This is a genomic window from Alistipes sp. An116 (assembly GCF_002161005.1).
GTDB classification, from domain to species: domain Bacteria; phylum Bacteroidota; class Bacteroidia; order Bacteroidales; family Rikenellaceae; genus Alistipes; species Alistipes megaguti.
On the sequence record NZ_NFLR01000010.1, the window covers coordinates 1 to 57671 of the forward strand.

Annotated in this window: 39 protein-coding genes, 1 tRNA gene and 1 pseudogene (1 of these 41 running past the window's edge); 19 read left to right on the top strand and 22 right to left on the bottom strand. The window is 59.8% G+C overall.

Annotated elements, in window-relative coordinates; translation table 11 throughout:
* Window positions 1-41: 41 nt before the first annotated feature.
* Both B5E60_RS08190 and B5E60_RS08195 read right to left on the bottom strand, forming a co-directional pair.
* On the bottom strand, window positions 42-1253 hold the full coding sequence (locus tag B5E60_RS08190) for a site-specific integrase (protein ID WP_087311088.1): 1212 nt from the start codon (window positions 1251-1253) through the stop codon (window positions 42-44).
* 163 nt (window positions 1254-1416) lie between these two features.
* A tRNA-Lys gene (locus B5E60_RS08195) sits at window positions 1417-1492 on the bottom strand.
* A gap of 249 nt (window positions 1493-1741) precedes the next feature.
* Between B5E60_RS08195 and B5E60_RS08200 the strand changes: the two genes are divergently transcribed.
* The 9 genes from B5E60_RS08200 to hutI all read left to right on the top strand — a co-directional run bounded on the left by B5E60_RS08200 (window position 1742) and on the right by hutI (window position 15769).
* The gene (locus tag B5E60_RS08200) at window positions 1742-2932 is read left to right on the top strand and encodes a saccharopine dehydrogenase family protein (protein ID WP_087311028.1); all 1191 of its coding nucleotides are present in this window, start codon (window positions 1742-1744) and stop codon (window positions 2930-2932) included.
* Window positions 2933-3144: 212 nt separating this feature from the next.
* Window positions 3145-3702 carry a cysteine dioxygenase gene (locus tag B5E60_RS08205; RefSeq protein WP_087311029.1) on the top strand — a complete coding sequence of 186 codons (558 nt, stop codon included), beginning with the start codon at window positions 3145-3147 and terminating at the stop codon, window positions 3700-3702.
* 437 nt (window positions 3703-4139) lie between these two features.
* On the top strand, window positions 4140-5279 hold the full coding sequence (gene nspC / locus B5E60_RS08210; RefSeq protein WP_087311030.1) for a carboxynorspermidine decarboxylase: 1140 nt from the start codon (window positions 4140-4142) through the stop codon (window positions 5277-5279).
* A gap of 36 nt (window positions 5280-5315) precedes the next feature.
* A complete protein-coding gene (locus tag B5E60_RS08215; protein WP_087311031.1) occupies window positions 5316-6632 on the top strand; it encodes a cysteate synthase in 1317 nt (438 codons plus the stop codon).
* A 195-nt stretch (window positions 6633-6827) separates the two neighbouring features.
* Window positions 6828-8840, top strand: a complete 2013-nt coding sequence (locus B5E60_RS08220; RefSeq protein ID WP_087311032.1) for a TonB-dependent receptor plug domain-containing protein — start codon at window positions 6828-6830, stop codon at window positions 8838-8840.
* Between the two features lie 207 nt (window positions 8841-9047).
* On the top strand, window positions 9048-10748 hold the full coding sequence (gene ftcD, locus B5E60_RS08225; RefSeq protein ID WP_087311033.1) for a glutamate formimidoyltransferase: 1701 nt from the start codon (window positions 9048-9050) through the stop codon (window positions 10746-10748).
* Between the two features lie 252 nt (window positions 10749-11000).
* Entirely contained in the window at window positions 11001-13022 is a 2022-nt protein-coding gene (locus B5E60_RS08230) for a urocanate hydratase (protein WP_087311034.1), read from the top strand.
* Window positions 13023-13037: 15 nt separating this feature from the next.
* Window positions 13038-14522, top strand: a complete 1485-nt coding sequence (gene hutH / locus B5E60_RS08235) for a histidine ammonia-lyase (protein ID WP_087311035.1) — start codon at window positions 13038-13040, stop codon at window positions 14520-14522.
* Window positions 14519-15769, top strand: coding sequence for an imidazolonepropionase (hutI, locus tag B5E60_RS08240; RefSeq protein WP_087311036.1), 1251 nt, complete (start codon window positions 14519-14521; stop codon window positions 15767-15769). The genes hutH and hutI overlap by 4 nt, the downstream gene beginning before the upstream one ends.
* Window positions 15770-15947: 178 nt before the next feature.
* Here the strand turns inward: hutI and B5E60_RS08245 are convergent, their stop codons facing one another.
* Both B5E60_RS08245 and B5E60_RS08250 read right to left on the bottom strand, forming a co-directional pair.
* Window positions 15948-16778, bottom strand: coding sequence for an endonuclease/exonuclease/phosphatase family protein (locus tag B5E60_RS08245; RefSeq protein ID WP_087311089.1), 831 nt, complete (start codon window positions 16776-16778; stop codon window positions 15948-15950).
* A 15-nt stretch (window positions 16779-16793) separates the two neighbouring features.
* Window positions 16794-18044, bottom strand: coding sequence for an MFS transporter (locus B5E60_RS08250; protein WP_087311037.1), 1251 nt, complete (start codon window positions 18042-18044; stop codon window positions 16794-16796).
* Between the two features lie 616 nt (window positions 18045-18660).
* On the opposite strand from B5E60_RS08250, the pseudogene B5E60_RS14485 reads away from it, so the two are divergent.
* The 4 genes and pseudogenes from B5E60_RS14485 to B5E60_RS08280 all read left to right on the top strand — a co-directional run.
* Window positions 18661-18870 (top strand): annotated as a pseudogene (locus tag B5E60_RS14485) (efflux RND transporter periplasmic adaptor subunit); the annotation flags it as partial.
* 529 nt (window positions 18871-19399) lie between these two features.
* Complete coding sequence (locus B5E60_RS14230; RefSeq protein ID WP_143260699.1) at window positions 19400-19801, top strand: TolC family protein; 402 nt, start codon at window positions 19400-19402, stop codon at window positions 19799-19801.
* A gap of 107 nt (window positions 19802-19908) precedes the next feature.
* The gene (locus tag B5E60_RS08275; RefSeq protein ID WP_239403278.1) at window positions 19909-20469 is read left to right on the top strand and encodes a helix-turn-helix domain-containing protein; all 561 of its coding nucleotides are present in this window, start codon (window positions 19909-19911) and stop codon (window positions 20467-20469) included.
* 198 nt (window positions 20470-20667) lie between these two features.
* Entirely contained in the window at window positions 20668-21894 is a 1227-nt protein-coding gene (locus B5E60_RS08280; protein WP_239403279.1) for a permease, read from the top strand.
* A 181-nt stretch (window positions 21895-22075) separates the two neighbouring features.
* Here the strand turns inward: B5E60_RS08280 and B5E60_RS08285 are convergent, their stop codons facing one another.
* From B5E60_RS08285 to B5E60_RS08305, 5 genes are all read right to left on the bottom strand, one after another.
* On the bottom strand, window positions 22076-24127 hold the full coding sequence (locus tag B5E60_RS08285; protein WP_087311039.1) for a glycoside hydrolase family 20 protein: 2052 nt from the start codon (window positions 24125-24127) through the stop codon (window positions 22076-22078).
* Between the two features lie 289 nt (window positions 24128-24416).
* The gene (locus B5E60_RS08290; RefSeq protein ID WP_087311092.1) at window positions 24417-25319 is read right to left on the bottom strand and encodes a Ppx/GppA phosphatase family protein; all 903 of its coding nucleotides are present in this window, start codon (window positions 25317-25319) and stop codon (window positions 24417-24419) included.
* Window positions 25319-27373, bottom strand: a complete 2055-nt coding sequence (gene ppk1 / locus B5E60_RS08295) for a polyphosphate kinase 1 (RefSeq protein WP_087311040.1) — start codon at window positions 27371-27373, stop codon at window positions 25319-25321. The genes B5E60_RS08290 and ppk1 overlap by 1 nt, the downstream gene beginning before the upstream one ends.
* Before the next feature lie 9 nt (window positions 27374-27382).
* The gene (locus tag B5E60_RS08300; RefSeq protein WP_087311041.1) at window positions 27383-28462 is read right to left on the bottom strand and encodes a glycosyltransferase family protein; all 1080 of its coding nucleotides are present in this window, start codon (window positions 28460-28462) and stop codon (window positions 27383-27385) included.
* Entirely contained in the window at window positions 28462-29217 is a 756-nt protein-coding gene (locus B5E60_RS08305; RefSeq protein ID WP_087311042.1) for a UDP-2,3-diacylglucosamine diphosphatase, read from the bottom strand. The genes B5E60_RS08300 and B5E60_RS08305 overlap by 1 nt, the downstream gene beginning before the upstream one ends.
* 308 nt (window positions 29218-29525) lie before the next feature.
* Here B5E60_RS08305 and ftsH point away from each other — a divergent pair, with 308 nt between their 5' ends.
* From ftsH to B5E60_RS08320, 3 genes are all read left to right on the top strand, one after another.
* Window positions 29526-31394: an ATP-dependent zinc metalloprotease FtsH gene (gene ftsH, locus B5E60_RS08310; RefSeq protein ID WP_087311043.1), complete on the top strand. Its 1869-nt coding sequence runs from the start codon at window positions 29526-29528 to the stop codon at window positions 31392-31394.
* A gap of 111 nt (window positions 31395-31505) precedes the next feature.
* Window positions 31506-32144: a nitroreductase family protein gene (locus B5E60_RS08315; protein ID WP_087311044.1), complete on the top strand. Its 639-nt coding sequence runs from the start codon at window positions 31506-31508 to the stop codon at window positions 32142-32144.
* A 141-nt stretch (window positions 32145-32285) separates the two neighbouring features.
* Window positions 32286-33365: an alcohol dehydrogenase gene (locus tag B5E60_RS08320; protein WP_087311045.1), complete on the top strand. Its 1080-nt coding sequence runs from the start codon at window positions 32286-32288 to the stop codon at window positions 33363-33365.
* A 118-nt stretch (window positions 33366-33483) separates the two neighbouring features.
* Here the strand turns inward: B5E60_RS08320 and B5E60_RS08325 are convergent, their stop codons facing one another.
* The 9 genes from B5E60_RS08325 to B5E60_RS08365 form a co-directional block, all read right to left on the bottom strand.
* Window positions 33484-36618, bottom strand: a complete 3135-nt coding sequence (locus B5E60_RS08325; RefSeq protein WP_087311046.1) for a DUF4906 domain-containing protein — start codon at window positions 36616-36618, stop codon at window positions 33484-33486.
* A gap of 10 nt (window positions 36619-36628) precedes the next feature.
* Window positions 36629-38419, bottom strand: a complete 1791-nt coding sequence (locus tag B5E60_RS08330) for an RICIN domain-containing protein (protein WP_087311047.1) — start codon at window positions 38417-38419, stop codon at window positions 36629-36631.
* 25 nt (window positions 38420-38444) lie between these two features.
* Window positions 38445-39641 (bottom strand): fimbrillin family protein, encoded by a 1197-nt coding sequence (locus B5E60_RS08335; RefSeq protein WP_087311048.1) that lies wholly within the window; start codon window positions 39639-39641, stop codon window positions 38445-38447.
* 15 nt (window positions 39642-39656) lie between these two features.
* Complete coding sequence (locus B5E60_RS08340; RefSeq protein WP_087311049.1) at window positions 39657-40601, bottom strand: fimbrillin family protein; 945 nt, start codon at window positions 40599-40601, stop codon at window positions 39657-39659.
* 83 nt (window positions 40602-40684) lie between these two features.
* Window positions 40685-41776, bottom strand: a complete 1092-nt coding sequence (locus tag B5E60_RS08345) for a fimbrillin family protein (RefSeq protein ID WP_087311050.1) — start codon at window positions 41774-41776, stop codon at window positions 40685-40687.
* A gap of 45 nt (window positions 41777-41821) precedes the next feature.
* Window positions 41822-42868 (bottom strand): DUF5119 domain-containing protein, encoded by a 1047-nt coding sequence (locus B5E60_RS08350; RefSeq protein WP_087311051.1) that lies wholly within the window; start codon window positions 42866-42868, stop codon window positions 41822-41824.
* Window positions 42865-43962, bottom strand: a complete 1098-nt coding sequence (locus tag B5E60_RS08355) for a DUF3575 domain-containing protein (protein ID WP_162611610.1) — start codon at window positions 43960-43962, stop codon at window positions 42865-42867. Before B5E60_RS08355 ends, B5E60_RS08350 begins: the two co-directional genes overlap by 4 nt.
* 628 nt (window positions 43963-44590) lie before the next feature.
* Window positions 44591-45130, bottom strand: coding sequence for a flavodoxin family protein (locus B5E60_RS08360; protein WP_087311053.1), 540 nt, complete (start codon window positions 45128-45130; stop codon window positions 44591-44593).
* A 7-nt stretch (window positions 45131-45137) separates the two neighbouring features.
* A complete protein-coding gene (locus tag B5E60_RS08365) occupies window positions 45138-45521 on the bottom strand; it encodes a nuclear transport factor 2 family protein (RefSeq protein ID WP_087311054.1) in 384 nt (127 codons plus the stop codon).
* 153 nt (window positions 45522-45674) lie between these two features.
* Between B5E60_RS08365 and B5E60_RS08370 the strand changes: the two genes are divergently transcribed.
* The 3 genes from B5E60_RS08370 to B5E60_RS08380 all read left to right on the top strand — a co-directional run bounded on the left by B5E60_RS08370 (window position 45675) and on the right by B5E60_RS08380 (window position 51387).
* A complete protein-coding gene (locus B5E60_RS08370; protein ID WP_087311055.1) occupies window positions 45675-46031 on the top strand; it encodes a winged helix-turn-helix transcriptional regulator in 357 nt (118 codons plus the stop codon).
* Between the two features lie 125 nt (window positions 46032-46156).
* On the top strand, window positions 46157-50467 hold the full coding sequence (locus tag B5E60_RS08375; protein WP_087311056.1) for a CusA/CzcA family heavy metal efflux RND transporter: 4311 nt from the start codon (window positions 46157-46159) through the stop codon (window positions 50465-50467).
* A gap of 11 nt (window positions 50468-50478) precedes the next feature.
* Complete coding sequence (locus B5E60_RS08380) at window positions 50479-51387, top strand: efflux RND transporter periplasmic adaptor subunit (protein WP_087311057.1); 909 nt, start codon at window positions 50479-50481, stop codon at window positions 51385-51387.
* Between the two features lie 281 nt (window positions 51388-51668).
* On the opposite strand, the gene B5E60_RS08385 is transcribed toward B5E60_RS08380, so the two are convergent.
* The 4 genes from B5E60_RS08385 to B5E60_RS08395 all read right to left on the bottom strand — a co-directional run.
* Complete coding sequence (locus B5E60_RS08385; RefSeq protein ID WP_087311058.1) at window positions 51669-51899, bottom strand: hypothetical protein; 231 nt, start codon at window positions 51897-51899, stop codon at window positions 51669-51671.
* 237 nt (window positions 51900-52136) lie between these two features.
* Window positions 52137-53345, bottom strand: coding sequence for a hypothetical protein (locus B5E60_RS14385; RefSeq protein ID WP_342394913.1), 1209 nt, complete (start codon window positions 53343-53345; stop codon window positions 52137-52139).
* Between the two features lie 49 nt (window positions 53346-53394).
* Window positions 53395-54150, bottom strand: coding sequence for a hypothetical protein (locus tag B5E60_RS14390; RefSeq protein WP_342394914.1), 756 nt, complete (start codon window positions 54148-54150; stop codon window positions 53395-53397).
* A 202-nt stretch (window positions 54151-54352) separates the two neighbouring features.
* A protein-coding gene (locus B5E60_RS08395) for a glycoside hydrolase family 2 TIM barrel-domain containing protein (protein WP_087311059.1) crosses the window boundary here: on the bottom strand, window positions 54353-57671 show its 3' portion. It continues 95 nt past the right edge of the window; the window shows 3319 of its 3414 coding nt (coding positions 96-3414); the start codon falls outside the window, past its right edge — the gene reads right to left on this strand; it ends in the stop codon at window positions 54353-54355.

Consider the following 57671-nt stretch of genomic DNA (forward strand, 5'->3'; position numbering starts at 1 on the left):
AAGGAGGTCGGTTCCCAATAGGGCCGCCGACCTCCCGATTCTTACAGTAAATGCTGCATGGCCTCGTCAATTTGCGAGTTTTCGAATGAATCGAGGTAGATTTGCGTGGTCGAGAGGTCTGAATGTCCCAACGATTCGGAAATCAGAGCCACGCTTACTCCTGACCGTTTCAAGACGGTTGCGTATGTGTGGCGGGCAACATAGGTCGTCAATGGAACCTCCAATCCGATCAGTTTTCCCAGCACTTTCAATTCTCGATTGATTTTTGCCAGCACCTTATGTGTCCGATTGAAAATCTGTTGTGGGGTCCGATGGACATTGCGGTTGAGAATCGGAAAGATATAATCCTCTTTCGCATGGTCAGTCTTGCTGTACTTTTGGATAATCTGCAAGGCGTTCGGCACCAGCTGGAAGGATAACAGCTTCTGGGTCTTGTGTCGGGAGTAGTAGATTCTCCCGTCCACAATGTCACCATAGCGCAGGGTGGCCATATCCGTAAAGTTGATGCCTGCCGTAAAGTAGGAGAACAGGAAGATGTCCTTTGCAAATAGGGTGTATTCGGTTTTGTGGCTGGGTTCGATCTCCAAGGCCATCAATTTCTGAATATCACCTTTCGTGATGGCTCGCTTTCTTGTTCGTGTCCATAAACTGCCGACCTTGTACTTGGCAAACGGATTGACCTTTTGGATAAAGATACCATCGGCAAGAGCCTTGTTGTAGGCAGCCTTGAAGATGGCGAATTTTGTGGCTATGCTGTTGCTGGCATTGCCGTTCTTCCGCAGGAACAGTTCGAAATCCCGCAAGAAAGTATGGTCAATCTCATCGAAACGGATATTCAACGAGCGGAATTGAGACAGATGAGAACATAAAACGCGGTGCTTGCTGGCCGACGCGTATTTGCCGAGCGCTTCCAACCGTTCGATGATCTGTTTCAGATAGTCGCCAACTGTGCAGTTTATCCGTTTGCCGTTTTGCCCGAATAGATTCTCAAACGTGACAGGAATCTCCATGATTTCCAGACGCTGGATTCGCTTCTCATACTCCTTGATCTTGGCTGTTATCTGGTACTGGACATTGTCCCTGTCGGGGCAGTCTTCGGTCACCTTTTGCGCCTTGGCATCCCAATGTGCTGGGGCTACGGAAACGCCCAGCCCGATGCTCTTTTTGCGTTTCCCCTGAAAAAAGAGGAGGCATAGGGGAGAGGTGGAATCCTTGTAAACGATGCTTTTGCGACATATAACTTTGAATGTCATTTGATTGCGTGTTATACACAGTCGGATGGCAGGCTTTTTTAATGCGTACCCTAATGCGTACCCTGTGTCCGAAAAAGGGCGTTTTTTGAGGTTCAAAACAAGGATTCGGGGTAGGGCAGAAAAACAAAAAGAGTTGGTAATCGACTGATTATCAACTCTTTTCTGGTGAACCCGCTGGGGCTCGAACCCAGGACCCCAACATTAAAAGTGTTGTGCTCTACCTACTGAGCTACGGATTCTCCCGTGCCAAAAGGGTGTGTTCCCGTTTTGGTGGTGCAAATGTACGGATTTATTTTGAATATCCAATACTTCGGACGTTTTTTTTGCAAAATCTTCCTCCCGTCGGTATGCGGGTTCGGACTTGTGTCTCGAAAGTTGTTCTGTTCCGACCGGCAGAGTGAAATTTCCCGCGCCGATTTTGTTTTGCTCGAAGAAAAAGATAATTTTGTACTCGGAAAAAGCAAATTTACTTCTAAACCTTGTGAAATATGTGTAAAGCGCTGATTATCGGAGCCGGAGGCGTCGGAACGGTGGTGACCCAGAAAATCGCTGCCAATCCGGTCTTCACGGATGTGATGCTGGCCAGCCGAACCAAATCCAAATGCGATGCCATTGCCGCGGCCATCGGAGGCAACCGCGTGAAAACCGCTGAGGTGGATGCCGACAACGTACCGCAGTTGTGCGAGCTCTTCCGGGCCTTCAAACCCGACATCGTGGTCAACGTGGCACTCCCGTATCAGGACCTGACCATCATGGATGCCTGTCTGGAGTGCGGCTGCAACTACCTCGATACGGCCAATTACGAGCCCAAGGACGAGGCGCATTTCGAATACTCCTGGCAGTGGGCCTATCAGGACCGTTTCAAGGCTGCCGGTCTGACGGCCATCCTGGGCTGCGGTTTCGACCCGGGAGTCACGGCCATCTTCACGGCCTACGCCGCCAAACATCATTTCGACGAGATCCACTACCTCGACATCGTCGACTGCAATGCCGGCAACCACGGCATGGCCTTCGCCACGAACTTCAACCCCGAGATCAATATCCGCGAGGTGACCCAGAAGGGCCGTTACTATGAGAACGGCCAGTGGGTGGTGACCGAGCCCCACGAGATCCACCGCCCGCTGCACTATCCCGAGATCGGCGAGCGTGAATCGTATGTCATCTACCATGAGGAGCTCGAGTCGCTGGTGAAGAACTATCCGACGATCAAGCGGGCCCGTTTCTGGATGACCTTCGGCAAGGAGTACCTCACGCACCTGCGCGTGATCCAGGATATCGGCATGGCACGTATCGACCCGATCCTCTACAACGGGGTCGAGATTGTCCCGATTCAGTTCCTGAAGGCGGTGCTTCCGGATCCCAAGTCGCTGGGCGCCAACTACCACGGAAAGACGTCGATTGGCTGCCGCATCCGCGGTGTGAAGGACGGCAAGGAGCACACCTACTATATTTACAACAACTGCGATCACGAAGAGGCCTACAAGGAGACCGGTACGCAGGCCGTATCGTTCACGACGGGTGTCCCGGCGGCTCTTGGTGCCTCGATGTGGGCCAAGGGTCTGTGGCGCGGAGCCGGTGTCTTCAATGTCGAGGAGTTCGATCCGGATCCGTTCCTGGCCGAACTGGGCGAGCAGGGGCTTCCCTGGCACGAACTGTTCGATGTCGATATTGAGGTCTGACGGTCGCAGCGGCGGCAAACATGGGGTTCCGGAACTTCGGAACCCGGGATCGACGGACGGGAAACACTCCTGTCCGTCTCTGTTTTTGCCCTGCGGTCCGAAATGGGAGGCCCCAGGTACGGGTCCGTCGCCAAATTAGGTATTTCTACTGACCGCCGGACGGGGAAATTCCGCTATTTTTGTCGGCAAAAGCGATAAAACCATACCCGAACATGCGACCCGAAGAGACTGCTACACTCGCAACGCGCTACCACGAAGCGTGTGACACGCGTACCGACTACCAATCGTTTTTCGACCGACTGCTGGCCATTGCCACCGACGCTCCGTTGAGCCCCGCGACGGGCGAACGGATCCGGGACTACGTGATGTCGTGGCTCGAGAGCCATTCGCTGGAGTCGTTCGACCGCTATTCCGACCGCAATTACGTGCGCACCTACCTGGGCCGCTCTCCCCGCACGCATTGGGAAGCGCTTGTCATGAGCTGGAAACGTGGCAATGCGACGACCATCCACGGTCATCCGGCCTTTGCCGGCTACCACTTTGCCGACGGTGTGTTCCGGGTCGAGATTTTCGAACCGGCCGGCCACGGAACCGCCCGCCGCATCGGGGAGCAGATCATCGACCGCCGGGAGTGTCTCTTTGCCGTCGGCGAGCCGGGACGGTTCGACAACCACCTGCATCGTATCACCTGTCTGAGCGAGACGGGCCACAGCCTGCACGTCTATTCGGACGATGCGTTGCAGGGCCAGACCTTCACCGAGACGGAGTAGGAGTGCCCGGGCCCCGACCGGTTCTCGGACGGGCCCTGCAGTCGGGGCGATGCGGCGGAGTCCGATGACCGGAGTTACCCCTCGGAGCCCAGCACCCGGAGTCCAGCACCCGGAGCCCGGCACCCGGAGCCCAACCCTCGGAGCCCAACCCTCGGGGCCCGGCACCCGGAGTCCAGCACCCGGAGCCCAACCCTCGGAGCCCAGCACCCGGAGCCCAGCACCCGGAGCCGACTGCCGGCTTCCCGAGCGGAAGCTTGCCCGGCGCCGATACGTATAAATACCTATTTCTCCAAAAACCGATACACGGAAGTAGGGTTTTCGCAATGATTTTCCTATTTTTGCATCTGTTTTGAACGTTCCCGTTGACCATCCGAGCCGGGTGATCGTGTCGGGACCGAAACGGAGACGTTGGTTGAAATCCATTTGAAAACCGCTCGATGATTGACTTTCTGAAACTGCCTTCACCATGTTACGTCCTTGACGAGACGCTGCTGGATCACAATCTGGAGGTGATCGACCGCGTGCGCCGCGAATCGGGTGCCGAGATCATCGTCGCACTGAAGGCCTGCGCCATGTGGAGCATCTTCCCCGAGTTGGCAGCTCACTCCGATGGAGCGACGGCCAGTTCGGCCGCCGAGGCGCGGCTTGTACTGGAGGAATTCGGCAGTCCGGCCCACACCTATGCCCCCACCTATACGGATCACAACATCGACGAGATCCTGCGCTGCAGCAGCCATATTACCTTCAACTCCCTTACGCAGTATGAACGTTTCGGACAGCGGGCGCTGATCAACGGTCTCTCGTGCGGACTGCGCATCAATCCCGAGTATTCGCCCGTCGAGATGGATCTCTACAACCCCTGCGTGGCGGGTTCGCGTCTGGGCGTTACGACCGAACAGCTGGCTGCGCACGGCGGACTTCCCGAAGGGATCGAGGGCCTTCATTTCCACGTTCTGTGCGAATCGCGTCCCGAACACCTGCGGCTGGCGCTGGAGGCCGTCGAACGCCATTTCGGACCGTACCTCGACCGGGTCAAATGGCTCAACATGGGCGGCGGCCATCTGATGACGCACGCCGACTACGACTGTGACGCGCTGATCGCCCTTTTGAAGGAGTTCCACGTACGCCATCCCCATCTGCGGCTGATTCTCGAACCGGGCAGCGCTTTTACGTGGCGTACGGGCTATCTGGTCTCGACCGTCGAGGATATCGTCGTGAACGGCGGCGTACGCACGGCGATGCTCGACGTGTCGTTTGCCTGCCACATGCCGGACTGCCTCGAAATGCCCTACAAGCCGGCCATCGTCGGGGCGCACGATCCCGCCGAGGGGGAACCCCGCTGGCGGATGGGCGGCACGAGCTGCCTGGCCGGCGACTACTACGGCGACTGGGCCTTCGACCACGAACTGAAGGTGGGCGAGCGGATCGTCTTCGAGGACATGATCCACTATACGATGGTCAAGACGACGATGTTCAACGGCGTGGAGCACCCGTCGATCGTCATCGTACGGCGCGACGGCCGCGTGGAGGTCATCCGCCAGTTCGGCTACGAGGATTTCAAGAGCCGGATGTCCTGACCTTTCAAGAGAGAAACAAACGGAAAAACAAGATAGATGGAAAAATTTGTACCTACCTCTTATACGCTCGAATGCGTGGCTACGGGCCGCGAGTTCGAGGATACGGGCTGGATGCTCTCCGACCCGCAGTGCAAGGAGCCGTCGCTCATCCGCGCACGGTATGCCAAGAAACAGCTCGAGGTGAAACCCGCCGAATGGGGGCTGTACCGTTTTGCCGACTGGATGCCCGTGCGGCGGATGCTGCAGGGATCGTCGGCCCCGGTGACCTACCGCAGCAAGGGGCTGGCCAAACACCTGGGGCTCGAAAATCTCTGGATCACCTTCAACGGCTACTATCCGGCCATCGGCGCCACGATGACCACCTGCTCGTTCAAGGAGACCGAAGCCTACTCGGTGTGCGGACGTGCGGCCGCGGACGAGAAGCGGGTGCTGGTCGTTGCGTCGGCCGGCAATACGGCCCGGGCCTTCGCCAAGGTCTGCTCGGACAACAACATCAAGCTGCTGCTGTCGGTTCCCTATGACAACATCAATGCGCTGTGGTTCGAGAAACCGCTGAATCCCTGCGTGAAGCTGATTTCGTGCGCGGCCGGCGGCGACTACTTCGATGCCATCCACCTGAGCGACATTGCACTGAAGGGCGACGGATTCTATGCCGAGGGTGGTGCGAAGAACATCGCGCGCCGCGACGGCATGGCCTGCACGGTGCTGTCGGCCGTGACGACCATCGGTCGCATCCCGGACTACTACTTCCAGGCCGTGGGCAGCGGCACGGGTGCCATTGCCGCCTGGGAAGCCAACCTGCGCCTGATTGAGGACGGCCGTTTCGGCAAGAACCTCATGCGGCTGATGGTGTCGCAGAACGCACCGTTCGTGCCGATGTACGACGCCTGGCAGGCCTCGTCGCGCAAGATGCTGCCCTACGCGGACGACAAGGCGCGCCGCGATGCGGAGATCATCGACGCCAAGGTGCTCTCGAACCGCAAGCCTCCCTACAGTCTGGCCGGCGGTCTGTACGACGCGCTGAAGGCCACCGGCGGCGATGTCTTCGCCGTGACGAACCCCATGGCCCGCAAGGCCCGCAAGCTCTTCAAGGAGCTGGAGGGGATCGACATCTACTCGGCGGCCGGTGTGGCCCTGGCTTCGCTCGTCAACGCCGTGAAGGCCGGTCGGATCGATCCGCAGGCGACGATCATGCTCAATATCACGGGCGGCGGCGAGGAGCACTTCAAGGAGCACAACGACCTGTGGTATCTGCAGCCGAGCCACGTCTTCCCGCTCGAACCGAGTGTCGACGACGTCGTCTCGAAGGTCGAGGCGCTGTTCCGCGAACCCGCAACGGGTGAAGGCCTCTGATGCAGGGCTTTCGGAGATACGGCGGCCGGGGCGTTGGAACGGCTCCGGACGAAAAAATGAAAAAGCGGCTTATAAGCCGCTTTTTTATTTGCGGCGAATGATTACCTTTGTCGCCGGCAGCGGAGACGGTGCGAAGCAGCCGGAGCCGCCTCACTGCCGCAAATACAGTATTCACCCAAATTTTTACAACCATTTATGGAACACATCCAGGTACAGTTATCCCCCGCGGGGGCACGCTGGCGCCGATGGGATCGCAAGGGCTGGTCGGCCTTTGCGAGCATGCATCGGAGCGTGTCGATCGGGGTGCTCGCTGTCGGGATGTCGATCCTGCTGCTTGCGACGCAAGGCGCATCGGCGCAGACCGCCGACACGACTGCCGTCCTGAGGACGTTGCAGATCCGCGAGGTCGGGGTGACGGGGAGCCAGACGGCTCCCACGCGCAATGCCCAGTCGCATACTCCGCTTTTCGACCGAAAGGCTCAGGCCGCGGCGCCTCTCCAGACGTTGGAGTCCGCCTTGCGCCTTGCTCCGTCGGTCGATCTTCGCGAACGCGGCGGAAGAGGAGCGCAGGCCGATATCTCCGTACGGGGAGGCTCGTTCGACCAAACCATGATTCTTTTGAACGGCATCGACTTTACGGATGCCCGCACCGGACACCAGTCCCATGCGCTGCCGGTCGATCTCGATTGCATTTCGGGCATCGAACTCATTGACGGCGTTCCCGGCGTGGGGGCCTATGCCGGGGCGGTCAACATCCGTACGGCACCGCTGCGTCCGACCTACGTGCGTTTCGAGGGCTCGGGAGGCCAGTATGGCTACGGTTACGGCAACCTTTCGGGGGCGGTGACCGGAGAGCGGTATTCCGTTTTCGGTGCGGCATCGTACCGGCGCAGTGACGGCTACCGACCCAATACCGATTTTTCGAACTGGAACGCCTTCATGCGGGCGACGTACGATGGCCGCCGGGCGGGTTTCTTCGACCTGCAGGCCGGATGGCAGGATCGCGATTTCGGCTCAAACGGCTTCTATGCCGCCTACAATCCCAACCAGTGGGAACACACCTCGACGGCCCTGGCCTCGCTGCGCTGGACAAAGAGCGTGGGTCCCGTTGCGCTGGGGGTTGCGGTGAGCTACCGCAAGAATTTCGACCGCTACGACTGGACGCGCGGTACGGCGCTCAACCGTCACAATACGGACAATGCCGGAGCCAAACTGTGGGCCGATTACGCCTGGGCGGCCGGTACGACCACACTGGGCGGCAACTGGGCCTTCAACCACATCTACAGCACCAATCTGGGCGAACGGCTGTCGGTCCCCCGCGGAGACTATACCCGCGCCAAGGCCCGTCATACGGGCAACGTCTGGCTGCGGCACGCCCGCGCGTGGCGGCGGTTCGATGCGGCGGCATCGGTGGGGCTGAGCCTGACTCCCTACGGGTGTTCGGCGTTGTGGAGCCTCTCGGCGGGTTACAATCCCGCGGAGGTGCTTCGTCTCGAGGCCGGGGCGTGGCAGTCGATGCGCCTGCCGACCTTCACGGACCTCTATTACAGCTCGCCGGCCCAGATCAACAACCTCGATCTGACACCGGAACACGCCGTAAACTATCGCCTCGGAATCAATTATGCGGAGCGTTGCTGGAGTGTTTCGGCGCAGACCTACTACCGCCGCGGGCGTGATATCATCGACTGGGTGTGGTATGCCGATTCGCCCGAGAGCCCCGAGGCGTGGCGCGGCAAGTGGCACTCTGAACAGTCGAGCCGACTCCATACCTTCGGTGCCGAGATTTCGGGCGGCTATGCCGTTGCGGAGGGCTTTCTGCGGCGGGTGACCCTCTCGTACGGCTATCTCACGAACGACCGCAATGCGGACGTCATTGCCAAGAGCGCCATGGATTTCATGCGCCACAAGGCGGCCCTGGCTGTCGAAGTGCACTTCCTGCGGCGGATGTCGCTGGCGTTGACCGGCTCGGTCTACGACCGCAACGGCAGCTACACGGCCTATCCCGTCGTTGGCAATTCGTCGATCACCGAAACTCGCGACTACAAGCCCTATTTCCTGTTGGACGGACGTCTTTCGTGGGAGAAGGGGTGGTGCCGCCTCTATGTCGACGCGACGAATCTGACCGATACGCGTTATTGTGATCTGGGAGGTCTGCCGCTTCCGGGCCTCTGGTGCACGGCCGGTGTGGTGTTGACCTTCGGCAGGTAATTCCTCGCAGCGTCCACCGCGCGAGTCGGTTGCGATGACCGGAGAGCGGCGGACGACTGTTCCCGGCTGCTGACTGCGGGCCGCCCGAACTTCTCGGGCGGCCCTTTCTGTTTTTCAGCAAAACGGTGTGTTTTGTTTCCGGATTGTCGTGAAAATCCCGAAGATTTCGTATATTTGAAGCAAAAGAACCTTAAACGCTCAAGATTTATGCAGAAACGTATCGTGGAGTGCGTTCCCAACTTCAGCGAGGGACGCGACAAGGAGGTGATCCGGCAAATCGTCGAGGCCATCGAGACGGCCGCCGACGTCAAGGTCCTCGACGTGGATCCGGGCGAGGCTACGAACCGTACGGTTGTAACCTTTGTCGGAAGCCCCGAAGCGGTGGTCAAGGCGGCCTTCGCCGGGGTGAAGCGCGCTGCCGAGTGCATCGACATGCGCCACCACAAGGGGGCCCACCCGCGCATGGGGGCGACGGATGTCCTGCCGCTGATCCCGATCGCCGGCATCACGCTCGAGGAGTGTGCCGAACTGTCGCGGCAGCTGGCCCGGCGCATTGCCGACGAGCTCCGCATCCCGACCTACTGCTACGAGGCGGCGGCGTTGCGCCCCGAACGGAAGAATCTGGCCGTCTGCCGCGCCGGCGAGTACGAGGCGCTGCCCGAGAAGCTCTCCCGCGAGGAGACGGCGCCCGATTTCGGGGCGCGTCCCTACGACGAAGAGGTGGCCCGCACGGGTGCCACGACCGTCGGGGCGCGCGACTTCCTCATTGCCGTCAACTTCAACCTCAATACCACCTCCACACGGCGGGCTAACGCCATCGCCTTCGACGTGCGCGAGAAGGGGCGTCCCGTGCGTGAGGGGAATCCCATTACGGGCAAGGTGGTGAAGGATGCGGCGGGCAATCCCGTCATGCGTCCCGGTACGCTGAAGGCCACGAAGGCCATCGGCTGGTTCATCGAGGAGTACGGCATCGCCCAGGTTTCGATGAATATCACCGACATCTCGGTCACGCCGCTCCACGTCGCCTTCGACGAGGTGTGCCGCAAGGCCGATGCCCGGGGGGTGCGCGTCACCGGCACGGAGATCGTCGGGCTGGTTCCGAAGCGGGCTCTTGTCGAGGCCGGCAAATACTTCCTGCGCAAGCAGCACCGTTCGGTGGGCATTGCCGAGGAGGAGATCGTGCGGTTGGCCGTCAAGTCGATGGGGCTCGACGATCTGAAACCTTTCAAACCCGAGGAGAAGGTGATCGAATACCTGCTGGAGGCCGAGGATCGGAAGAAACGGCTGGTCGATCTGACCTGCAAGGGGTTTGCCGAGGAGACGGCCAGCGAATCGCCGGCTCCGGGCGGCGGCTCGATTGCGGCCTATATGGGGGCGCTGGGGGCGGCGCTCGGCACGATGGTGGCCAACCTCTCGGCCCACAAGCCCGGTTGGGACGACCGTTGGGAGGAGTTCTCCGACTGGGCCGAGCGGGGGCAGACGCTGATGCAGGAGCTCCTGCACCTGGTGGACGAGGATACGGCCGCCTTCAACCGCATCATGGCGGTCTTCGCCATGCCCAAGTCGACCGACGAGGAGCGGGCGGCCCGCAGCGCGGCGCTGCAGGAGGCGACGCTCTATGCCACGGAGGTGCCGTTGCGCACGATGCGGACGGCCATGGAGGTCTTTCCGATCGTGCGGGCCATGGCCGCGGAGGGCAACCCCAATTCGGTCTCGGATGCAGGTGTCGGAGCGCTGGCGGCCCGCAGCGCGGTCTACGGGGCGCGGCTCAACGTGCGGATCAACGCCGCCGGGCTGAAGGATCGCACGAAGGCCGAGGCGCTGGTCGGCGAGGCTGACGAACTGGCGGCCCGCGCCTCGGAACTCGAAGCCGAGGTGCTGGAGCTGGTCGAGCAGAAGATCGGTTAGACGCCGGGAGCAGGCAGACCGGCGGCGGTTCGGGCGGCAACTTCCGGGTGACGCTCTGGCGGCAACATTCAGAAGGCGGTTCGGGCGATAACCCTGCTGACGGTATGCCGCCGACAGTCTGGCCGTAAGGTCCGTCTGCCGTTTGGACGAAATGCCTCGCCAGCCGCGTGGCCGCAAAGTTCCGTCCGAGGTTTGGGCCTCGGATCCCGGCCAATCCGAAAATCAACGATAACCATAAAAACGAATCTCAATATGACACTGGAAGAGTTTCAAAACGACATCCGCGCGGGGATTCCGGACCGGCTGCCCGCCGCAAAACCGTATGATAGGCAGGTCAACCATGCGCCCAGGCGCAAGGATATCCTCACGGAGGAGGAGAAGGTGTTGGCGCTGAAGAATGCCCTGCGCTACTTCCCGGCCAAACACCATGCGCTGTTGGCCCGGGAGTTCGCCGGGGAGCTGCGCAGGTACGGCCGCATCTACATGTACCGGCTGCGTCCCGACTACGAGATGTATGCCCGTCCGATCGACCAGTATCCGGCTCGCTGTCGTCAGGCTGCGGCCATCATGCTGATGATCCAGAATAACCTCGATCCGCGCGTGGCGCAGCATCCCCACGAGCTGATCACCTACGGCGGAAACGGCGCCGTGTTCCAGAACTGGGCCCAGTACCGGCTGACGATGAAGTACCTCTCGGAGATGACCGACCACCAGACGCTGGTCATGTATTCGGGCCATCCGCTGGGGCTGTTCCCCTCGCATCCCGACGCTCCGCGCGTGGTGGTGACCAACGGCATGGTGATCCCCAACTACTCGAAACCCGACGACTGGGAGCGCATGAATGCCATGGGCGTCTCGCAGTACGGGCAGATGACCGCCGGATCGTACATGTACATCGGCCCGCAGGGCATCGTCCACGGCACAACCATCACGGTGATGAACGCCGCCCGCAAACGCTTCGCACCGGGGCAGACCGATGCCCGCGGCATGCTGTTCGTCTCGTCGGGTCTGGGCGGCATGTCGGGCGCCCAGTCCAAGGCAGGCAATATCTCGCAAGTGGTCTCCGTCATCGCCGAGATCAATCCCAAGGCCGCCCGGAAGCGTTACGAACAGGGATGGGTCGATGAACTGCATGACGATCTGGATGAACTGATCCCGCGCATCCGCCAGGCTGTCAAGCAGAGGGAGGTCGTTTCGCTGGCCTACGTGGGCAACGTGGTCGACCTGTGGGAGCGGCTGGCTGTCGAGGATATCCGGGTCGATCTGGGCTCGGACCAGACGTCGCTGCACAACCCCTGGGCCGGCGGCTACTATCCCGTCGGGCTGAGCTACGAGGCCTCGAACAAGATGATGGCCGAGGAGCCGGTGCGCTTCCGCGAGTGCGTGCAGGAGTCGCTGCGCCGTCAGGTCGACGCCATCAACAAACTGGCCGCCCGCGGCATGTACTTCTTCGACTATGGCAATGCCTTCCTGCTGGAGGCGTCGAGGGCCGGTGCCGCCGTCATGGGCCGAGAGGGGCGGTTCCGCTATCCCTCCTACGTTGAGGATATCATGGGCCCGATGTTCTTCGACTACGGTTTCGGCCCCTTCCGCTGGGTCTGCACGTCGGGTCGCGAGGAGGATCTCGCCCAGACGGACCTGCTGGCTGCCGAGGTGCTCGAGGACATTCGCATGTCGGCCCCGGACGACATCCGCGGTCAGCTGGAGGACAACATCCACTGGATCCGTGAGGCCGGGCGCAACCATCTGGTCGTCGGTTCGCAGGCCCGCATCCTCTATGCCGACTGTGAGGGGCGCACGAAGATCGCGCTGGCCTTCAACCGTGCCATTGCCGACGGGCGTCTGTCGGCTCCCGTGGTGCTGGGACGCGACCACCACGACGTTTCGGGCACCGATTCGCCCTACCGCGAGACGGCCAACATCTACGACGGTTCGAACCGGACGGCCGACATGGCCGTGCAGAACGTCATCGGCGATTCGTTCCGCGGTGCCACGTGGGTCTCGATCCACAACGGCGGCGGCGTGGGCTGGGGTGAAGTGATCAACGGCGGCTTCGGCATAGTGATCGACGGTTCGCCGGAGGCTGAGCGGAGAATCCGCGAGATGCTCTTCTGGGATGTCAATAACGGCATCGCCCGCCGCAGCTGGGCTCGTAACGAGGGGGCACAGGCCACCATCCGCCGTCAGATGGAGCGTACGCCCGATCTGCAGGTGACGATGCCCCATGCGGCCGACGACGAACTGGTGCGCAACGCATTGAATAAAAACGAGTAACAACGATTATTTGATATGGAACATCATCATATCTCGGCGGAGCGGCTGACGCTGGCCCGCGTCCGCGAAATCATGGAACGCCACCTGAAGATCGACCTCTCGGAGGATGCCCGGCGACGCATTGTCCGCTGCCGCGAGTATCTCGATCGCAAGATGGAGAATCCCGATCAGCCGATTTACGGCATTACGACCGGTTTCGGGTCGCTGTGTGACATCTCGATCGGAGGCGACGATCTGGCGCAGCTGCAGCGAAATCTGGTCATGTCGCACGCCTGCGGTACGGGCGAACGCGTCCCTTCGGAGATCGTCCGTCTGATTCTGCTCTTTAAGATTCAGTCGCTGGCGTACGGTTATTCGGGTGTGCAGCTGGCAACGGTCGAACGGCTCGTCGAGTTTTTCAACCGCGATATCCTGCCTGTGGTCTATCAGCAGGGTTCGCTGGGTGCCTCGGGCGATCTGGCTCCGCTGGCCCACATGAGCCTGCCGTTGCTCGGTTTGGGCGAAGTCGAGTGCGAAGGGCGTGTGAGACCCGCCGGCGAAGTGCTCGAGGAGTTGGGCTGGAAGCCCGTCGAGCTGCAGTCGAAGGAGGGGTTGGCGCTGTTGAACGGTACGCAATTCATGAGTGCCTACGGTGTCTGGTCGGTGCTCGCCGCACAGCGGCTGAGCGAGTGGGCCGACCGCATCGGAGCCCTCTCGCTCGATGCCTTCGACGGCCGCATCGAGCCCTTCTGCGACGAGGTGCACAAGATCCGCGCCCACAAGGGGCAGCTCACCACCGCCCGCGCCATCCGCCACTGGCTGGAGGGCAGCGAGCTGATCGCGCGTCCGAAGAAGCACGTGCAGGATCCCTATTCGTTCCGCTGTATGCCGCAGGTACACGGCGCCTCGAAGGACACGATCGACTATGTGGCCGGCGTGCTTGAAACCGAGATCAACTCCCCGACGGACAACCCGACGGTCTTCCCCGAGGAGGACATGGTTGTCTCGGCCGGCAACTTCCACGGACAGCCCATTGCGCTGGTGATGGATTTTCTGGCCATTGCGCTGGCCGAGTTGGGCAACATCTCCGAGCGGCGGACCTATCAGCTGATCTCCGGAGCCCGCGAACTGCCGAAGTTCCTGGTAGCCAATCCCGGTCTGAACAGCGGTTTCATGATCCCGCAGTATACCGCGGCGTCGATCGTCAGTCAGACCAAGGGATTGTGCATGCCGGCGTCGGTCGACTCGATCCCCTCGTCGCAGGGGCAGGAGGATCACGTCAGCATGGGTTCGAACGCCGCCACGAAGCTCTGGCGCGTGGTCGGCAACACGGAGCGCGTGTTGGCCATCGAACTCTTCAATGCCGCGCAGGCCATCGAGTTCCGGCGTCCCGCCCGCACGTCGCCTGCCCTGGAGCAGATGCTCGCTGATTATCGGCAGCGGGTCCCCTTCATTGACAACGATCAGGTGATGTATCGCCACATTGCCGCTTCGGTGGAATTTCTGCGTGAAGAACGATGAAACGGCTGTTGGTCAAGAACATCGGTCGCTTGGTCGGCATTCAGCCCGAGGAACGGCTGCGGATCTGCGGTGCGGAGATGGATCGGCTCGAAACACTGGCCGACGCCTGGCTGCTGGTCGAGGGAGAGCGGATCGCCGCTTTCGGCGAAATGGCTTCGCTGGACGGTGTCACGGCCGATGAAGAGGTCGATGCCGAAGGCGGAATGCTCTTTCCCTCGTTCTGCGATTCGCACACCCATCTGGTCTATGCCGGAAGCCGCGAGCAGGAGTTTCTCGACAAGATCCACGGCCTCTCCTACGAGGAGATTGCCCGGCGCGGGGGAGGGATTCTCAATTCGGCCGACCGGCTGCACGCCACCTCCGAGGAGGAACTTTACCGGCAGGCCATGGAGCGCGTGTGGGAGATTATCGCCATGGGGACCGGCTGTGTGGAGATCAAGAGCGGCTACGGCCTTTCTACCGAGGACGAGCTGAAGATGCTGCGCGTCATTCGCCGCATCCGCCAGACGGCACCTCTCGAAGTGCGGGCCACGTTTCTCGGGGCCCATGCCGTGGCGCGGGCCTATCGTGGCCGGCAGGGGGAGTATGTCGATCTGGTCTGTCGGGAGATGATCCCGGCGGTGGCCCGCGAGGGGTTGGCCGATTTTGTCGATGTCTTCTGCGACGAGGGTTTCTTCACGGTGGACGAGACACGGCGCATTCTTGCTGTCGGTCGTCAGTATGGTCTGCGGCCGAAGATTCATGCCGACGAGTTGGCCGCTTCGGGCGGTGTCGAGGTCGGTGTTGCGTGCGGCGCCCTCTCGGTCGACCATCTCGAGCGGGCCGGCCGGGCCCAGATCGAGGCGTTGCGCGGTTCGCAGACGATGCCTGCGCTGCTGCCCGGGGCCGCCTTCTTCCTCGGGATGAGTTATCCTCCGGCCCGGGAGATGATCGCTGCCGGGCTGCCCGTGGCGCTGGCTTCGGACTACAATCCCGGGTCGTCGCCCTCGGGGAACATGCGCATGGTGGTCTCGCTGGCCTCGATCCGCATGCGGATGACGCCGGCCGAGGCCATTCACGCCGCAACGCTCAACGGTGCCTGTGCCATGGGGCTGAGTCGCGACTTCGGGAGCATCACCCCCGGTAAGGTGGCCAACTTCTTCGTGACGCGGCCCATGCCCTCCGTAGAGTTCTTCTCCTATGCCTATCAGACGCCGTTGATTCGGCAGGTCTTTCTCCGCGGCACCGGTCTAAGAGACCGGTTTTAGGGGCGCCGGCTTAAAAGCCGGTTCCAAGGTGGAGGGTGCCCGGGCCCGGGAAGTGGATACGGCCGCCTTCCGGTCCGCAGGCATGAAAAAACCCCGGTCGCATGTGTGACCGGGGTTTTGTCGCAAGGACAACCGTAACGCGTGATCCGATGATGCGCGGCAGGCTGCGGCTGCGATCTCAGAGTGTGAAGACGATCTCGATCGGGTAGTGGTCCGAGAGGTAGGGCACGCCGTAGTTGCCGTCGAGCGTGACGAAGCGTTCGCAATGCATCCGTCCCCGGAAGTAGAGGTGGTCGATGACAATCGTATCGGGCGCTGCCCCGTATCCGTTATAGGTTCCCTTGTTGTCTGTCTGTTTGGCTTTTGCGCGGGCTGACTTCATCCATCGGTTCAGGGGCTTGAAGATCGGACTTTCGGTCGACGAATTGAAATCTCCTCCCAGAACAACGGCCGATTTCCGGCCCGCTATCTCTCGGATTTTTTCGGTCAGCAGTGCTATTCCCTGCTCGCGTGCCATGCTTCCGCGGTGATCCAGATGCGTGTTGAAATAGAAGAAGCTCTTCCCCGATGCCTTGTCGCGCAGGTGAACCCACGTGGCCGTACGGTTGCAGGCTCCGTCCCATCCCCGCGATACCTGATCCGGCGTCTCGCTCAGCCAGATGGTGCCGCTGTCGAGCAGTTCAAATCGGTCGCGCAGGTAGTAGATCGCCATTGTCTCGCCGCGGGTGGCGCCGTCGTCACGGCCGACTCCTACGCGCGCGTAGGCCGGGCACGCTTGATCGAGAAACTGAAGCTGGTCGGCCAGCGCCTCCTGGACGCCGAACAGATCCGGTGCCTCCTCGGACAACATCCGCGGAGTGGCTTCCCGGCGGTATTGCCACGAATTCGCTCCATCGTCGGCGCCGCTGTTGCGCAAATTGTAGGAGATCAGTTTCAACGTGACGGGTTCGGCCTGCGTCGGAAGCGCAAGCCCCGCTGCAAAGAGCAGCAGCAAGGTGATACGTTTCATGTGTTTCATATTCAGTTAGTGGATTGTGTGTTCAGTGGACTGTAATCCGGGACCCGCCGCGGGGCGTATGTCCGGCAGCAGCAGGGCGATGATGCCCAGCAGCGGCAGGTAGGAACTGGCCCGGAAGATGAACTCGATGCTCGTATGGTCGGCCAGCCATCCGAAAAAGGCCGAGCCGATACCGCCCAGTCCGAACATCAGTCCGAAGAAGATCCCCGAGATCATCCCCACCTTGTCCGGCATCAGATCGGTGGCATAGACCAGAATCGCCGAGAAGGCCGAGGCGATGATCAGCCCGACGAGAATCGACATCGTGATGGTCCAGAAGAGATTCAGGTAGGGCAGCGCCAGCGCAAAGGGCGCCGCGCCGAAGATCGAAAACAGAATGACGTATTTGCGCCCGTAGCGGTCGCCCAGAAAACCGCCCAGCAGCGTCCCGGTGGCGAAGGCCGCCAGATAGGCGAACAGGCACAGCTGCGACTGCTGGACCGTGACGCCGAAACGGTCGATCAGAAAGAAGGTGAAGTAGCTCGTCATGCACGACGTGTAGAAGTACTTCGAGAAGATCATTACGACGAGGATCCACATCGCATGGCGGATCTTCGTGCGCGGAAGCGTGCAGGGGGTGATCGTCCGGTTGCGGAGCGGTGTATTCGTTCCCGTGAGCATCAGGCTGTACCAGTTGCCCACGCGCAACAGCAGCACGGCGGCCAGCAGCGCTGCGCCGGCAAACCATCCCACGGCGTGTTGGCCGTAGGGCAGGACGATCAGTGCGGCCAGCAGCGGCCCGATGGCGGCACCGCCGTTGCCGCCGACCTGAAAGATCGACTGTGCCAGACTCTTGCGGCCGCCCGAGGCCAACTGGGCTACCCGCGAGGCCTCGGGATGGAAGACCGACGATCCTCCGCCGATGAGGGCTACCGTGGCGAGAATGGCCCCGTAGGCCGAGGTGAAGGAGAGCGCCACAAGCCCCGCCAGCGAAAGGCACATCCCCAGCGAGAGCGAGTAGGGTTGCGGATGGCGGTCGGCATAGAGCCCGACGAAGGGCTGGAAGATCGACGAGGTGATCTGGAATACCAGCGTGATGAGGCCGATCTGGGCAAAGGTGAAGCCGAAGCTCTCCCTGAAGATCGGATACATGGCCGGGATGACCGACTGGATCATGTCGTTCAGCAGGTGGCAGAAGCCGATGGTGAAGAGGATCGAGTAGGTCGTCTCCGCCTTGAGCGTCGGGTGTCCCTTGAGTGTGGTGAGCAGGCTTTTCATGACGGTGTTTTTTTCGGCCGTAAAGATAGAAATTTTTGGGCAGATGACTCCCGAAAAATGCTTCCTCGTCTATTTGATCGACCGGTAGGCCGACGGGGTCATGCCGGTATGCTGCTTGAAATATTTGCCGATTCATCGATCCATTCCGTGGCCGTGCGGCCGGTCGTGGTGCGCAGCAGCGTCGTGAGGTATTTCGGGGTCAGATGGAGCCGCTCGGCGTAAAAGCCCACGCTGCGGGCAGACAAACATCGTGTGGGAGACCAGCGTGCAATGTTTCAGGTCGGCAGTGATCCGGATCGAACCTTTGGAACAAAAAACAATGCCAAAGGAGTTGATCCGCGTCGGAAACCGAAACAGATTCATGGCCGTTTCATGTTCGAGCCCCTCCCGATGTCCCAAAAACACCCTTCAAATGCGATATCCTCCGCTTGCGACGGGTAGATCTTTAATAATGAGGCCAGCGATACACTCAAGATCTCCTTTTCGTTCATTTGTGAAACATTTCTTCGATATGAAACGTGCTGTTTTTGGAGCCCTGCTCCTGCTGGCAGCCGGCTGCTCCTCCTCGACGAATCGCCTTTACGCTCCTTTTGTGGGCGTTGTCGGGCAGCGCCGCATGTCGGTCGGCGAAACCGCACTCCCCGGAGTGCCGGTCCTGACACTCCTCGAAACCGCTCGGGTCAAGGTGCGCTTCTCGGTCCCCGAGCAGGAGATCGCTTCGGTTGAGACCGACAGCCGGATCCGGGTCGCCGTCCCGGCTCTCGGCGGTTCGACGCTTGCGGCCGCAAGCCCCGAAAAGGGGGCCGTGGCCAATCCTGCCGCCCATACGTATGACGTGCGCGCGTCGTTGGGCAACCGCGACGGACGGCTGCTTCCCGGAATGGTTTGTCGCGTGACGGTGACGCCCGCAACGGCCCTCGAGGAGATCGCCGTGCCCGTGAGGGCCGTACAGCAGGCCGGCAACGGTGCCCGTTTCGTATGGCGTGTCCAGGGCGCCCGCGAGTTCTTCCCCTCGCTGCTGCTGGCCGTGCTGGTGATCCCCTTCCTCGAGGTGCTGATCATCCCGGTCGTGCAACCCCGTACGGAGGGTAAGGTCTCGCTGACGGACCGTGTGCAGAACCTCTACCGGCGGGTGCTGGCCTGGACCTTCCGCCACGGTTGGCTGACGATCTCGATGGGTATCGCTTCGGTGGTTGTCGCCCTGCTCATCGCCACGCAGCTCAAGTTCCGCATGATGCCCTTCGCCGACCGCGACCAGTTTGCCGTGGAGATCTATCTGCGCCCCGATACGCCCGTCGAACGGACGGCTGCCGTCGCCGACGGTCGGTGTCGGGGCCGGGTATCTCTACTACAACATGACGGAGAAGGATGTCGACGACGGGATGGTTTTTGCCCAGGTGTCGGTGCCGATCTCCGCGTGGTGGGGCGGGGCTCATGCCCTGAAGAAGGCCCGGATCCGCGAGGATCAGGCCGAAAACGACCGTCTGCAGGCCCGTGAAATGCTGGCCGTGGAGATCGAAAAGTCGTGGAGCGACCTGCAGGAGGCTTATGCCCAGATTGTGCTGGCCCGGCGTTCGGTCGACTCCGCAACGGAGAACCTGCGCGAGAACCGCAATTTCTATCAGGCAGGAACCGCTCCGCTGACCGATCTGCTCGATGCCGAAACCCTCTACACCCAAAGTCGGAACAACCTGACGTCGGCCTTTGCCGCCTATCGTACGGCGATGGCCCGTTATATGCGGGTGACGGGTCGCTAAATGCTCCGAACGGCTCCGGATGGCTCCATACGGCGGGCTGCGGGCGGTGGTCGGATTCGGTAGGGCCGACGCTCGTTTTTTCGGAGGTTTTCCCTATCTTTGCCGACGTGGTACTGCGCATCAAAAACATGGTCTGCGACCGCTGCGTGATGGTCGTCCGCACCGAACTCGAACGGTTCGGCTGCCGGGTTGTATCGGTCCGGCTGGGCGAGGCCGAGATCGTGGGGGAGTTGTCGTCCGAACGCAAGGCCGGGTTGGCCGCACGGCTCGAGGCGCTGGGCTTCGAACTGTTGGAGGATCGGCGCGAACGGTTGATCGAGGCCGTCAAGCGTGCCGTGATCGAACTGGTGCGCGGTTCGGAGGTGGTGCCCGACGTGCGGCTGTCGGACTATCTGCAGGAGCGGCTGCGCGTCGACTACCGTCAGATCAGCGCCCTCTTCTCCGAGACCGAGGGCCGTACGGTCGAGAAGTATTTCATCGCCCAGAAGATCGAACGCGTCAAGGAGCTGCTCGTCTACGACGAACTCCCGCTGGCCGAGATCGCCTTCCGGCTCGGCTATTCGAGCGTCGCCCATCTGAGCGCCCAGTTCAAGCAGGTCACCGGGTTGACCCCGAGCCGATACCGGCAGTCGGGCGGCGGACGAAGGCAGACGCTCGACAAGGTATAGCGTCGATCGGTGTCGGGTGGTGGCGTCGGGCCGTTCATGGCGGTCGGCGCATCGTGAAGGGCGGCGTGCGGGGCTTCGTCAGGGAAGGTGCCCCGGTGGCTCTCTCCCTCGAAAAATCCTGTAACGAATATCGGGAAATCTGTAACACCGCGGCGGAGAGGGTTGGTTACCTTTGCGGTGTAAAAACTACCGATTCTCATGCAGGAGTATCTCATGCCGTTCGTGGCGCTGCTCAACGAAATGTCGCCCTATCTGCTGCTCGGCTTCCTGATTGCCGGGTTGCTGCACGCCTTCGTGCCCGGGCGATTCTATGCCCGTTATCTGGCCCGCAACAACTTCCGCTCGGTGGCGCTGGCCGCCCTGTTCGGCGTGCCGCTGCCGTTGTGTTCGTGCGGGGTGATCCCCACGGCCATGGCCATGCACCGCGAGGGGGCCTCGAAGGCCGCCACGGTCTCGTTCCTCATTGCGACGCCCCAGACCGGCGTCGACTCCATTCTGGCAACGGCCGGACTGCTCGGCCTGCCCTTTGCGCTGCTGCGTCCCGTGGCGGCCTTCACGACGGCGCTGGTCGGCGGTGCGCTGGTCGGTGCTGCCTGCCGCGACGAGGCTCCGTTGAGCTGCACCGCCTCCGCCGAAGCGCCGAAGCGGCTGTCGTTCCTCGGGCGCTGCCTCTCGGCGCTGCGTTACGGATTCGGCGAGATGATGCAGGACATCGGCCGCTGGCTCGTCATCGGGCTGCTGCTGGCCGGAGCCATTACGATCTTCGTGCCGGATGACCTCTTTGCCGTCTCGGCGCAGCACCCGCTGTGGGGCATGCTGCTCGTGCTGGCGCTCGCGATCCCGATGTATCTCTGCGCCACGGGTTCGGTGCCCATTGCGGCGGCGCTCATGCTCAAGGGTCTCTCGCCCGGTGCCGCGCTCGTGCTGCTGATGGCCGGTCCGGCCACGAACATGGCCGCCATTCTGGTCATCGGAAAGGTCCTCGGACGCCGCACGCTGCTGCTCTATCTGACGGCCATCATCGTCGGGGCCATCGGTTTCGGTTTGGCGATCGACACGCTGCTGCCTGCCGAGTGGTTTCAGCCCCTGCAGTCGACGATGATGGCCGGTCATTGTTCGCATGCCGCGGCCACTCCCTGGTGGCAGGTCGCATCGAGCATCCTCTTCGTCGTGCTGCTCGCCGCGGCTCTCTTCAAGCGCTATCGCAAAACCAAAACCAATACGGATATGAAAAACACGTTCAAGATCAAAGGCATGATGTGCAACCACTGCAAGACCAACGTCGAACGGGGACTGTCGCAGGTCGAGGGTGTGACGTCGGTCGAGGTCGATCTGGCGGCTGGAACGGCTCACGTCGAGGGAACGTTCGACCCGAAGAAGATCATTGCGGCCATTGACCGGCTGGGTTACGAGTACGTCGGATAGGTGTTGCCGTTACGCGATGGTCGGCTGTGCCGGAGGGCAGGGCTGACGAACGAAAAGCGCCGGCTCCGGAGATCTCCGGGGCCGGCGCTCTGTTGGTCGGGGTGTCGGGATGTCGGGACGTCGGGGTGTCGGGATGTCGGGACGTCGGGGTGTCGGGTGGCGGGACGTCGGGGGCGGCGGGTCAGCGGACGATGATCTCGTCGGTGAAGAGCCAGCCGCCCGGACGGTCGTTGCGCCAGGCGCGGTAGCGGACATAACGCCCCCGGGCCTCGCCCTGCCAGCCGAAGGCACGGTATTCGGGGCGTTCGGCCTCTTCGGGGTAGTCGTTCGTCAGGGTGGCCAGCGTGCGGAATTCGCGGCCGTCGTCCGAAACCGCAATCTCAACCCGCATCGGAAGCCATACCCACGCCGAAAACCACTGGATGAAGTCCGCCGTGATCTCGTGCAGAGGCTTCGTCGTGCCAAGATCAATCGTCACGTCAATATCATCGAGAAATCCCTGCCAGCGCGTACCGTAACTCCATGAACCGCGCAGACCGTCGGTCAGTGCCGTCTCTCCGCCGGCCGCATACTGATCCCGCCATCGTGTGGCGTAGTCGACCCGGCAGCCGCGGGCCAGATGATCCGTCTCGGTGAGCGATTCAGGGCGTTCGCCCGCTTCGTGTGCGAGGTCGAAGGCGTTATAGCCCGCCCGGCGGATCCGCTCGGTGAGGTCGAGCGCCCGGCGGTGAAAATCGTCGAAATCCTTCTGCCCGGGTTGGCTCCACGCCACCTCGGCCAGCGCGAAGAGACGCGGGTAGAGCATGTATTCAGCCTGTTCGGGGGTCGGGATGTATTCGGTCCAGAGGTTGGCCTGCACGCCCCGGATCCATTCGCGGCCGGGCATCGCATCCGGCGCCGGATCGTACGCGTAGACCTTGCGCAGCGGCAGATAGCCCGAGAAGGCCTGCGGCTCGGTGGTGGGATTGTCCTGGTAGCCGTCGAAGTAGCAGTGCGACCCCGGGGTCATCACCACCTCGTGGCCCGCTGCGGCGGCTTTCCGTCCGCCCTCCTCGCCGCGCCACGACATGACCACCGCATCGGGTGCCAGTCCGCCGTCCAGAATCTCGTCCCAGCCGATCAATCGCCGGCCGTGACCGGCCAGAAAGCCGCTGATGCGGTGGACGGCGTAGCTCTGCAGTTCGTCGACCGATGCCAGCCCCTCACGGCGCATCCGTTCCCGACATTTCGGACAACTCTTCCAGTCCTGCTTCGAGGCTTCGTCGCCTCCGATGTGGATCCACTCCGAGGGGAAGAGCTCCATGACCTCCGTGAGAACATGTTCCAAAAATTCGAATGTCGCCTCGTTGCCGATGCAGAAGTCGCCCGTCGCATAGGGTTTGCCCGTGCAGCTGAGTTCCGGATAGACCGCCAGCACCTCCTCCGAGTGGGCGGGCATCTCGATCTCGGGAATCACGGTGATATGCAGCGAATCGGCCAGAGCCACCACCTCGCGGATGTCGGCTTTCGTGTAGTAGCCGCCCGAGGCTTCCGGATCGTCGCGCCGACAGTAGCGGTAGCCGCCGTCGCGCCATTGCTGCCACGTCGCGCCGCGACGCCAGGCTGCCACGTCGGTCAGCTGCGGATAGCGGTCGATCTCGATCCGCCAGCCGGCTCCGTCCGTCAGATGCCAGTGGAAGCGGTTCAGCTTCAGGCGGGCCATCATCCGCAACTGTTTCTTGACGAACTCCTTGTCGAAAAAGTGTCGCGACACGTCGAGGTGCAGGCCCCGGTACGGAAAGCGCGGTGCATCGGTGATCCGCATGCAGGGAAGTTTCGCGCCGTAGTGATCGTAGAGCTGCAACAGCGTTTGCAGACCGTAGAAGAGGCCCGCTTCGCCCCGCGAGAGGATCTCCACACCGCGGCGCGTGATCTCGAGCCGGTAGCCCTCCTCCGATTCGGGCAGTGAGGCGTCGTCGCTGCAGGCCAGCCGCAGTTGCGGAAAACGGACCGGTTGTCCCTCCCGGCTCGGATCGGCAAGCGGAAGGCCGGTGGTCACGATCCAGGCGGCAAGGGCTTCCGAGTCGGGAGATTCGATCTCGACATGGAGCGGGCGTTCGAGATTCAGCACGCCGCCGAGCGGTACAGTCTCCTGCGGTTGCGGAATGACGCAGGTATCGAGCGGTGCCGTCTGTCGGCAGGAAAGGTTCAGCAGCAGGGGCAGCAGAAGCAGCCATCGTGCGGTTCGGTTCATCGGTCGGTCGTTTTAGTAGGGTAGTTGCAGACAAAGATAGAAATTTTTGTCCGGTTGCCACCCACTCGGAAATAAAATTCCGACTGCAGCGCATGGATCGTCTCCTTGTCAAGATGAATCCGCCCCTCCTCCCCTTGCAGGCCGGCCAGCCGGGTGCCGGCAGAAGCTCCTCGGCGGTGAGTGTCGTCTGGGCGGACAGCTCGGCGAGGGTGATGCAACCTGCGGTGCGCAATTCGCGGTCGAGGCGACGGGCTTTTTCCGCAAGCGGGCGATTGTGCTCTTCCTTGGTTTACCGGTATGGGAGATTATATTGGCGGTAAAGTTGCCGGATGATGCCGTCGGCCAGTCCCTGTCGCGGAACATCGATCGTCCCGATCCGGCAGAGGCGTGTCACGTCGGTGAAGATCCCAAGAGCCGGAACGATCACCTCCGCCCGGCTCTGATTCAGGTAGAACTGCTCCATGCGCTGCACGACATTCAGACTCCGCAGCCGCTCATAGAGGGCCGTGAGCTCCTTGGCGCGGATCGCTTCCCGGGACCGCTTTTCGAGCAGCTTGTGCACCTTGTTGATGTTGCCGCCCGAACCGATGATGACCGTCGGACGGTAGGCCTCGGCCATTCGGACCAGCCACTCCTCGAACCGTTTCCATTCGGCCGGGTCGGTCGCCCCGCTCAGGATGCGGACCGTCCCGAGGCGGAACGATTCGGCAGCCTGTTTCCGTCCCAGGGCGTAGACGACGATCTCGGTGCTGCCGCCGCCCACGTCGACATAAAGGTAGCTTTTCGCCGGATCGAGACGCTCCTTGAGTCCCCCGGCCGCAAAGATCGTCTCGGCCTCCTCTTCGCCGCTGATCGTCTCGACCGTGATGCCGCTGCGAAGCCGTACGCGTTCGAGAATGTCGCGGCTGTTGGCCGCCTCGCGCATGGCACTGGTGGCGCAGGCGCGGTAGTCGCGCACGCCGTAGGCCCGGAGCAGCGCCGCAAATCCCTGCATGGCGTCGCACAGCGCCTCGGCACGGTCGTTGCCGATATGCCCCCGCAGGAAGACGTCGTCGCCCAGACGGACGGGAACCCGCACGAAGGCAGCCTTCTTGTACTCCGTACGCTGATCCTCGTATTGTTCCACATAGTCGATCAGCAGCCGGATGGCGTTCGAGCCGATATCGATGGCTCCGAAAGTCTCTCGATTCATCATTTTTCCTGTTCCTTGTAAAAGTCGTAGAGGGCGGTCTGGCTGCGGAGGCGTTCGGCTCCGGGAGCCGCTTCAATATGGGGGTTATGCTCCTGGTCGGCCAGGTCGCGGGCCTTGACGTTGTCGGCCCACTGCAGGTCGAAGACCCGGTGGAGACATTGCAGAATCTGCCGGTCGAGGATCGGTGTGCAGACCTCGACCCGCCGGTCGAGGTTGCGCGACATCCAGTCGGCCGATCCGATGTAGGCCACCTCGTCGCCGCCGTTGGCGAAGAGGTAGAGCCGGGCGTGTTCGAGGTACTTGTCCACGATGCTGATGGCCCGGATGCGGTCGCTCATCCCCTGGACCGCAGGCTGCAGGCAGCAGGCCCCGCGCACGATCAGCCGGATCTCCACGCCGGCTCGCCCGGCCTCGTAGAGGCGTTCGATGATCCGCTCGTCGGTCAGCGAGTTGCACTTGGCCCGGATGTAGGCCGGACGGCCCTTGCGGGCATTGCGGATCTCGCGGTCGATGAGTTCGGTGAAGGCGTCGCGCATGTAGTAGGGCGAGACCAGCAGGTGCTTGTAGCGGTAGCGCTTGTGGCTGTTCATCAGAAAGCCGAAGACGTTGCGCACATCCTCGACAATGCCCCGGTGGGCCGTCAGCAGACCGTAGTCGCTGTAGATGCGCGCCGTATCCTCGTTGAAGTTCCCGGTGCCGATGTAGGCGTAGCCGCGCAGGCCCGATCCTTCGTGACGCTCGATGAGCACGATCTTGCTGTGCACCTTCAGATCCTCGATCGTATGCAGGATGCGCACCCCTTCGCGTTGGAGCAGATCGGTGTGTTCGATGTTCTGCTCCTCGTCGAAGCGCGCCTTCAACTCGACGAGCACGGCCACCTGTTTGCCGTTCCGGGCGGCGTTGACCAGGGCGTTGATCACCTTCGAGTGTTCGGCCGTGCGGTAGAGCGTGATGAAGATGCTCTCGACGCGCGGATCAATCGCCGCCTCGCGCAGAAAGTCGATGAAGTGCTGGAACGGGTGGTAGGGGTAGTTGAGAAAGAGGTCGCGGCGCCGCACCACCTTCAGAATGCTCTGGAAGGGGTGAATGTCGCGATGATGCAGCGGCTCGGGGTTGGCCGTGAGCAGCTCGGGACGCACCCGCGGAAACTTCATCAGATCCTTCATCAGGTGGTAGCGTTCGCCCGGAGCCAGCATTTCGGGTTTAAGTTTCAGCTTGCCGACCAGTACGTCGAGCAGATCCTGCGGCATTTGACGGTCGTAGATCAGGCGGATCGGAGAGCCGTAGCGACGCTCCTCGACCCCTTCGGCAATGCGTTCGAAGAGACTCTTCGAGACGTCGTCGTCGATCGTCAGTTCGGCGTCTCGCATGATCTTGAACGTATGGACCGAGATCCGGTCGTAGGTGAACATGAAGAAGATGTCGTCGATCATCAGGCGGATCACGTCGTCGAGAAAGATCACGTCGCTGTGCCCCTCCTCGGAGGGGAGCACGACGAAACGCGGACAGACCGAGCTGACCGGAATGCAGACGACGGCATAGCGGGTCGAACGCTCCTCGTCGCAGGTCATCTTCACGCCCAGATAGGCGTTCCCGTCGGGAAGGAAGGGAATCTTGACCGATTTGCGCAGGATGAGGGGCACGAGACGCGGCGAGACCACCGTGGCGAAGTAGTCGCGGCAGAAACGCTGCTGCGACTCGGAGAGGTGTTTTTCGTCGACGACGCGGATGCCGCACGCCTCCATCCGGCTGAGAATGTCGCGATAGGTCGAGACGAAAAGCTCCTGCCCGCGGTCGGCCCGGCGGCTCACCGCCTCGAGCAGGGCGGCCGGGGTATATCCGCCAAGCAGAAGTCGGTTGCGTTGCTTGCGCGAACGCTTCAGCCGCATCAGGTTGGCGATGCGGACCCGGAAAAATTCATCCTGGTTGTTGGAGTAGATGCCCAGGAACTGCAGGCGCGAGAGCAACGGAACGCTCGGGTCCTGCGCCTCCTGCAGAACCCGTTCGTTGAACGAGAGCCAGCTCAACTCGCGGTTGTTGAACGAATAGTCCATATCGGGATTTTACGATCGGGTCAGAAGTTGCAGAAAATGCCCTTCGGCCGAGTCGACCCAGCGGCGGAACCCCGGATCGGGTTGGGGCCGGCGGGCGAGAAAGGCGTTGAATCGGTCCAGGTCGAAACGATCGGCCGTAATGCCGGCCCCCGAGGCGGCCGCATCGGCGGCATTGATCCGCTGTTCGATGTGGGCCGGGATGAGCATCATCGGCTTGCCGTGGTACATCGCCTCGCAGACCGATTCGAATCCGGCCGTGGTGACGTAGCCCCGGCAGCTGCGCATCATGTCGAGAAAAAGCCGGTCGTCGAGTCGGTGAAGAACCAGACGCCCCTCGGCGTACCACGTCTCGGGCGAGAGCGGATGGTCCCAGAAGACGTGGACGGAACATTGGGGATGGTTGCCGCACCAGCTGCGCAGATCGCGTGCAAAGCCGTTGTTGACCATGTATCCGAGGATGAAATCCCCGTTCGACGAAACGCCGCTGAGGGCTTCGCGGCGCAGCAGCGGGGGTACGACACGGATGTGGTGGCGAGTGTCGGCCTCGTCGGGCCGGAACGAGAGGGCCAGCAGTTCCGAACATCCGCAGGCCGTCAGTCGGGCATGAAGCCGCAGCAGCCGTCCCTGGATGCCGGTGTGACGGGCGAAGGGATAGCGCGAGTGGTTGAGCAGAAACTGGTGGGCGATGCCCGTCATCGGAATGCGGATCCCGAAGCGGCGGACGGTCAGGCTGGTGAGCAGTTCGTAGAAGTTCACGATCCGGTCGGGGCGCAGTTCGCGGATGCGGTCGCGGATCAGGTGCATGCTGCGGTCAAAGGCCCTGGCGCGGCGCGGCGAGAGGTTGCACAGCAGCGTGCGCAGCAGGCTGACGCTGCGGTTCGAGCGGTCGAAGGCAAACTGCGGAGCCTCGAATTCGGTGATCGGAAGGCCGATTTTCCGGACAAAGAACTCCGGCAGACGCCGCTCGGGGCTGCGCCCGACCAGCACCCCGACGATCTCGTGACCGTGGCGGCGCAGCATCGAGGCCAGCGACAGCGCCTGGGTCAGGTGGCCGCGCCCCTCCCCCTGAATGACAAAGAGATAACGCATCACCGTTCGGGTTTGTCCTCTTCGTAGCGGAGGATCCGCCACGTGCCGTCGTAGTCTTCGGCCAGAGCTGTCAGCGACTCGACCCAGTCGCCCGAATTGAGGTAGAGCATCTCGCCGATCATCCGCTGGTCGGCCTGGTGGATGTGTCCGCAGATGACGCCGTCGCACCCCTTCTGCCGGGCCACACGGACCAGATGCTGTTCGAAGTCGCTGATGTACGAAACCGACGCCTTGACCTTCTGTTTGATCCGCTGCGAGACGGAGTAGTAGGGCAGGCCGCGCCGCTGGCGGCGGCGGTTGTAGAGCCGGTTGACCCACATGAGCAGCGAGTAGCCCACGTCGCCCGCCTTGGCCAGCCACCGCATCGAGGAGGTCACGTGGTCGAAGACGTCGCCGTGAAGCACGTAGTAACGCTTCCCGCAACTCGTGTAGGTGTAATCCTTCTGAATGGAGATGTTGGCGAACTGAAGCGGCAGGATGCGGTCGAGAAAGTCGTCGTGGTTGCCCCGCAGATAGATGATGCGGGTGTCGTGCTGGAGGTCGAGCAGGCGGCTGATGAAGTTCGTATGGCGGCGTTTCCACTTTTCGCGCCGTCCGCGCAGAAGCTCCCAGCCGTCGATGATGTCGCCGCAGAGGATCAGCGTGTCGCAGGTATGGTACTTCAGAAAACGGTTAGCCTCCTTGGCCTTCGACCATTTCGACCCGAGGTGGACATCGGACATTACGATGGTCTTGAAGTGTTTGGTTTCGGACATCTCACTATTCCTGTTGACACGACAAAGGAATGCGAACGTTTTTTCGCCCGTGCGACATGAATGTGACATTGTTGTGACAAACCGGTGGGGTGGAATCTTCGGTGCGGAGTTCCGGCCGGGCCGGGCAGCCTCCGGGGCCGGGCAGGTGTTGTCAGGGTCATTGCTTCGCACGGGAAACCGATTTTGCTGCACGGATCAGCAGCCGTCAGGACCATTTGACGAACATTTCGACACTCTTGATGGCAAATCGGGGATTGTTTCCCGCCGGAAAAGCGGATCTTTGTGGCCGAATCAAACAATTTCGACGCATGAACAACAAACAGGAAACACCAACGCCCGCTCCACGCCGCGGCAATCCTTTTCCGGCAATTTTGTGGGGCGTTTTGATCGTGTTGTTTCTCAACGCATTCGTTTTTCCGCTTTTCAGCCCGGGGCGGATCACCACGACCGATTACGGCACCTTTGTCGAGCAGGTCAATGCCGGCAAGGTCTGCGAGGTGATGATCAAGAGCGGCCAGATCTACTTTACGGCCCGGACCGACGAGGGCAAAACCGCAACGTTCCGCACCGGAGCCGTCGAAGATCCCGAACTGGTTGATCGGCTGCTGACGGCCTCCAGCCCGAACGACAGCGGCAAGATCTCCTTCACGGAGGTTGTCCCCGAGGAGAATTCGCCGATTCTCAACTTTATTCTGATGTGGATCCTTCCGGGACTGATCTTCTTCATGCTCTGGAAACAGGCCAGCCGGAGCATTCAGGCCCGCATGGGAGCCGGCGGGAATTTCCTTTCGTTCGGCAACAGCGGAGCCCGGATCTACGCCGATTCGGACGTGAAGACCACGTTTGCCGACGTGGCCGGTCAGGACGAGGCCAAGGAGGCGCTGACCGAGATCGTCGACTTCCTGCACAATCCGAAGAAATACGCCGAAATCGGTGCCACGCTGCCGAAGGGCGCCCTGCTGGTCGGTCCTCCGGGAACCGGCAAGACGCTCATTGCACGTGCCGTGGCCGGTGAAGCCAAAGTGCCGTTCTTTGCCCTTTCGGGGTCGGAGTTCGTGCAGATGTTCGTCGGCATGGGTGCGGCCAAGGTCCGCGACCTCTTCAAGCAGGCCTCGGAAAAGGCTCCGTGCATCATCTTCATCGACGAGATCGACGCCATCGGCAAGCGCCGCGACTCGACGTTCGGCGGCAACGACGAACGCGAACAGACCCTCAACCAGTTGCTGACCGAGATGGACGGCTTCGACGGCCGCAAGGGCGTCGTGATTCTGGCCGCCACGAACCGTCCCGAGAGCCTCGATCGGGCGTTGCTGCGTCCGGGACGTTTCGACCGCCGCATCCAGATGGAGCTGCCCGATCTCGAGGGGCGCAAGGCCATTTTGGAGGTGCATCTGGCCAAGGTGAAACACGACGAGGTCGATCTTTCGATCGTGGCGCAGGCCACGGCCGGATCGTCGGGGGCCGAACTGGCCAATATCGTCAACGAGGCGGCGCTGCGGGCCGTGCGGCAGGGGCGCCGCTTGGTGACGACGTCCGATCTCGAGGAGAGTGTCGAGACGGTGCTGGCCGGGGTGCAGAAGAAGCATTCGGTGCTCACCGCCGAGGAGAAGCACATTGTTGCCTGCCACGAGATCGGCCATGCGCTGGTGGCTGCCCTGCAGACCGACTCGGCGCCCGTTCACAAGATCACGATCATTCCGCGAACGTCGGGAGCCCTTGGCTATACGATGCAGGTCGACGAGGGCGAACAGGTACTGCTGAGCCGCGAAAACCTCTTCAACCGCATTGCAACGCTGACGGGCGGACGTTCGGCCGAGGAGCTGGTCTTCGGAAGCATCACCACCGGGGCCTCGAACGACATCGAGCAGGCCACGCGGCTGGCCCGCGCCATGGTCACCCGCTTCGGCATGAGCGACAAGTACGACATGATGGGGCTTGAGACGGTCAACAACGCCTATCTGGGGGGCGACAATTCACTGACCTGCTCCTCGGAGACGGCCGCCGATATCGACCGTGAGGTGTTGCGCATCGTGAAGGAGGCCCACGGGAAGGCTCGGGAGATCCTCTCGTCGCACCGTGCGATCCTCGACGAGGCGGCCGACTATCTCATGCAGCGCGAAACGATCACCGGCGAGGAGTTCATGCGCATCGTCCGCAAACACACCGCTGCGGCCTGATCCGCGCCGACGACTCCGTCTTTCGATCCCGAAACCGCCCGCCCGGTTTCGGGATCTTGCTTTTCCGCCGGGGATTTTGTAATTTGCGGCGGCAAATCATTCTGAACATATATGGCTGACAACTACCTGGAACGGAAGATGGAGGAGTATCGGGCGCGGGCCGAGGCTCCCGTACACCGGCCCGCCGTGACACTTACCAGACTCTTGCTCCGCAATCGCAGTTACCGGGGGTATGATTCCCGTTTTGTGGTCCGGGAGGACCAGTTGCGGACCCTGATCGAGGTCAATACCCGCATTCCGTCGGCCCGCAACCGGCAGGTGCTGCGCTTCCGGCCGGTCCTTGCCGACGAGGCGCCGCAGCTGCTGCCGCTGATCCGCCTCGGGGCGGCGCTCCCCGAGCTGCACCTTCCGCTGCCCGGCACCGAACCCAACGCCTTCATCGTCATCTGTTCGACGGTCCCCGAAGATCGCTATGTGGATATCGACCTCGGCATCTCGGCGCAGAGCATGCTGCTGCGGGCTGCCGAGATCGGGCTGAACGGCATCTGCATCGGGGCTTTCAACCCCGCGCGGGTGCGGGAGACGCTCGGCCTGCCTCTCGACCCGCTGCTGATTCTGGCCATCGGCCGGGGTGCCGAACGGATCGAACTGACCGAGATCGCAGCCGGCGAAAGCCATGCCTATTACCGGCGCGAGGGGGTGCACTACGTGCCGAAGGTCCGTCTCGACGATCTGCTGATCGGCCGCTGATCAGCCTTTCGGTTCCAACTCCGGCTCCCGCCGTGTCGCTCTCTTCCCTCCGGGATTGGCGAACCTCCTGAATTCCCTTCTTTTTTGGGTACAATATCGGACGCGAATGGTTATCTTTGTGCGCAGATAAATGAGGTATTCATGTTAGCCTGCACGTATGTTGAAAAGGGGCGTTTCGAGCTGCTCGACAAGCCGATGCCCCGTTTGCTGGATCCGCGCGATGCGCTGGTCCGCGTGACGCTCGGCAGCATCTGCACGAGCGACCTGCATATCAAACACGGGAGTGTGCCGCGGGCCGTTCCGGGCATCACCGTCGGACACGAGATGGTCGGCGTGGTGGAGGCCGTCGGGGCCGGTGTGACCACGGTCCGTCCGGGGGATCGGGTGGCGGTCAACGTCGAGACCTTCTGCGGCGAGTGCTTCTTTTGCCGCCACGGCTACGTGAACAACTGCACCGATCCCGACGGCGGCTGGGCTCTCGGCTGCCGGATCGACGGCGGTCAGGCCGAATACGTGCGGGTGCCCCATGCCGATCAGGGTTTGACCCCGATTCCCGCCTCCGTGAGTGATTCGCAGGCGCTGTTCGTCGGGGACATCCTGGCTACGGGCTTCTGGGCGGCGCGCATCTCGGAGATCACTCCCGAAGATACGGTCCTGATCCTCGGAGCCGGCCCGACGGGACTCTGTACGCTGCTTTGCGTGCGGCTTCGGCAGCCCAGACGGGTGATCGTCTGCGAACGGGATCCCGAGCGGCAGCAATTCGTCCGCGACCATTATCCCGAGGTGCTGGTGACGGGTCCGGCCGAATGCCGCGACTTTGTCCTCCGTCACAGCGACCACGGCGGAGCCGACCGTGTGCTGGAGGTGGCCGGCGGTGAGGATACCTTCCGTCTGGCGTGGGAGTGTGCACGTCCCAATGCGATCGTGACGGTCGTGGCGCTCTACGACCGGCCGCAGGTGCTTCCGCTGCCCGAGATGTACGGCAAGAACCTCACCTTCAAGACCGGCGGCGTCGACGGGTGCGACTGTGCGGAGATCCTCCGGCTGATCGAGGCGGGCAAACTGGATACCACGCCGTTCATCACGCACCGTTACCCGTTGAGCCGGATCGACGAAGCCTATTACCTCTTCGAGCACCACGACGACGGGGTGATCAAGGTGGCCATCGAACCCGATTCCGATGAAGACTCCCGGAGCGGCGGTCGGAAATGCTCCTTTTGATTCCGGAGCCCGGCTTGACGTCCGCGGATGGTGAAAACGGAAAAACCGGGAGGCAGATCCTTCGATCTGCCTCCCGGCTTGTTTTCCGGAAGAGTTTGCGGTTGTTCCGCCCGTCGGTTTATTTGATATCTTTCACGCAGCGGATCGAGGTGGCGTTGCTGGGCTGTGCGATGGTAACGTGATTGCCGGTGCAGTACCACGATACGCCCCAGTCGTAGAATTTGCCCAAATCTCCGAGTGAATAGAAGGTATTGACGAGCGAATACCGGTTGTTCCACCAGTTCTTATTCACATCCGACGTGATGTAGTTCGACATCAGACTGGCCTCACGGATATTCGGAGTACGGTATCCGTCGGGACAGGGCGAATCGCCGCGTTCGATCATATCTTTCAGGGCGTTGTAGCCGCCGCCGGTGAAGGTCACCAGCGGACCGGTTTCGAATGCGGAATAGACGCGGGCCGATTCCGAGTACTCGTCGCCGGGTTCCAGTTCGCGGGAGGTGTAGTAACGGGTCGATTTTTTGTTGACCCGCGACATGTCGAACTTGTAGACCGATGTGGAGTTATTGTTCTCCTCGACGGTTTGAAAGCGGATCGAGTATTCGGGCGTGTGGTTGACGTCGTTCATGGCGGCCACGGCTTCGGACTCGCTGGCGGGGTCCATACCCAGGTTGCGGACACAGCGGACGGTGTATCGGCCTGGTTTTGCATTGTTGCCCGTGCTGTATTGCTGGTAGGCACTCGTCGAGAGTCCCTCCTCGGCCCAGAGCATGGTGGGGTAGTTGGCCAGATCGGAGCCACCCCAACGCGTGCTGCTGATGATGTGGCGGCGCCAATAGATCGAACCGTTTTCGTCCCTGTCATCCTTTCCGTAACCGTTGTAGCGGTCGTAGAGTTTGGCGTCGTTCGAGAGGCCCTGATCGCCGACGTAGAGCGCCGTCAACTGCTGGATCGACGCCAGATACCATTTGATTTCCGAGGCCTCGATGACGCCGTCGCCGTCTTCGTCGCGGTTGCGCATCAGACAGGTATAGCGGGCTGTCGCAATATTGTCATCGTCCTTGAGGAAGAGTTGTTCATGGTCGTTCTCGCGGTCGTAATCGAGGTAATCGTTCCACTGCTTGTAGCTGAAGTTCCCGTTTCCGTCGGTCAGTTCCCAGAGTCGGGCCGTGTTGTAGAGTCCGTTCGAGCGGGAGGTATTGCCGAAGTCCATCCGGTTGTAGGACTCGGTACCGTGGCGTTCGGTGCGGTTGTAGAACCAGAGGTGTCCTTCGGTTTCGTCGATTGTCTCGCCGCCCCAGGCCGTGCTGAGCTCTTCGTTCGTGGTGTCGAAGATCGACTGGATCGAGTGCTGACGGATGGTCACGACGCTGCCGGTCGTGGAACTGTCGCCGTCGGCGCTGAAATCCGTGTCGCAGAGGATGTGCATCGTACGGTTGGGCTGGTTGATGAACTCCTTCCAGAGCGTCGACCTTACCTCGCCCGAGATGGGGTCCTTGTCGTAGTAGTACTCGTCGACGAAGATCGTGGCGTAGATCCGGTAGCGGTTGTAGATGTCCGGACGGTCGGGGTATTGCCGCTTGAGTTCGAGATCTTCCTCCAGACGGAAGTCGTTCGGCCGGTTGTTATCGAAGAGGGTCTTCTGCTCGCGGATGTAGCTGCAGAATTCGATGACGTCCATCACCTCGTCGGGGTGGTAGCTCCGGTTGCGGTGGCTGTACTGCCCCGAGGGCTCGATCTCGTTGATACGGAACGTCACCCACTTGTAGTCCAGACCGTTCGGGATCTCGGCGCCGTTGACTACCTCGGGCATGCCCTCGCGGCCGAACGGAGTCTTTACGTACCAGGTGACATCCTCCGAGGTGATCGACTCCTGGTCGAAGGCGAAGACACGCTGGCCGTAATGGGCGTCGAAGGTGTAGATCGACTCCTTGGCGATGTAGACGTGTCCCGTGGCGCCGGATTCATTCTCGACGTTGGTCGACACCTCGACCTGAATGTTCTCCACGCCCTTGATGGTGACGGTATAGGTGTAGTGCGTGTTGCGCTTGACACCGAAGTCGCTCAGGTCGTTGGCTATGTCTCCCAGGTGGATGTAGTAGACAACCGAAGCGTTGAGTGTCTGGGTTTTGGCCTCCGAGCTGACGTCGACATCCATGACCACTTCGCCCTTGATGACCAGATAGGTGGCCGTCTCGGGGGCATACTCCCACAATCCGTTTGTCGTATCGTAGGCCCCCGTCTCATCCTTGATCCGTTTGTCGCGCAGATGGTATTCCGGAACGCTCTTTTTGGCTGCGGGCCGGTTTTCGTAGGCATAGAACGAGAACCCGTAGACGGGAGCCGTGACGGTCGTCTGCGTTCCGTTGCCGTTGACGTAGGAGAAACTCTCTTCGGTCTGGGTTTCGAAGTTGACCTCGGGGCTGTCGAAGAATCCGCTGTCTGCGTCGTAGCCGCCCGCGTCCGTAACGGGATGTTCGACCAGGAACGAACCCTTGGGCAGGTTGACAACATGCCACGATTCGGGGGTGAACCCCTTGATCCGCTGAATGGTCTCCGTACCTCCGTCGTCGACGAGGGTTTCGTTGCCGACGGCGGGACGGATGCGGACTTCGATCTTCGAATCCATGCGGGTCAGCGGTATCTCGACGCTGCCGCCCGTTTGGGAGGTGATTCCGTTTTCGGTAATGGTGATGTTTTCGGCCAGACCCGTCATGGGGAACATGCCGTTGCGGGAGGTGATCTCCTGATTGAGCACGGCCGCCATGGCCTCGAGTTCGGCGCGCGTACGGATGAAGCTGAACTTGTCGGCCGAGATGTTGAACATGTCGGTATCGAGGTTGGCCACCAGGTAGAAGGTACCGCCCGAGAGCTGGGGAATCTTCATGCGTATCGTACCGCGGGTCTGCTCGCCTTCATTCATGAGGTTGTCGACCATCCAGCAGTTGACGTTGGCCGCAACGACCTCAGAGCGGGTCGACCGTTTGTTGTCGTAGTCGAAGTAGTGGCCGTAGACGCGGTTCCCGTTGCGGTCGAAGAGGAAGACATAGAGGTTCGTAACGCGCGATTCGGCAATCAGACCGAGCGTCGAGCGGGTGGTGACCTGAATTTTCTCGAAATCGGTGTGCCCGAAGTCGAGCGTGGCCCATACCTCGCCTTCGCCGACCGGCGAAGCGTCGAGTTCAGGCTCCTTGACGCAGCCTGCGGTCAGCAGACCGAGCGTCGACAGACAGAGTATTATGAATCGTTTCATACGCGCAGAATCAATTGAAGGTTATCTCGCCGCCGCCGATTTCCCAGTCGTTGACGTAGAATTCGAAGTCGCCCTTGTCGGGGTTGTACGACACCTCGACCAGCACGCGGATGAAGTCGTTGCGTTGGATTTCGTGCACGTCGCTCACCACACCGCTCGCCTTGTCGATGGTCCTGAGCACGACTTGCTGCCGGCTGCCCAGTCCTTGCTGCGGTTCTACGGGATAGAGTGCAAACTGCGACCATGAGCCGTTGCCGTCCCATCCGACGACCGTAGCGGTAGAGGTGTCAGCCCGGACGTTGATGTAGGCATCGGTTCCGTAGCGGTTTCTGTAATAGTCCGAGATGAAGAGGTAATAGTTGCCGGACATGCTGATGGAGTAGCTGCTATTGTCCCGGCCTGCCTGATCGACCATCCCGAGCCGGTAACTTTCGGTTGTGCCTGATATGGTGGTGATTTTGTCGATGTAGTCGCCGGTTTGGACGTTTTTCAGGTAGTAGCCCGATCCGTTTCCACTCCATACGAGTTCCCAGACATAGTTGTAATAGTAGTTTGCGCCGGCGCACTGATCGAGAATCTGCTGGGGAGTCCGGCTGTCGGTCGAAGCGTATACCTTGTCGTTTTCGACATAGAGGTAGTTGTCGGCGTCGCTGCGTTTGATCAGGAAATAGGGACCCTGTGCCTGCATGTTGTACAGCGAGGTGACGGGTTGTCCGCCGTTCTTGAGTTCGTAGCGGGTGAGGTCCTTGTTTCCGTAGTTGACCCCGATCGTGTAGGTGTAGTTGTTCACCTCGTCGCGGCTTTCGTAGATCAGTCCGTCGAAGAGCGTCTTGACTCCCATATCCCTGGTGACGACGGTATTTTCGACGAAGGGAACGAGTGCATTTGCGTCGGTTGTGACCGGAGCACCCTTGCCGCTGTTTGCGTTTACGACCGCATCGGTGTAGTTTTCGCCGTCGGCCCGCGAGAAGAGGTAGCAGGCCGACTGGGTGAAGTTGTCACTCAGCGAGAGATCCTCGACCGTCAGCGGCAGTTCGCTGTAGTTGCAGATGTCGATTCTCAGGCGGGCGCACGTGTGCTTGAGTTCGGCGCTCATGCGGTTCGTACCGGAGATCAGATTCAGCGTCTGCATGTTGCTCAGCGGAATGGAGACATTCCCGGGGCGTACGTAGGGGGCGTATTGCTGGTTGTTCTGGTCGGTTTTGACGGGGATTTGCAGCACCAGATCATAGAAGTTGCCGCACTCCTGGCGGAAGTTGCTGATACCGGTTGCCGGCGTTTTCCGGTAGCGATCGATCAGGTCGCTGATCTGCCGGGCGATTCCGGAGTTCCCGAACTGATCCGATTCCGAGTAGTTGGCCACGGCGAGCAGGAGATAGGTGCCGCGGGTCAGTTTTTCGGCCAGTCCATGTTTCGGATCGTTGTAGTTGAACGTCACGCGGACCACCTTCCCGGAGGTCAGCGCGGGATCGACCTCGCCGGTAGCCTCGTTGACAAAGCCGTTTTCGGCATCCCGATCGTCGTATGTCTGCTCGTCGGGATAGATAGTGCGGTAGGCCACGAGCCGGTTTTCGAGGTAGTTGATCAGGAAGAGCGAGACGTGGCGGATGGTGTTGTCGTCGGCGTCGTTGGTCCGGGATGCGGAGGCGATCAGGGCCGAGAAGTCCGACGTCAGGACCAGACTGGCCGGTTCGCGGGGCGAGTCGGGGGTCACGGGACTGGCCTCTTCAGCCTGCCGGCACCCGATGAGGGCCGCCAGGAGCATCGGAACGAGATAGCGTATGGAGAGTTTGCCGTACATGATGGTTGCTGAATTTGGGGCGTTGTCAGAAGACGATGCTATGTGACGATTCGCGTTCGTTCCAGTCGGCGACCGTCAGATCGAGGATGAGGTTGGTTTCGGTGATCGAGATCGTATAGGTATACCGTTTTCCGGGGAGGTATTCCGTACTTTCGGCCACGGAGCCGTCGCTGGCCTTGATGCGCTCGGTCACCTTGGGGATGGAGACACGATAGACGGCCTCTTCGCCGCTCCGGGTCGTGAAGCAGAACTGCAGGTTCCCGGACGATTGCTGGGGGAGGATCAGCACCCAGCCGTTGTTTTGAGCGAAGAGTTCACCCTCCGAGGTTCCGGTCCGGGTGTAGGCCATGGCCGGGGTTGAGGTTCCGGCCGCGGGGTCCGCCGAAAATTCGACACCCGAGTTTTTCCAGTAATAGATCCGTTCGGTGACGGGCGGATTGTAGCCGTTGATCCAGGAGATGCTCTCCGCGTCGGTCTCCGATCCGTAGGCGAGGATTCCGGAGGTGGCGAAGTCGCGCGAAGCGGCGTTCTGAAGCCAGCACGAAGTAAGGTAGTCGGTGTTCGAATAGGTGGCCTTGACGAGGAACCGGACGGCCGCCAGACCGTGGCTGAATCGGAGCGCGACGGGCTGATTGAGGTCGACCTGCGGATCGGTCGTGTTGACGTGGTTGTAGGCCAGCAGCAGATCCTCCTGCATGTCGTGGGTCGGGTATTCGATGACGAAGGTCGAGGCCGTGGCCGACGAGATGACGTTGTCGCCGATCTGCGCGGGGTAGTAGGCGCGGAACTTGTATTGGCCGCCCTTGAACCAGTAGAGGTCGTTTCCTTCGTAGTTCCACTTGCTCCACGGGTTCCCGTTGGCCTTTTCGGCATAGATGAGCCGGGTGCCCGCAAAGATATTGCGGTTGGTCTTCTGGTTGCCCTGGCTGTCGGTATAGGTGTAGTCGGCCCAGATACCGATGGCCTGACCTTCGCCGCCGTTTCCGGTCGGGGTGCAGGCCTGTTCGAGGGTGATCCAGTCGCGATCGGTGTAGGGATTCCCCTCATCGTCGAATTCGGGGCCCACGAGCGAGCGGGAAGAGGGAGAGTCGACGCTTTCCACCTTCCAGCTGATGGGCACGGTTCCGGCTTCGGGCATCGAAGCGCCTCCGGTATCGGGAGTGGAGCAGCTCCACACCGCAACCGAGAGGATCGGAATCAGGTATTTGAATGTTCGTATCATGCGTGTCGGGCGTTTTTATTCGAGTTGTGAGGGATTTTCGGGAATTACCTCGACGCCGGCCGGGCTGACGGCCAGCGTGAAGACGTAGTGGCGGCCGGCTTCGAGCGCAACCTTGAGGGGCAGGTCCTTCTCCTCCTGGTTGAGACGGCCGCCGGCCGGGGTCACAAACTGATAGACGACGTTGATCGTGCCGTCGAGCTCCTGGGGGATGATGCGCCGTGCGGAGCCGACGATCTGCGGCGTATATACCGCCTCCTGATCGCCTTCGAAGAAGAGAAGACGCTCATCTGCCGGATCCTCGAGCGTCCACTTCGGCTCGGGCAGCGACTGGAAGCGGCCCTTCAGCGCGATTCCGGCGAGCGTAATGCTGCGGACATAGACGCGTGTGGATTCGTACCCCGAGACGCTGCGCACCCGGAAGTCGACTTTGCAGAGTGCGGGGATCATCGGCAGGGGAATGATTCCGCCGTTGTGGCTTTTGGCCAGATCGGTCTGGGGCTCGGTGTAGTGGAGGTCGCCGGGGTCCGACGAGGTGTCCACTCCGTCGAAGACGACGCCTTCCGACGGAGTGCAGGCCGTGGCGGCCTCGAACGGTGCAAACCCGATGCAGGAGAGCGTGTACTGATCCGACGGCCAGTCCAGTTCCGGGTCGGGGTACCAGAGATTCCCGTTCCGGACGAGACGTTCCATGGCCAGATAGCTGTCGGCGCTTTTGGCTTCGGCTTTCCAGGAGGACTCTTTGTCGAGCGACCAGCCGCTGACCCCGAAATGGTCTTCGATGGAGTAGGCTGCTGCGTCGTCCTCCGGGGCGGTGTCCGAGCGTACCTGTGCCTGCATGACGGGTTCGAACGCGAGCCTTACGACGGGATCGTGATGGTCGCGGTCTTCATTCACGCAGCCGGCGCCGATCAGCGAGGCGGCAGCCGAAGCGAGAAGGATCCGAAAGAGTGGGTTTTTCATGCTTGTCAGGTCTTTAGGGCCTGCGGCGGGTATCACCCCGTCCGCAGGCAAATTGCGGAATAGGTTTCGCCTCCGCGGGCGGATTACAGGTTGATGTCGGGCTCGACGGTCACATCCTCCCAGTTCTCGACAATGGGAGCGAAGGTGATCTTGTCCAGACCGAAGATAATGCGGTAGGTGTAGCGCTTGTTGGGCTCCCAGGCCTTGGCATTCGTCGTGCTGTTCAGATTGAAGGTCTCCGTAGCCTCGATCGCACCCGAAGCGTCCGTTCCATAGGTGTAAACAATCTCGACAACGGCAGCGGTGTTGCTTTCGAACGACTGCGGAAGCAGGATCAGATCGGCAGCGCCCGTGGGCTCCGTGTAGGTCTTATCCTCGGGTACGGCGAAGTCACCCGTGAATGCGACATACTGGGCATCTGCATTGCCGGTTGCCGTCCAGGCGGGAGTGCGGGTCGTCGAACCGCTTCCGTCGGTCAGCGTCTCGTTGAAGTTACCGGCATTGTAGACATTCTTGATCGTGATGCTCTTGATCTTGAAGTCGATGTCGGCTCCCGTCGAGTAATTCTCCTTGGTGCCGACCTTGAAGACGATCGACGACAAGGCGTGGTGGAAGACGATGTCGACCCCGTCATAGGTATTCGTAGCACTTCCCGAATAGTTGTTGTCCGAGCTGGTACGGTTGTAGGCACGGTCGCTGTACATCAGGTCGTACTGATCGCCGATTGCGGGAACCGTAAATCCGGCGATCTGCAGACCATTGGCCGTGTGGGTGTAGGTACCTGCGGCATCGGCAGGCGAGTAGGCGGCAAAGGTCAGCTTACCGGTTTTGGGCCAGAAATAGTCCGTCTCCGGAGCCCAGGTGTTGCCCTCTTTGGCTACCGTGATGGGTTTGCCGTCCTTCTGGGTCATGTAGTTGGTCCACGCGTTGCCCGAGTCTTCGAAGGAGGTGTAGTCATTTTCGTGATACCAACCCCAGACGTTGAACGACTCTCTCTCGGGATAGGCTGCCGCGTTGTCGATTTCGCCCGGAATGGCACGGGTCGTGGCGCCTACGGCCGGAGCTTCGAACGTGATCTTCGAATCCGACGCACCGAACGTGTCGGCCGGTTCGTTTTTCACGCAGCTGGAGAGCACAATGCCCGCCGTGGCTGCCAAAAGCAAAACTTTTTTCATAAAATTGGGTGTTAAATAAATGGATAGAGAGAATATTATAAGTTGTCAGATGATGATGTCGGTTTCGATGTCCTCCCAGTCGTCGACGCCCGGAGCGAATCCGTCGCCGCTGCCTTCGGGCTCTTCGGGCTCGGGGATGTTGAGCACCTGGTCGAGCAGGATCCACTGGTGTTCGATGGCATCGGGTTCGGAGAATTTGTCCGTAATGTCGATCGTGGTGGTCAGGGCGCGGCCGTCGGTGGTGCGGACGTCAAACGTAATGGAGAGTTCGTTGTTCACGTCGGGCAGCTTGCCGAAGGTGTGGAATGTCGTGTAGATGAACGGTTCGTTGGTATCGAGGCCTCCGCGGTGCATTTCGAAGTAGACCGTAACGGGATCCTCCTCGCGGGCCTGCCCGTCGTTGAGCGTGGCCGAACCGGCCATGCCGGTAATGAGGCCGGCGGCCGAAGAGATCCATTGGGCCCCCTTGACGCGGACCTGCAGGTAGTATGAAAGGACGATGCTCCGGGCCGTAAAATGGTCTCCTGCGGCGTTGTAGAGCGTGTCGACATCCTCCCTCGGGGCGATCGACAGTCCGGAGTGCCGGTCCACGAAGAGGTGGTCGGGGCCGTAGACGATCCGCTCCTCGTCGCCTCCGGCGCGCACGGAGAGCGAGTGCCGCAGCACGGTGGAGATTTCGTTCGTACGGGCCACGGCTTCGTGGTAGAAGTGGCTCTGATCGATGATCGTTGTCTCGGTTCCGAAGTTGTAGGTCAGCAGCCGGTAGTCGCCGGGTTCGGCGACGATGTAGCCGTCGTAGTAGACGCCGCGGGCATCGGTATGTCGGTTGCGCAGGTAGCGTTCGGCGGCGATTTGACCGGTTGTCAGATCGTAGAGGGCGACACGGAACATTTCGGGTGTCGCGTAGTCGGGTTTGACGAGCGAGGGGTTGTAGAATCCCGTCGTGACGTTCTTGATCTCCTCGTCGATGTAGACCCGGACGTAGTGCGTATTGCCGGCGTCCACGAGCGGACGGCGTTCGCAACGGGTCGTAAGCAGGGCCGTCGCGAGCAGGGCGGCTGTCGCGGGCAGTAAAGTGATCGAGCGTTTCATCGGTTACCTCCTTTCACCTTGGTTTTGACGAGCAGGGGCACGCTGAGCGCGACTTCGATCTTCGTGGGGCCGAAATAGTGCCAGACGCCCGATTTGTTGCGGTCGCGGATCAGCAGTTCCCAATCATCGGTGGGGTTGTAGTGGCGGTAGGGGATACGCGCATAGCCGGCCGAGATGGAGAATTCGAGATTGACGCGTTTGGCAATGGGCATGGAGTACCCGTAGGTCAGTCCTGCGCTGAAGAACTCGCCCTGATAGCAGAAGGTCCGGTTGGCCTGCAGGTCGAACTTTCCGCCCATGCCGTAAACGCCGAGGAAGTGTCCGACCAGTGCGTCGCGCTGCACTCTGCGCGGGGTTTCGGGTTGGGTTTTGGGCTTGAACCACCAGCGGAATTCGCCGCCGAAGGAGAGCAGCTGCAGACAGTAGCGGTTGCTGCCGGTGAGCCACCAGGGGCAGTGGTGTTCGTAGAGGATCGAGAATTTTTCGTTGAAGGGAACCTCGATTGCGAAGTTGAGCGCCGTTGCTGCATCATACAGCATATTGGTCTTCAGCGCCACGATGGTTCGTTTCTTCCAGGCGGCCGTATCCTGCTGCCCGATGCCGGCAAGGGGCGTGAGCGGACTCTTGACGGGCTCTTCCACGGCGAACTCCACCGGTTTGCCTACGGGATTCTGCTGCGGCTTCTGCCAGATGCAGATCCACGTTGCCAGACGCAGCCGGGGCATGTGGTTGCGGATAATATATTTATAGGTGTAACCGTTGTCGAGTTGCTGAAGCCTCCATTTTTTGGTATCGTTCCGCACGGGAGCTTCGAGGATGGCGAGGACCTTGTCGCGGTCGTTGCGATGGTAGTTGGCCTCGAGTTCCCGGGTCAGGCCCTCCCAGTTTTCGTTCATCGGGCAGAGCCGGATGCGGTCCGCGTCGAAATTCCGATCGGCAGGAATGTGCGCAAGGACGAAACGCCGGGCGGCTTCGGCGCGTTTGCGTGCCAGCCAGACGTTGTGCTCGTAGACGCCTTCGGGTGAGGCGTAGGCATAGATGGTGATGCTGTCGATGTGCGGTGAATTGGCCAGATAGTGCCGAATCCGGTCCATCTGCCACCGGTTGTCGAGATATTCGTCATCAAGATCGATCCGGTCTCTCCAGTAGTAGAGAGCGAATCGGTCGACGATACACGATGAGTCAGCCTTTATCGGGTCGGAAAAATTCCCCCCCCCTCCACGGGATGGAGCCGGTATTTCCCGACTCATGGCCGGAAGAGCAAGACCCACCAGACAAATGAGTGCAAGTGTCGTATTGATCTGCATAAGAAAGTAACTTCTTCTCCGGAAATACTGAGCCACTGTCATTCATCACGCATCCCGGAAGAAATTACCTTTTCTCGCGGGCTGAGTATAGGTCTCGGAGGTTTAGGACTGCAAAGATATGCATTATTCTTGTAATGATCAATTTTTTCTTCTCCTAAATGGCCCTTTTTCATATTAATACGAAAAACAGGCCATAAAATGAAAGAAAAAGTTGCGAAAGGTTTCGAAAGAAACCGTTTGAAGGATTTGAATGGCTCTGATTTGGGCGCCGGTCTGTCCCGCGGTACCGCTGTCGGGCCCCGCTGCGGGATATTCATCCGGTTCCCGTGCACCTAAAAAACGGGCGCTCACCGAAGGCCCGGACCTGGACTCTTCGCATGAGCACCCGTCGGAAATCGTTGGGTATGATCGTTTTTCAGAATTTCCGGGCCAGTTCGGCCGCCTGTCGGCAGCCGTCGGTTCGGTCGATGTCGCCTTCGTTCAGCACGCCCGGGATGAGCACTTCGCCGACCATCTCCCATTGGAGCAGTGCTGCGGTGCGTTCCATCGGGATCCGCACGCCGTCCAGCACCGTCATCTCCTCCTCCTCGCAGCAGGCGATCAGGGCGCATTTTTTGCCGGCGACGGACTTCCCGCCCACGACGAGCGAGAAGAGACAGTCGATCACCGCCTTGATCTGTGCCGGAATGGAGTACCAGTAAACGGGCATGGTGAAGACGACGGCATCGGACGTGAGGATCGACGAGGCGATGGCATCGAACTCCCCGTTGAACGAGCAGGCCTTGCCCGTCTTGTAGCAGGTCATGCAGGCGTGGCAGCCGCCGATCTGGAGGAAGGCGGCGTCGAAACGTTCGACCGAGTGCCCGAGTTCGCGGGCTGCGCGGATGAAGGCATCGGTCATGGCAAAACTGTTGCCGTTTTTGCGGGGACTTCCCGTGATTACCGTCATTTTCATGGGGCTCTTATTTTTGAATGGTATCCGAATTCTGGTTGTAGGCCTTGGCCACGCAGCGCCATTCACCGTCGATCTTCATCAACAGCAGGTAGTCCGTGAAGTCGATGCGTCCGCCCCATTTCTCCTCCAGCACGCGCACGACGGCCAGTGTCTCCTCGACGTCGAGGACGTCGATGCGTGCCTTGAACGACTTTCCGGCCGGTACGGTGTCAACGTTGTGGTAGAATTGCTCGATGGAGCCGTGTTCGAGCCGGCCGTCCAGATAGCCGAACAGCACGGCCTCGTCGATAAACAGTTCGCGGGCCGGGCGGCTGTTGCCTTCGGCGACGCTCTGCACGAATTTTCGGGCGGCCGCTTCGACGGCCCGATACGTTTCGATGCTTGCTCTCATGGGAAACAGGTATTGGTTTTACACGGACAAAATTACGCAGAACCGGCCGGCGAATCAAGTACCGAAAAATGTTTCGGCTACTGAAAAATTATTCGGTATATCCCTGATATCGGGGGATATTCCTATCTTTGCGTTGAGAAAAGAAGGAGTGCCATGTACGAACGCAAGATACCCGTAGATCTGGATTGCCCGCTGCGGCTGACGATGAGCCTGATGGACTCGAAATGGAAGTCGTGTATTCTGGACGAACTGCGCCACGGGGCGCTTCGCCCGAGCGAGCTGCACCGGAATCTTCCCGAGGCGACCCCGCGGGTTCTGGACCTGCAGCTCAAGGAGCTGGTCGAGGACGGTCTGGTGACCAAGACCATCTATGCCGAATTGCCGCCGCGTTCAGAGTATGCGCTTTCGGAGCTGGGCGCAACGCTACTGCCGATCATCGACTCGATGATCGAGTGGGGGCAGCGCAATGCCGCGCTCTTTGAGCGTAAATACGGTCGACAGCGGCTGTAAGTTGTTGCGGTTCGGGAGGGGGGGGGACTGAGGAGCGTCAGGACGGAAAATGGTATTTTCCGCCTTTTTTTTGCACCATGTGACGCTTGATTGTGTATTTTTGTGCGAATCCATATTACCAAAGTATGTTTAAAACCATAGTTCGCTTTGCGGTTACGAAAAAGCTCTTCATCGGGTTGACGATGCTTTTCCTGCTTGCGGGAGGCATCTATGCGATGTTGACGTTGCCGGTTGATGCCGTGCCGGACATCACCAACAACCAGGTGCAGATCGTGACGGTTTCACCGACGCTGGCTCCCCAGGAGGTTGAGCAGCTGATCACCTTCCCGATCGAAGTGGCGATGAGCAACATCATGCATGTCGAGGAGATCCGTTCCGTGTCGCGTTTCGGGTTGTCCGTCGTGACGGTTGTCTTCAAGGAGAGCGTTCCGATCCTCGATGCGCGCCAGTTGATCAACGAACAGATCCAGACCGTGGCCGGCGAGATCCCGCCCGAACTCGGCACGCCGGAGATGATGCCCATCACCACGGGTCTGGGCGAAATCTACCAGTATACGCTCGATGTGGCTCCGGGCTACGAAGACCGTTACGACGCCATGGAGCTGCGTACGATCCAGGACTGGATTGTCAAGCGACAGTTGTCGGGCATTCCGGGCATTGTCGAGATCAACAGTTTCGGCGGTTACCTCAAACAGTACGAGGTGGCCGTGGATCCCGATGCGCTCTATTCGCTCAACATCACCATCGGGGATGTTTTCGAGGCGCTGAGCCGCAACAACCAGAATACGGGCGGCAGCTACATCGAAAAGGTCAACCGGGCCTACTACATCCGTTCGGAGGGAATGATCTCGTCGCTGGACGACGTGCGACAGATCGTCGTGGCCAACCGCGGCGGCATCCCGATCCATGTGAGTGATGTGGCGACGGTGAAGTTCGGTTCGGCCAAACGCTTCGGCGCCATGACGCGCGACGGCAAGGGCGAATGCGTGGGCGGCATCGCCATGATGCTCAAGGGTGCGAATGCCAACGTGGTGACCCGGGAGTTGGAGTCGCGGGTCGCGAAGATCCAGAAGATGCTGCCGGAAGGGGTCACGATCTCGCCCTATCTGAACCGTTCGGAGCTGGTCAACCGCAACATCTCGACCGTCATCCGCAACCTGATCGAGGGGGCGATCATCGTCTTCATCGTGCTGATCGTCTTCCTGGGCAACGTCCGGGCCGGACTGATCGTGGCGTCGGTGATCCCGCTGGCGATGCTCTTCGCCTTCATTCTCATGCGGCTGTTCGGGGTTTCGGCCAACCTGATGAGTCTCGGCGCCATTGACTTCGGTATCGTGGTCGACGGTTCGATCGTGATCGTCGAGGGTATTCTGGCCCATCTCTACGGCCGTCAGAACCTCGGCCGGACGCTCTCGCGTCACGAGATGGACGAGCAGATCATCTCGGGCGCGGGCAACGTGGTGCGCTCGGCGACCTTCGCCGTAATCATCATCCTGATCGTCTTCTTCCCGATCCTGACGCTGACGGGCATCGAGGGCAAGTACTTCACGCCGATGGCCAAGACGCTGGTATTCTGTATTATCGGAGCACTGTTCCTCTCGCTGACCTACGTGCCGATGATGTCGTCGCTCTTCCTCAAGCGGCGCATCCAGGCCAAGCCGACGCTTGCCGACCGCTTCTTCGTATGGCTGAACCGCATCTACCAGCGGTGTCTGAGTGTCTGCCTGCGGTTCCGCTGGACGACGGTCGGCGTGGCGGTGGCGGCCTTCATCGGAAGCCTGCTGCTCTTCACGCGCCTGGGCGCCGAGTTCATCCCGACGCTCGACGAGGGGGACTTCGCCATGCAGATGACCCTTCCGGCCGGAAGCTCGCTCACGCGGAGCATCGCCGTCTCGGAGCACGCCGAGCAGATTCTGATGGACAACTTCCCGGAGATCAGGCATGTGGTGGCGAAGATCGGTACGGCGGAGGTCCCGACCGACCCGATGGCCGTGGAGGATGCCGACGTGATGATCGTCATGAAGCCCTTCGAGGAGTGGACCAGCGCCACGTCGCGGGCCGAACTGGTCGAGAAGATGAAGGCGGCGCTCGATACGATTCCCGACGTGGAGTTCAACTTCAGCCAGCCGATCCAGCTTCGCTTCAACGAGCTGATGACCGGTGCCAAGGCCGATATCGCCATCAAGCTCTACGGCGAGGATATGGCCGAGCTCTACGCCAAGGCCAAGGAGGCGGCGCGGTATGTCGGGCAGGTTCCCGGCGCTTCGGACGTGCTGGTCGAGCAGGCCATGGGTCTTCCGCAGCTGGTGGTCGACTACGACCGTGCGAAGATCGCCCGCTACGGCATCAATATCGAGGAGCTGAACAGCATCATCCGCTCGGCCTATGCGGGCGAGACGGCCGGGACGGTCTTCGAGAACGAGCGGCGCTTCGATCTGGTCGTACGGCTTGACCAGCGCAAGGTGGCCGACCTGAACCTCGACCGGCTCTTCATCCGCACGTCGGACGGCATCCAGCTTCCTGTGAGCGAGGTGGCGACGATCGATCTGGTGAACGGTCCGCTGCAGATCAACCGCGACGCCACGAAACGGCGCGTGGTGATCGGGGTGAACGTGCGTGATGCCGACATCCAGCAGGTGGTGGCCTCCATCCGGGAGAGCCTCGAGCGGAACGTCTCGCTCAAACCGGGCTACTACTTCGAATACGGCGGACAGTTCGAGAATCTGCAGAATGCCATCCGCACGCTGCTGGTGGTGATCCCCGTGGCGCTGCTGCTGATCCTGCTGCTGCTCTTCTTCGCCTTCAAGAGCGTGACCTACACGCTGGTGGTCTTCTCGACGGTGCCGCTGTCGATCATCGGCGGCATTCTGGCCCTGTGGCTGCGCGGACTTCCGTTCAGCATCTCGGCCGGAGTGGGCTTCATCGCCCTGTTCGGCGTGGCCGTGCTCAACGGCATCCTGATGATCAACCATTTCAATGCCTTGCGTGACATGACACCCTATCCACTTTCGACGCGCCGCGTCATTGCACGCGGTACGCAGCATCTGCTTCGTCCGGTCTTCCTGACGGGTCTGGTTGCCTCGCTGGGCTTCGTGCCGATGGCCGTGGCCACGACGGCCGGAGCCGAGGTGCAGCGCCCGCTGGCCACGGTGGTGATCGGCGGACTCTTCGTCTCGACGCTTCTGACGCTCTTCGTCGTTCCGGTCTTCTACCGGCTGGTCGGTGAGGCGCCGCTGCTTCGTCGCCGCACGTTCCTGCGCCGCTTCTTCCCGATGCTGTTGCTGCCGATGCTGCTTGTGCTGCCGACCGAGGGACACGGCCAGCAGCGGGTGACCCTCGATGAAGCGGTCGCCATGGCCGTGGAGAACCATCCCCGCCTGCAGTCGGCCGAGGCGTCGATCGAACGCAGCCGGGCCATGCGCGGCGAGTCGTGGGAGCTGGCTCCGACGACGGTCGACTACTCCTTCGGCCAGCTCAACGGAACGGAGCGCAACGACCGGGAGATCAGCATCACCCAGTCGGTGGGCTCGCTGCTGACCCCCTTCTACAAGAATGCGCTGGTCCGCCGGCAGATCGAAACCGGAGGTCATTACAAGGAGCTGGTTCGCCGCGAGGTTGTGGCCGAGGTCAAGCGGGCGTGGTCCTACTACCTCTATACGCAGGAGCTGTGCCGGCTCTATGCCGACCAGAATACGCTGGCCACGGAGCTTTCGCGCACGAGCCGGCTGCGCTACGAACAGGGCGACATCACGCGCCTGGAGTTGAGCATGACGGCGACGATGGCCGCCGAGATGCGCAACAGGCTCTTCCAGGCCGAGGAGGAGCACAAGGTGGCGGCCGCGCGTCTGCAGTGGGCCTGCTACTCGGATCAGCCGCTTGCGCCGGCCGATACGACCCTTCGTCAGTTCACCCCGACGCCCGAGGTCTCGGCCGATCTTCAGCGCAGCTACTACGACTCGCAGGTGCGCGAAGCGGAGGCCCGGGTCAAGGTGGAGAAGAGCCGCTTCTTCCCGGAGTTCTCGCTGGGTTACCAGCGGCAGAACATCCTTCCGGACAAGGGACTGAACGCCTATGTGGTGGGCGCATCGTTCCCGATCTTCTTCAATTCGCAGCGCAGCCGGATCCGCCAGGCGAAGGCCGATGCCCGTATCGCCCGCAACGAGGCGGAGATGAACCTGCGCACGGTGACCAATCGGGTGACCGAGCTCGAAGCCTCGCTGCGGCGTTACGGCGAGAGCCTGCGCTACTACACGGAGTCGGCGCTTCCGGAGGCCGAGACGCTCATCCGCGCCGCCAAGCTCCAGTTGGCCAACAGCGAGACGAGCATTGCCGAATATATCCTGAGCCTCAATACGGCGCTTGAGATCCGCCGGGGCTACGTCGAAACGCTCAACCAGTACAATATTGCCGCACTCGAATACGAATTATACCGCTAAAAACAAGTCTTATGAAAAAGATATTTCTTCCCTTGACCCTGCTGCTCGGGGCCTGCTCGAATTCGGGGACCTCGTCGACGGCTGCCGATCCGGCCTCCGCGGCCGTTCAGACGGCCGATACGGTCGAACTTGCGGCCGCTGAGCCGGCCGACGCCGCGGTTGATGCGGCGTCGGGAGCCACGTCGGTTCCGAATGAAACGCTCTTCAATGGAACGCTGGCCATTCCGCCGCAGCACCGTGCCACGGTGACTCTGACCATGGGTGGATCGGTCCGGAGCACCACGCTGCTTCCCGGCGCCTATGTCAAGCAGGGCGACGTGTTGGCGACGCTCGAAAATCCGGAGTTCATCACCCTGCAGCAGACCTACCTGGACAGCCATGCGCAGTACGAATACCTGCGTACGGAGTATCTGCGTCAGCAGACGCTTTCGCGCGAGGAGGCCTCTTCGCAGAAACGCTACCAGCAGAGCCGTGCCGAGTATCTCTCGATGCGCAGCCGCATGGAGGCTGCCGCCGCTCAGCTGGCCTTGCTGGGTGTGGATACGACCCGTCTGCTGAGTCGGGGGATTGCGCCGCTGCTGGAGGTCAAGGCGCCGATCAGCGGCTATGTGGCCGACGTGAAGATGAATATCGGCCGCCATTTCGACGTGGGCGAGCCGCTGTGCGAGATTGTCGACAAGCGCGAAATGATGCTCCGTCTGACGGCCTATGAGAAGGATCTGCCGCATCTGATGATCGGTGATCAGGTCGAGTTCCGCGTCAACGGCATGGACCTTCAGACGTTCCATGGTACGGTTGCGATGATCGGTCAGCAGGTCAACAGCGAAAACCGCTCGATCGACGTCTATGTGCGCATTGCGGAGCAGAATCCGCAGTTCCGCCCGGGCATGTACGCCACGGCCCGCATCCGGCGCCGCTGATGCGGATCGGCTCCTCCGTCGGTGCCGTCCCGGATCTTTGCCGACGGTTCGGACGAAGACACTCAGGCAGCCGCATATCGCAATTAAGAACCCGCTGGGTTCAGAATATTATAGCCTAATTCACTAATTTGCAGGGACTTGATGTGCGATTTTCTTATCCGGTCACAAATCAGTCACAAATCACTGTCGTTATTTGACAGGGGTTTGTCTGCATTAGACTCGATGTAAAATTATATTATTTTTCTTAAATGTACAATTTAATTTGTGACTTACGAATATGTTTATTCCAGCGTGATTTTCCCAAATCTTAATTCTGCTTTCAGAATTGCATATACATAGGCCGAACTCACTATGTAAAGTCCCGTATTCGGATCGGAGAGTTTGGCAAAAGTCTCCGAATTGTGAAATACGGAAATCGCATCGGTCATTTTTATTCCCTTGTCTTCCATCAAATAGGCGATGATGTCTTTGCTGATTCCTTCGATCAGATATTTGATTCTTTTATCATTCATAAGGCTTGAGGTATTTAATGGCTCTATCCGTATGAAAGAATGGATAAGGAATCGTCCTTGAGACCGATGACCCGAATCGGCCAAGATCGGTAATCAGTCCCCGATTGAAAGAGGAAAAATTCAGATCAACACGCTTAGCGTGTCGATCTGAATTTAAGGATTAGTATATGTATATCTGAAAGATCTGAGAGACCCTTCCCGGACACACTTTTTGAGATACTGCCTGGTTTGCGAATATCAGTGTGTGCGTGTGTAGCTTTTTCTGTCAGGGCCGACACCTTTTACGGTCACTCGTTTCCAGTGTTTCGGCAGAGCTGAAGGATTTTGTGTGATTCCCTTATCCGAGATATCCAGGCCGCAAAATCCATTGATTACAGCCTGAAGCATTCCTCCAGCCCCTGTTGCAAAGTAACAGTTGGTAGAGCCTGCATATTCTGCCGTAATACCGAATGGAGGAACGCGGTTCGGTTGATAGCATTTAATGAACAGTTCATATGCTTTCTCTCCATCACCCAGACGAGCATGTTGTAGTGCGAGTATGGAGTATGACATGGCTGGTCCGGCATCAATTCGTGGCTCGTAATATTCCAGATCGCGGCGAATATCTTCCTTGTTTGTGACGATCCCGAGCGGGTATGCCAACAGATTTGCATCAGCTTGTTTGATCAATCTGCCGTCGTACCCTTCGTATTCGCGGGTCGTTCCGTCCTCAAAATGGGGAATACGGATCTTTTCAGCTATTTCCGTCCATATTCCGGGGGCTTTTTCCCCACATAGGCGGGCTGCTTTTACAGCTGCCTGCAATGCTTTCATTACGGCGCCATTGGTGAAAGCATTGTCATCTACTCCTTCCGCGTATTCATCAGCACAGACGACATTGCGAATCGAATATGTATTGTCTTTATTTCGTTCGACTCGGCTTGTCCAAAAATCTGCGACTTCACGTAGAAGCGACCATCCTTCCTTGCGTAGCCAGTTGAGATCGCGTGTCATGCAGTAGTAGTTCCATGCTGCGATTCCGATGTCAGCAGTGATGTGGTGTTCAAAAGGTCCGGTCAAAGCCCAAGTAGGACAAGCTTCCTCTCCGGCATCATCGCTTTCCCAGGGGAACATGACTCCCCTGTATCCGTAGGCAAGAGCCTTGCGTCTTGCACCAGGCAGACGGTCAATGCGGTAGTTAATCATCGATTCGGCAATACCCTGGTTAAGGAAGAGCATCGGGGGATACATCCATAGTTCGGTATCCCAAAAGATGTGTCCACTGTATCCTTGAGATGAGAGTCCGTAAGGAGGAATACTTAGTCTGCTGTCCGCCCGTGCGAACGAATAGAGATGATAGAGGGCCAGCCGGACAGCCTGTTGTGCCTCATCGTCTCCTTCGATCTCAATATCGCCTTGCCATAGTTCCTCCCATAAAGCATTGTGTCGCGATATTAACCTGTCCATACCCTCTTTGACCGCATAGATTACTTCGCGGTCGGATTCATTCCATGGATCAATGAAGTCTCGGTCGGAGCAAATGGCTGCAATCAGATCGAAGGTAAAATGTTCCCCCCTTTTTTAATGATATGCTAATTCGATTTCGTTCATCCGAGCAGTTCTGGTCGACCATTCGCTCCGGATCGAAGAGCAGCACTGCGGAGGCGGATACGTTGACCCCTCGGTGTCGGGCTGTGGCCCAAGATCGTCGATACCGAATTTGGGTGTCATTGACTGTCAGTTCCAAAGCAGAGGATTTTGCCGGTTCGTATTCGTTTGGTGTGACGGTCGTGTTGTCGACAGAAAGAAATAGGTCATCTATCGCTTCAATGTTGACGTGAATTACTCCGGCGTATGGCATATTGCGTAAAGCTCTGATGTCGTATGAGATACGCGCTTTGCTGTCGGCTACGAATGTGGTGCGTAGAAGAGCATGACGCATGTCAAGCTCCTGAATCCATTCGGATAGAGGCGTGTCGGAGACATTGCGCCCGTCCAGGGATACGTTGAGTACAAAGGGATTCAGTCCCGGCAATACGCGGCTGATACCGTGTTCGGCATGAGCGTCAAATACATGGTTCAGCATCACGTGGCGTATGGAAAACGGTTCTCGCCAAGGCAAAATCCCGATGCCGCCATTGGCTAATGTCACGCCGTGGTACGGGTCTGCATAGGATTGTGTTGAAATTTGCCAGTCTGTGTGTGTCGCTTGTGCCATACTTGCCGTAGCCGTCAGAACCTGACACAGTAGGACGAATAGATATCGGGTCATCGGTTTAGTTGTTTGTTGTGTGAAAGAGATCGATTTCAACCAATGTCCGGAGCGTTGCAATTAGGATGCATCGGTTTGACTTTTATCTGTTTATCAGCGATGTGGCCGGAAAAACTGTAAACATGGCCTTGTACAGGTGAAACTTTTTTGCAAAGCCATCGAAACCGAATCGTCTTTCACACAAATGTTAGTCATAAAAGGGTTAGTATTTCAGTCTGATTTTCTTGTTGAGTTCTTTATGGATCGATCGTACGGGAACCAGCGTGAATCCCCAAAGGTATTCCTGATTGGAGAGAATCGTGGCATAAGGTTGTGGCCGGTCCCCCCAACTGTTGTATCCGGCGACACCTTGATGTCGTCCGTCAAGGCATACCTCAACAAAATCCCGCGGCTTAATATCGTTCACGTGCGTCTGTTTGCGCAAACGATTGGCGGCATGGTCGTAGTCGCGACTGTCGATCTCTTGTTGCGAAAAATTGTTCCATTGGTAAGGTTTGGCCGAATCCTGACCATCGAAGTCTTCGATACTGTTTCGCAGGGCATTGAATTCCATCAGCGAATCCGCAACGATCAGAAGCCCTTTTCCTCGGATGTCTGTTGCAGCCATCCACCGTGTTTGGGTATGATGACCATTTTCCTGCGGCCGTATATAAGGTGTATAGAGGTCCCATGCCTTTGCCGAATAGATTCCCACGGTAGTTCCCCTGTAACGATCCGCGTAATTTTCTTCGGGACCACGACCGAAATACAGGATGTTGTCGAAAAGCTGAGGCATGCGGAACCGCACTCCGATACGCGGAATTTCGAGTACCTTGTGAACCTTTTGCATTTCATCCTCGGTTTTTGGGGTGGAAGTGGCAATGGCACCGTCGTGTGTCCCGGCATTCAGTTGCTCCAGATTGTAATGACGTTCTTTCTGTTGAGGCTCGAAATGCAGTGCCAAATGAAGTTCTCCGCTGGAATAAAGGGTGTAATCCATCCGGTACGATAGGTATTCCAGTCCCTCTTCCGGCATCTTCCAGCCATATTCGACAGCAAGTTTCACACAATCTTGACCGTGTGTGATGTGGTAAGCTCTCATTTGGGGATTGTTTGAAATGCTTTTCCAGATTTGCAGACGGAGCGGGGCGCCATTGCCATAATCGTTGTCTGTTGGAGCGCGCCAGAAATTGGGACGAATGCCGAATCCCTTGTCAAAATACTCCGTACCGTCAACCCGATAGGAGGTCGGTATGCCCAGTGCCGTGTCGAATGTGAATTCGACACTATGTGAACGTATGCATACGGTAGTCCCTCGTTCCTCCACCTCCATTTCGATGTTTTTCCCCGGAGCGAAGGGCCCCTTCTCTCTCTTGAATGGTAACTCGAACTGCTCGTTGGCAATGATATGCCCGGCCGGGACGAGCGATGTCGGATGCAACGAGGTAACTTTGAAGTTGAGAAAGTATTCATCACCCGGAGCGACTTTGAGTCGATCGACGGGAAGTGTCACCACCTGCGACTCCTGCGGAGGCAGATCGAGATCCAATACGCCGGTCCGCACCGGATGGCCGTTACGGCATACCGCATAACTGAGCTGATAGTCCGACAGATCGGTGAAGTAAAATCGGTTGGTGATTTTTACTTTTCCATGGGCCAGATCGACAGCCTCGAAACCAATGTTTTGGTGGACATATTTTACCTCGCTCATGGACGGATGTGGCTTCTGATCGGGTCCTATGATACCATTGGCCAGAAAATTGCCATCAGAGGGAGTGAACTCGTTGCCGTAGTCGCCGCCGTAGGCCCAGTAAGGATCCCCCTCAGAATCGTGCCTTAAAATACCCTGATCGATCCAATCCCAGATGTAGCCGCCCTGTAGATGCGGATGCGCATAGATTGCCTGCCACTGTCCCCACAGGTCCCCGTTCGAATTGCCCATGCCATGGGAGTATTCCGACGGCACGACAGGCCTGTCGGCGCCCTTTTCACCAATACTGCGTAACCACGCTGCAGACGGATACTGAGGTACGTACATGTCGGTGTTCCATTCCCAACCAGCGCGTTCATAGCATACCGGACGCTCCATCCATCCGCTGTCAAGATTTTTGAGCGTTACGTAGGCGTTGTAGAAGTTGAATCCATTGCCTGCCTCATTGCCCAGCGACCAGATCGTGATACAGGGATAGTTTTTGTTGCGCTCAAACATATTCACCACACGTTCAATGTGGTGCGGAAGCCAATCAGGATTGTGTCCAAGCGTCCCCCGCTTTTTCCCATCCAGATGTCCTTCGCTGCCCTTGCGCATGTCGTCCTGCCAGATGGTGTAGTACATGCCGTGGGACTCGATATTGGCTTCGTCGTAGACATAGAACCCGTACTCATCGCACATCTCATAAAAACGTCTGTCTTGTGGATAATGGGCCAGCCGTACTGAGTTTATGTTGTTGCGCTTCATCAACTCAAAATTGCGCCGCATCTCCTCTTCTGTTACGTAGTGCCCTCCTTTTTCGCTGTGTTCGTGTATGTTTACCCCTTTTAGTTTGATGGGTTGTCCGTTGACGTAGAGCAGACGTAATCGCTTGCCTTCGCGCCATTCGTCGCTTTCCCGGATCTCGATGCGACGGAAGCCGACTCGAAAGGGTATATATTCCGACTTGTTGTCCGTATCAATTCGCATCAAGAGCCGGTATAAATTCGGTGTCTCGGCCGTCCACTTCAATATTTGTTCGAATCGTTTGTCGAAGACCACCGTCTGTTTGCCTTGTGCCGGGACAGACGTCTCTGCAAGGCTGTTGAAGACGATTGTACCTTCTGCATCGGACAATTCGACCGCGATTCGCGCGTCGGCAGCCGTAGTACGACTGTTGCGAAGATCCATTTCTAATCGGAAGATCCCCTCTGAATAGCTGTTGTCAAGTGTCGATTGCACGCGAAAATCTGCCAGTGAGACCGGAGCCTGCGACCAGAGAAAGATATCGCGTTCGATACCGCTAACTCTCCAGAAATCCTGACATTCAAGGTATGATCCGGTGCTCCAGCGGGCGATTTTCAGCGCCAGCGTATTTTCTCCGCTTTTTAGATAGGGCGTTATCAAAAATTCGGCTGGATTTTTTGAATCTTCACTGTATCCAACTTCCTCGCCGTTGACATAGACATACACTCCGGATTTTGCGCCTGCAATGTGGAGGTATACGTTACGTCCCTCCCAATCGGTCGGTACCTGAAAGTTCCGGCGATAGATCCCGCCGGGAATTGTTTCGGGCAAAGTCGGGGGAATTGGGTTCGAAGTGGCGAATTCGAATGGATGATTGACATACAAAGCGGTACCAAAGCCCTGGAATTCCCAATTGCCAGGAACCTTTATCTCTGGCCAGTTGGAGACGTCCGTGGCAGGATCGGTTGCTTCCACGGGCAGGTTGCGGAAATCGTCGTTGAAAAGGAATCTCCAGGTGCCGTTCAATAACAGGTAATAACGACTTGCCGAATAATCGTTGCTCAGTGCCGCTTGCCGATTCTCGTAAACCATGAACGAACTGCGT

Excerpts from the sequence above, each read along its gene's own strand:
- B5E60_RS08190 (WP_087311088.1), bottom strand. The coding sequence starts at position 1,253 with ATGACATTCAAAGTTATATGTCGCAAAAGCATCGTTTACAAGGATTCC.
- B5E60_RS08200 (WP_087311028.1), top strand. The coding sequence starts at position 1,742 with ATGTGTAAAGCGCTGATTATCGGAGCCGGAGGCGTCGGAACGGTGGTG.
- B5E60_RS08205 (WP_087311029.1), top strand. The coding sequence starts at position 3,145 with ATGCGACCCGAAGAGACTGCTACACTCGCAACGCGCTACCACGAAGCG.
- nspC (WP_087311030.1), top strand. The coding sequence starts at position 4,140 with ATGATTGACTTTCTGAAACTGCCTTCACCATGTTACGTCCTTGACGAG.
- B5E60_RS08215 (WP_087311031.1), top strand. The coding sequence starts at position 5,316 with ATGGAAAAATTTGTACCTACCTCTTATACGCTCGAATGCGTGGCTACG.
- B5E60_RS08220 (WP_087311032.1), top strand. The coding sequence starts at position 6,828 with ATGGAACACATCCAGGTACAGTTATCCCCCGCGGGGGCACGCTGGCGC.
- ftcD (WP_087311033.1), top strand. The coding sequence starts at position 9,048 with ATGCAGAAACGTATCGTGGAGTGCGTTCCCAACTTCAGCGAGGGACGC.
- B5E60_RS08230 (WP_087311034.1), top strand. The coding sequence starts at position 11,001 with ATGACACTGGAAGAGTTTCAAAACGACATCCGCGCGGGGATTCCGGAC.
- hutH (WP_087311035.1), top strand. The coding sequence starts at position 13,038 with ATGGAACATCATCATATCTCGGCGGAGCGGCTGACGCTGGCCCGCGTC.
- hutI (WP_087311036.1), top strand. The coding sequence starts at position 14,519 with ATGAAACGGCTGTTGGTCAAGAACATCGGTCGCTTGGTCGGCATTCAG.
- B5E60_RS08245 (WP_087311089.1), bottom strand. The coding sequence starts at position 16,778 with ATGAAACGTATCACCTTGCTGCTGCTCTTTGCAGCGGGGCTTGCGCTT.
- B5E60_RS08250 (WP_087311037.1), bottom strand. The coding sequence starts at position 18,044 with ATGAAAAGCCTGCTCACCACACTCAAGGGACACCCGACGCTCAAGGCG.
- B5E60_RS14230 (WP_143260699.1), top strand. The coding sequence starts at position 19,400 with ATGACGGAGAAGGATGTCGACGACGGGATGGTTTTTGCCCAGGTGTCG.
- B5E60_RS08280 (WP_239403279.1), top strand. The coding sequence starts at position 20,668 with ATGCAGGAGTATCTCATGCCGTTCGTGGCGCTGCTCAACGAAATGTCG.
- B5E60_RS08285 (WP_087311039.1), bottom strand. The coding sequence starts at position 24,127 with ATGAACCGAACCGCACGATGGCTGCTTCTGCTGCCCCTGCTGCTGAAC.
- B5E60_RS08290 (WP_087311092.1), bottom strand. The coding sequence starts at position 25,319 with ATGAATCGAGAGACTTTCGGAGCCATCGATATCGGCTCGAACGCCATC.
- ppk1 (WP_087311040.1), bottom strand. The coding sequence starts at position 27,373 with ATGGACTATTCGTTCAACAACCGCGAGTTGAGCTGGCTCTCGTTCAAC.
- B5E60_RS08300 (WP_087311041.1), bottom strand. The coding sequence starts at position 28,462 with ATGCGTTATCTCTTTGTCATTCAGGGGGAGGGGCGCGGCCACCTGACC.
- B5E60_RS08305 (WP_087311042.1), bottom strand. The coding sequence starts at position 29,217 with ATGTCCGAAACCAAACACTTCAAGACCATCGTAATGTCCGATGTCCAC.
- ftsH (WP_087311043.1), top strand. The coding sequence starts at position 29,526 with ATGAACAACAAACAGGAAACACCAACGCCCGCTCCACGCCGCGGCAAT.
- B5E60_RS08315 (WP_087311044.1), top strand. The coding sequence starts at position 31,506 with ATGGCTGACAACTACCTGGAACGGAAGATGGAGGAGTATCGGGCGCGG.
- B5E60_RS08320 (WP_087311045.1), top strand. The coding sequence starts at position 32,286 with ATGTTAGCCTGCACGTATGTTGAAAAGGGGCGTTTCGAGCTGCTCGAC.
- B5E60_RS08325 (WP_087311046.1), bottom strand. The coding sequence starts at position 36,618 with ATGAAACGATTCATAATACTCTGTCTGTCGACGCTCGGTCTGCTGACC.
- B5E60_RS08330 (WP_087311047.1), bottom strand. The coding sequence starts at position 38,419 with ATGTACGGCAAACTCTCCATACGCTATCTCGTTCCGATGCTCCTGGCG.
- B5E60_RS08335 (WP_087311048.1), bottom strand. The coding sequence starts at position 39,641 with ATGATACGAACATTCAAATACCTGATTCCGATCCTCTCGGTTGCGGTG.
- B5E60_RS08340 (WP_087311049.1), bottom strand. The coding sequence starts at position 40,601 with ATGAAAAACCCACTCTTTCGGATCCTTCTCGCTTCGGCTGCCGCCTCG.
- B5E60_RS08345 (WP_087311050.1), bottom strand. The coding sequence starts at position 41,776 with ATGAAAAAAGTTTTGCTTTTGGCAGCCACGGCGGGCATTGTGCTCTCC.
- B5E60_RS08350 (WP_087311051.1), bottom strand. The coding sequence starts at position 42,868 with ATGAAACGCTCGATCACTTTACTGCCCGCGACAGCCGCCCTGCTCGCG.
- B5E60_RS08355 (WP_162611610.1), bottom strand. The coding sequence starts at position 43,962 with ATGGACCGGATTCGGCACTATCTGGCCAATTCACCGCACATCGACAGC.
- B5E60_RS08360 (WP_087311053.1), bottom strand. The coding sequence starts at position 45,130 with ATGAAAATGACGGTAATCACGGGAAGTCCCCGCAAAAACGGCAACAGT.
- B5E60_RS08365 (WP_087311054.1), bottom strand. The coding sequence starts at position 45,521 with ATGAGAGCAAGCATCGAAACGTATCGGGCCGTCGAAGCGGCCGCCCGA.
- B5E60_RS08370 (WP_087311055.1), top strand. The coding sequence starts at position 45,675 with ATGTACGAACGCAAGATACCCGTAGATCTGGATTGCCCGCTGCGGCTG.
- B5E60_RS08375 (WP_087311056.1), top strand. The coding sequence starts at position 46,157 with ATGTTTAAAACCATAGTTCGCTTTGCGGTTACGAAAAAGCTCTTCATC.
- B5E60_RS08380 (WP_087311057.1), top strand. The coding sequence starts at position 50,479 with ATGAAAAAGATATTTCTTCCCTTGACCCTGCTGCTCGGGGCCTGCTCG.
- B5E60_RS08385 (WP_087311058.1), bottom strand. The coding sequence starts at position 51,899 with ATGAATGATAAAAGAATCAAATATCTGATCGAAGGAATCAGCAAAGAC.
- B5E60_RS14385 (WP_342394913.1), bottom strand. The coding sequence starts at position 53,345 with ATGGACAGGTTAATATCGCGACACAATGCTTTATGGGAGGAACTATGG.
- B5E60_RS14390 (WP_342394914.1), bottom strand. The coding sequence starts at position 54,150 with ATGACCCGATATCTATTCGTCCTACTGTGTCAGGTTCTGACGGCTACG.